The following is a 55,390-nucleotide window of genomic DNA, read 5'->3' as shown; positions in this document are numbered from 1 at the left end:
TACGGGAGGTGCCTGTGGCCGGAACCTCCCGCCACCGCGCCGGCCGCCCGTACGCCCGCGCGCGCCGCGAGATGTTCGCGATCTACGGCACCATCTGCCACATCTGCGGCCACGACGGCGCAGGCGAGGCCGACCACCTCGAACCCGTCAGCCTCAACCCCGGCCAGCCCGTCGACCCGCACGGCATGCGCCCGGCACACGGCGCGAACGCTCCCTGTTCGACCTGCGGCCGGCTGTGCAACACCGAGCGTGGCAACCGCACGCTCCAACGGGCCATCAAGACCTCGCAGGCGTGGTGAATATGCACCCCCTCTGACCTGCGGTTTTGCGCAAGCCTCTGACCTGCGGTTTTGTCCGGGTGATTTTTTCGGGCCAGCAGCCGGAAGGCCCCGCGCCCACCCTTCCGCGTCTCTCCCCGCGAGATCGGGCCGGAGGTGATCATGGTCGGAGCGGTGTACGGCGCCGCCTCGTCGGGCGACCGGCGCTCGGCGCTGGAGGCAATCCGCGACCACCTCGCCCGCGAGCTGGAGTCGACCGAGGGCCCGGCCGCCGCCGTCCTGTCGAAGGAGTTGCGGGCGACGATCGCCGAGCTCGACGCACTGCCTGGCGGACGGGAGGCTGATCCCGTTGACGACCTCTCGGCCCGCCGTGCGGCTCGGCGCTCAGCAGCCGCGGGTGGCGACGTTCCCGAAAGCGGTCAGCAGCGCGGCACCTGAGTTCATCGACCTCGCAGCAACGGCCGGCCTGCAGTTGGACCCGTGGCAGCAGTACGTGCTGACGCACGGCCTGGGCGAGCGGGCCGACGGCGCGTGGGCGTCGTTCAAGAACAGCGTCTGGGTGCCGCGGCAGAACGGCAAGGGCGGCATCATCGAGGCCCTGGAGCTCGGCTGGCTGTTCCTCACCCACGAGCGCCTGATCATGCACTCGGCGCACGAGTACAAGACCGCGCAGGAGGGGTTCCTGCGGATCCGGGAACTGGTGCAGAACACCCCGGAACTCGACCGCCGGGTACACCGGTACTGGCAGGCCAACGGCGAGCAGGGCATCGAGCTGACCCGCGCGGCCGGCGGCGGCCGGCTCCGCTTCCTGGCCCGCAGCAAGGGCAGCGGCCGCGGCTTCTCCGGGGACAAGAACGTCCTCGACGAGGCCCAGGAGCTGAACGGCGATCAGATGGCCGCGCTGCTGCCGACCATGAGCGCGAGGCCGGACCCGCAGATCTGGTTCTTCGGCACGCCGCCGTCCAGCGCGGACGCCTGGTGCTACGGCCTGCGCGAGGACGGCGAGTCCGGTGTGGACCCGCGGATGATGCACATGGACTGGGGCGTCGACCTGGACCCGACGGACGCCGAGGACCGGCGCCGCGCGGCCACCGTGATCGACCTCTGGTACGGGAGCAATCCGGCCCTGGGCCGACGCATCAGCGAGGACTTCGTGCGGGGTGAGTCCCTGCCGTCCGGGCTCGGTCCGGCGTTCATCGTCGAGCGGCTGGGTGCGTGGCTGCCGAGGATCACGGAGGGCAGTGGTGTCATCGACCTGGGCACGTGGGGCAGCCTCGCCGACGAGGGGTCGCGCCGCGCCGGCGACATCGCCATGGCGGTGGACGTCACCCCGTCGCGCGACTTCGCGAGCATCGCGGTGTACGGCCTGCGCGAGGACGGGCTCGGCCACCTGGAGGTCATCGACCGCCGACCTGGCACCGCCTGGCTGGTCGACCGAATCGCGCAGCTGGCGGCCCGCTGGAACCCGGTGGCCATCGCCCTGGACACCAAGGGCCCGGCCGGCTCGTTGCTGGTCGACCTGGGCAAGAATGGCATCGAGCCGCCGGAAGACGCCGACGAGCCCGCGCGCGGCGACCTCGCGATCCCGACGTCGCAGGAAGTCGCGGCCGGCTGCGGCCAGTTGGTCGACGCGATCACGCAGGGCACGCTCCGGCACATCGCGCAGGAAGAGCTGGAACAGGCGATCCGCGGCGCCAAGTCGCGGCGCCTGGGCGACGCGTGGGCGTGGGGCCGGCAAGTCTCGACGGTCGACATCTCGCCGCTGGTCGCGGCGACCCTGGCCCGCTGGGCGTACGAGTCGCGCGCCCACCTGGTGGCCGACGCGGACTACGACGTCCTCGACTCCGTGTTCTGAGAGGGGGCGTTCATGCGCGAGATCGCTACGACGGTGCTCGACGTGCTGGGCCTGCTGCTGTTGGCCCTTGGCGCGGGGGCCGCACTGTTCGGCCTGATCGGCTGGTCGGCGGCTGCCGTGTCGGGCGGGGTGATCCTGGCCGGGTCATGGGTGGCGGCCCGGCCAGGGCAGCGGCCGGGCGGTGAGCAGTGAGCCTGTTCTCCCGACGAGGCATCTCGGGGCCGCCCGCTGACCAGCTGCTCGCCGGGCGGACGGGCGCGCGGACGTCCGGCGTCGCGGTGACCAATGCGACGGCGCTGCGGCACAGCGCGGTGTGGGCGTGCCTGCGGCTGCGCTCGAACCTGATCTCCACCATGCCGGTCGACCTGTACCGGCGGGTCGGCGGCATCCAGGTCGAGGTCCCCAAGCCCCCGGTTTTGGTCAATCCGGGTGGCGATCAGGTTGACATGCAGGAGTGGCTGTACAGCAGCCAGTTCGACCTCGATCGCGGCGGGAACTGCTTCGGCTTGATCACCGCCCGGGACGGTCTCGGTTTCCCCGCCCGGATCGACCTTGTCCCGCTCGACCAGGTGACCGTCAAGGGCAGCGGCGGCCAGATCACGAAGTACAAGATCTGTGGCACGGACTACGAGCCGTCCGAGGTCTGGCACGAGCGCCAGTACACGGTGTCCGGCATGCCGCTGGGCCTGTCTCCGGTCGCGCATGCGGCCTGGTCGATCACCGAGTACTTGTCCATCCAGCAGTTTGCTCTGGACTGGTTCGGCGCTGGCGGGATGCCCGCGGCGATGCTCCGCAACACCGCGAAGACCCTGGACCCCAAGCAGGCTGCCGAGGTCAAGAACCGGTTCAAGGCGGCAACGGCCGGCCGGGACCTATTCGTCACCGGCATGGACTGGGAGTACAAGATGATCCAGGCCGAGCAGGCCGGATCGAACTGGCTGGAGGCCAAGGGCTACGGCATCACGGACATCGCGCGGTTCTTCGACGTGCCGTCCGACCTCATCGACGCCGCCGCGATGGGTGCGTCGATGACCTACGCGAACATCTCGCAGCGCAACCTCCAGTTCCTGATCATGAACCTCGGACCGGCGGTCGTCCGCCGGGAGAACGCGCTGAGCCGCCTCTCCTCCCGGCCCCGGTTCGTGAAGTTCAACACCGATGCCCTGCTCAGGATGGACGCGGCCGGCCGCATCTCCACCCTCGGCCAGGCCGTCAACGCGCGGCTGCTCGCCCCGTCCGAAGCACGTGAGCTGGAGGACCGGCCGCCGTTCACAGAATCCCAACTTGCTGAATTCGACCGCCTCTTCGGCAGCAAGAACCCGCCACCCGCGCCCGCCGCGTCAGGAGTGAAGCCATGACCGATCTGGCCGGCCTGCGGGCCGCCGCCGCCCAGTCCCGCGCGCAGGCAGGACTCGCCCAGCGCGCCACACCCCGGGACCGCCCCGAGTCGCCGACGGTGAAGTTCGGCACCCAGCTCCGGGCGACCCAGGTCGACCGGGACGGCCTGCCGTATTACCTGATCGAGGGGTACGCCTCGGTCTACGAGCGCGGCTACGAGATGTACGACTGGTACGGCCCGTACACCGAGGTCGTCTCCGCCGGGGCTGCGGAGAAGACCCTCGCAGCGAACCCGGACGTGGTGTACCGGTTCAACCATGCAGGTACGCCGATGGCCGGTACCAGGAACGGACGTCTCGAACTCTGGTCGGACGGCCAGGGCCTCGGGAACCGGGCCTACCTCAACCCGAAGCGAAGCGATGTGCAGGACCTGGTCCAGGCCATCACCGATGCGGACGTGCGCGAGCAGTCGTTCCAGTTCCGCATCGTCCGCGGGGTCTGGTCTCCGGACTACACCGAGTACCGGATCGAGGAGTTCGACCTCGACCGAGGCGACGTCGGCCCGGTCACCTACGGCGCGAACCCGCACACCTCGGTGTCGGCCCGCAGCGGTGACTTCCTCGCGGCGATCCCCAACCTGCCGCCGCTGATCGCCCGCGAGGCGTACACCCTGCTGTCCGCCCGCACCGACCTCGCGCTGCCCGCCGCCGACATCTCCCGCGGCGCCGTCCCAACCCCGACCGCCGCCCCTGCGGCCCCGGGCGGCCGCTCGCTGAGCCTGCTCCGCACCCAGCTCGCCGTCCTCAAGGCCGAGAGCTGACCCACAACCACTCGCCGTCCGGCAGATCGCCCGGAGGCAGCACGCCAGCACGCCGGAAGAGCATCCGGCCGCTGCCGCACATCACCCGATCTGACGGAAGGACCCAGACATGGGCAAGGGAATCGACGACCTGATCGCCGGCATCGAGGTCGAGCTGGAGGCCGCGCAGAAGCGCGGCGCGAAGGCGATCAAGGAGGTCGAGCTCATCATCTCCAAGGCCGGCGAGGAGGGACGCTCGAACCTCAGCCTGGAGGAGGACACCCGCGTCGCCGAGTGCTTCGCCGCCCGCGACCAGGCCAAGGCCGACGTCGCCGGCATCGAGGTCAAGCTCTCCAACGCGCGCAAGGTCAAGTTGGACGAGGAGGAGCGCGCCGCCCAGCAGCGCACCGTCGCCACGACCGACACCCGTCGCGCGGCCTACGACCAGGTCGCCCGGATCGGATCGGAGGAGCGGACCTACCGCCCCGACACCGACCCGCAGGGCAAGGGCTTCCTGATGGACGTCTCCCGGCAGTTCGTCCACCAGGACGTCGAGGCCGCGTTCCGGCTCTCCCAGCACATGCGCGAGGAGCGAGTCGAGCGCGCCCAGTACCTCCAGCGCGCGACCTCGACCGGCAACTTCAGCGGCCTGACGATCCCGCAGTACCTCACCGACCTGTACGCCCCGGCGACTGCCGCCCTGCGGCCGTTCGCCGACGCGTGCAACCGCCACCCGCTGCCGGACGCGGGCATGTCGGTCAACATCTCCCGAATCACCACGGCTTCCTCGGCGGGGATCCAGGCGAACGAGAACGACGCTGTCGCCGAGACGGACATGGACGACACGCTGCTGACCGTGCCGGTCCTCACCGCGGCCGGACAGCAGTCCGTGTCCCGGCAGGCGATCGACCGCGGCACCGGCATCGAGGACGTCACGATGCAGGACCTGTTCAACCGCGTCGCGACCGTCCTCGACTCGACCCTGCTCAACAAGGCAGGGTCCGGCCTGTCCGCTTCGGCCACCCCGGTGTCCTACACCGACGGCACGCCGTCCGGCGCCGAGTTCTACCCGAAGATCTTGGGGGCCGCCGCTGGCGTCGAGGCCGCCCTCCTCGCGATGGGCAAGCCGGACATCGCCGTGATGCACTCCCGCCGCTGGTACTGGCTGTCGAGCCAGATGTCGAGCGTCTGGCCGATGATCAACTGGAGCAACCTGCCCACCGAGGCCGGCATCGCCGGCGTCGCGAACGCGGGCAGCTCCTACAACTCGGGCATGCGCGGCGTCCTGCCCTGCGGCCTGCAGGTCGTCGTCGACAACAACATCGCGACCAACCTCGGCGCGGGCTCGAACGAGGACGAGGTGTACGTCGTCCCGTCCTCCGAGTGCCACCTGTGGGAGGACCCGAGCGCCCCGATGTTCATCCGCGCCGAACAGCCCAAGGCCGCCAACCTGGGCGTCCTGCTCGTCGCCTACTCCTACTTCGCGTACACCTTCGGCCGGTACGCCAACGGCATGCAGAAGGTGTCCGGGACGGGCCTGGTCACGCCCACGTTCTGACCCGCCTCAGGCCGGGCCCCACCCCAGGGGCCCGGCTGTCCCCGTCCCGCAGACAGGAGTCCGCCATGTCCGTCCGTCCCGTCCTGGGCGAGGTCGCCCTCCCTTCCGCCGCCCGCGGCTCGGGCACCGTCACCGCCGGCCCGGTCGCCGCGGCCGGTCAGGCCACGGTCGCCCTGCTCGCCGTGCACTGCACCGCCGCGTCCGGCACCACCCCGACCCTTGACGTCTCCCTGGAGGAGAGCGCCGACGGCTCGTCCTGGTCCGCCATCACCGGATCCGCCGTCACCCAGATCACGGCGGCCGGCAACCGGCTCGCTACCGCGCTGGTCACGAAGAACTACGTCCGGGTCACCGGCACCGTGGCCGGTACGACCCCGTCGTTCACCTACTCCGCGTCCCTGCTGTTCCTGCCGAACTGAGAGGAGAGACCCGTGCGGAACGAGAACATGATCGCCGGGTTGCTGCGCGAGCGTGAATCGTACGAGCGCCGCGGCCTCGCCAACCGCGTCGCCCTGGTCGACGAGCAGCTCGCGTACTACGGCCACACTCCACTGGCCGCCGCGGCCGAGGACGCCGGCGACCCGGTGCCCGAGGGCCGCACTGCGGACGCCGGGCAGCAGACCGCGGACGGCGCCGACGCTGACGAGGTCAGGCGCGGCCGCGGACGGCCCAAACTGCCCCGCGACGCGGCCGGCAACATCGTCCGGAGCTGACCCGCAGTGGCCGTCACCGACTACGTGACCCTCGCGGACATCAAAGAGGCCCTGAAGATCGAAAACAGCGACGCGACCCGCGACAACCTCCTCGGCAAGGCGATCCGGGCCGCCAGCCGCGGCATCGACCGCGCGTGCGGTCGGCGCTTCTACCGGGACGACAACGCCACGCCCCGCACATACAGCCTGCACTCCCGGGTCACCTACGACGAGTGGGGTGCCCTGCTCGTCGTCGACGACCTCAGCACCACCGAGGGCCTGATCGTCGAGACCGGCACCGGCGGTGCCTGGACGGCAACCACCAGGTACGACACCTTCCCCGAGAACGCGGGCGCCGACGGCTGGGCCATCACCGGCCTGCGCCAGCCCTACGGCTACTGGGGCTTCGGGCCGACCTCCCGCGTCAGAGTCACCGCCCGATGGGGCTGGCCGGCGGTACCTGACGACGTCGCTCAGGCTGCCCTCACCCAGGCCATGCGCCTATTCAGGCGCAAGGACAGCCCTGAGGGCGTCACCGGATCCGCCGAGTGGGGCGTCGTCCGGCTGTCTCGGCGCGACCCCGACGTGTGGAACCTCATCGAGCCCTACGTCCTGAGCGGATTCGGTTAGAGGAGGAACCCACCCCATGCAGGTCTCCACCGTCCGCAAGGCCCTCGCAGCCGCCGCCCGCACCGTCGTCCTTCCGTCAGGTGTCCCGTCGCTCACCTGCACCGGCTTCGTCCCGGACAGTGTGACCGAACCGCACTTCTTCGTCGGCGAGGTCGCGGTCACCTACGACACGGCGATGAACCGCAGGCAGGACGAACTGGAGATCACCTGCCGGGTCCTGGTTGGCCGTCAGGACGACGAGGCGAGCCAGCTCGTCCTCGACGCGCTGCTGTCCGGCGCGGGCCCGGCCTCTCTCAAGGCTGCGATCGAGGCGGCGCGCGGGGCGCCGGGCGAGCCCGCCCTCGGCGGCCTCGCGGACGACTTCCGCCTGGAGCGCGTCCAGGGCTACCGCTGGTACGAGCACGCCGGGATCCAGTACGTCGGCGCCGAGCTCATCATCCATGTCTGGGGAGATGGGAGAATCTGATGGCAGCCCAAGTACTCACGGACGTACGCCTGTTCGCGGTCGGCGCCGACTTCTCCGGCGCGTCGAACAAGGTCGAGCTGAAGTCCGCAGCCGAGGAGAAGGCGACCACCAACTACCGCTCCGGCGGCTTCGGCGAAGTCATCGGCGGCATCCGCTCCGGCGAGCTCTCCGGCGCCGGGCTGTGGGAGGCCGGCGACCCCTCGAAAGTCGACGATGCCTCGTGGTCGCAGCTCGGCGGCCGCGGCCCCTGGACCGTCGCCCCCAGCGAGGCCAACGTCGGCCAACTCGCCTACCTGCTCTACGGCCTGCGCTGCGACGTCAACCTCGGCGGCTCCGTCGGAGACGTCGCACCGTGGCAGGCCAAGGTCTCCGGGTCCTGGCCGGTCGCCCGCGGCCAGATCGCCCACCCGCCCGGCACGGCCCGTACCTCCTCCGGCACCGGCACCGCGCTGCAGCTCGGCGCCGTACCCGCCGGCAAGCGTCTGTACGCCGCGCTGCACGTCCTGTCCGCGGCCGGTACAACCCCGTCCCTGACGGTGACGGTGGAATCCGACGACGCCAACGGCATGGCCAGCCCCGCCGCCCAGCTCACCTTCAACGCCGCGACCGCCACGGGCGGGCAGATCCTGCGCACCGATGGCACCGCAATCACCGACACCTGGTGGCGCGTCAGCTGGGCCGTCACCGGCACCACCCCCTCGTTCCTGTTCGCCGCCGCCATCGGCATCGCATAAGGAGGCCGCACCGTGGCGTTCATGGTGCTCACCGCGTCGTTCCTGTCCATCAACGGCGTGGACCTGTCCGCGTACTGCAAGAAGGTCGAGCTGAAGACTGAGGTCGACGAGAAGGACATCACGACCTACGGCAGCCTCGGCTGGAAGACCGTCCTCGGCGGCATCAAGTCCGGATCCGTCTCCGCCGACTTCATCCAGGACTTCGCCGCCACCAAGCTCGACAGCATCCTGTGGCCCCTGCTCGGACAGGTCGTCCCGTTCGAGATCCGCGCCGACCAGGCCGCCGTCGGCGTCAACAACCCCAAGTACTCGGGCAACGTGCTGATCAAGGAAGTCAACCCGCTGCAGGGCGGCGTCGGTGACGAGGCCACCACCGGCGGCAGCTACCCCACCTCCGGCGCCGTCACCCGCGCCACTACCTGATGGCCGACGACCCGCCGATCGGCCTCGGCGCCACCATGGAAGGCTGGGACGCCGTCCTGCGCGCCATCCGGGCCGAAGAGGACGGCAAGGACCTGCGCAAGGAACTCGCCAAGAACCTCCGCGAGGAGCTGAAGCCCGCGGCGGCCGAGGCCAAGACCGGCATCATGTCGATGTCCGCCTCCATGACCGAGTCGCCCGGCCTGCGGTCCTCCATCGCGAAGAAGATCCGCCCAGAGGTGAAGCTGGGCGGCCGCTGGACTGGTGCCCGCGTCAAGGCACGCAAGATCCAGGGCATCCGGGGTTTCGCCAACGCGCCGAAGAGGACCCAGCGCGCCGGCGGCTGGCGCACGAAGAACTTCGGCCGCGACTCCTGGCGGACCCAGCACGGCAAGGTCGACTGGTTCGACCGCGCGATGCAGCCCGAGTCCCCCCGCTACAAGGCCGCCGTCGCTGCGGCCCTCGAAGCCATGGCCGCGCGGATCGCCGCCCGGTCCCGATAGGAGCCCCGTGTACCTCGTCTACAAGCCGGAGGGCTCCGCCGAGCCCACCCGCTGGAAGTACGACCCGAAGCGGCTGATGTCGCCCGAGATGGAGAAGCTGGAACGCCTCACCGACCGCACCTACGGGCAGTTCGTCTCCGACGTCCAGTCCGGCAGCGCTCTGTGCCGTCGGGCCCTGCTGTACGTCTTCCAGAAGCGGCAACACCCGACGTTGAAGTTCAACGAGGTGACGATCTCCTGGGGCGAACTCGACTTCGAGTACTCCCGTGCCGAGCTGCTGGAGATCCGGGCCGACGTCGCCGAGAACGCGTCCGCAGACAAGCGCGACTCCATCCTCGCCAAGATCGATGAGGAGATCACCGACGCGTTCGACGACGAAGACCTGGGAAAAGCAGAGCTGCCGAGCGGCGACTGAAGCAGCTCGGCAACGCCGCCCACCTCCTCGGCATCCGGCCCTGGGAGTGGTCCCTGCTGACCGTCGAGGAAGCCGATCGGATCCACGACTGGCTCGACGCCTACAAGCAGCAACTCGACGACGCCGAAGCACGCATGAGGGGGTGATTCGTCATGGCCTCCGACACCTCGCTGGTCTTCAACTTGGTGGCCAAAGAGAGGGTCAGCGAAGGGCTGGCCAAGGCCAAGGACAAGATTTCCAACGCGGCCACCGGCATCGCCGCGACGGTGGCCGGCGCCCTCGGCAAAGGCGTCGCCGACTCGCTCGACGCCAGCGCGATCACCTCCAAGATGGCGGCGTCGATGGGCGTCACCGGCCAGGACGCCGCCGACTTCGGCAAGCTGGCCGGGAAGCTGTACGCCCAGGGCATGGGCGAATCCATGCAGGACAGCGCCGATGCGATCAAGGGGCTGTGGCAGTCCGGCCTGGTCGACGGCGGCCTGGACGACCTGGAGGCGCTCGCCAGCAAGGTAATGACGGTCGGAAAGGTCTTCGACCAGGAGTCCGGCGACATCACCCGCGGCGTCTCCCAGATGATGAAGACCGGCCTCGCGCAGACCACGACCGAAGCCCTGGACATCATCACCGCCGGCTACCAGGCCGGGGCCGACAAGGCCGGCGACTACATGGACACGCTCAACGAATACGGCGTCCAGTTCAAGAAGTTCGGCATCGACGGGGCGCAGGCGACGGGCCTGATCGCGCAGGGCCTGCGCGCCGGTGCCCGCGACGGCGACCTCGTCGCCGACAGCATCAAGGAGTTCTCGCTCCGGGCCGTCGGCGGCGGAACCGCAGTCGATGACGCCTTCAAGGGCCTCGGCCTGAGCGCCAAGAAGATGGCCGCGGACATCGCCGGCGGCGGCCCGCAGGCGAACGCCGCCCTCGACGCGACCCTCGACCGCCTGCGGGCAGTCAAGGACCCGGTCGAGCAGGCAAGCATCGCCACCGCCCTGTTCGGCACCCAGGCCGAGGACCTCGGGCAGGCGCTCTTCGCCCTCGACCCGAGCGAGGCCGTAGCGGGCCTGGGCCAGATCCAGGGCGCCGCCGACCAAGCCGCGCAGACCATCGGCAACAACCCGGCGGCCGCGTTGGAAAAGTTCAAGCGCGAGACCATGCAGAAGCTCACCGACATCGGCGGCCAGCTCGTCAACTGGGGCATGGCGCACGCCGAGTACGTACAGCCCCTGGCAATCGCGCTCGGGGCTGTGGCCGCGACGATCCTGGTGGTGCAGGGCGCGACGATGGCGTGGACCGCGGCCCAGCAGGTCTGGAAGGGCGTCCAGCTCGCGAGCACCGCGGCCCAGTGGCTGTGGAACACCGCGATGTCAGCGAACCCGATCGGGCTGATCATCATCGGCGTCGTCGCGCTGATCGCCGCGATCGTCCTGCTCTGGCAGCACTCCGAGATGTTCCGCGACATCGTCACCGGCGCCTTCAGCGCGGTCTGGGACGGCATCAAGTGGGGCTGGGACTGGGTGTCGAGGAACTGGCCCCTGCTGCTCGGGATCCTCACCGGACCGATCGGCATGGCGGTCTGGGCGATCGTCCACTACTGGGACGACATCAAGGCAGGCGGCATCGCACTTTGGGACTGGCTGTCGTCGCTGCCGCAGCGGATCGCCAACGCCTTCTCCAGCCTCGGCAACATCATCCTCGCCCCCTTCAAGGAGGGCTTCAACTGGGTCGCGAGGGCCTGGAACAACTCCGTGGGCAAGCTCTCCTTCAGTGTCCCGGACTGGGTGCCCAGTATCGGCGGCAACAGCCTGTCCATGCCGAAGATCCCCATGCTCGCCAAGGGTGGCCACATCACCGGCGCGGGCACGGTGATCGTCGGCGAGGCCGGCCCCGAGGTGCTATCGCTCGGCTCCGGGGCAACCGTCACCCCGCTCAGCCGCGCCGGCACCGGCGGCGGCACCGTCATCATCCGGCTTGAAGCCTCCGGCGCCGACAGCGAACTCCTGCGGCTGCTACGGAAGATGGTCCGCGTCGAGGGCCGCGGCAGCGCGCAGGTCGCGTTCGGAACCGGCTGAGAGGAACACGCATGGCCTTCCCGCAGACCCCAGTCCCCGTCGTCGTCGAGCTGCAGATCGGCGGCACCTGGACGGACATCACGTCCGACGTGTACGTGCGCGACGGCATCAAGATTTCGCGGGGCCGGGCCGACGAGGGCTCGCGGCCCGACCCCGCGAAGTGCTCGCTGACCATCAACAACCGGTCCGGCAAGTACTCGCCGCGGAACCCCCTGTCGCCGTACTACGGCCTGATCGGCCGCAACACGCCGATCCGCGTCTCGATCCCCTGGGGAGCGACGTACCTGCAGCTCCCCGGCACTGACGGCGCGGCGGCCTCCACCCCACACACCGCGGCGCTCGGCATCACGGGCGACATCGACGTCAGGGTCGACTGCACCCTGCGGGACTGGTACCTCAACCAGGTCGTACTCGTGTCCAAGTCCAGCACAGCCCCCGGGCAACGCAGCTGGAGCCTGCTGATCAGCCGGACTGGCCAGCTCAGCTGGGCATGGTCGACGACCGGCACGTTCATGACCTCGCAGTTCACCATGGACAGCCCGATCCAGATCCCCGCCAATCGTCGTATCGCCGTCCGCGTCACGCACGACGTCGACAACGGTGCGGGCGGCTCGACCGTCACCTTCTGGACCGCCGCAGCCATCACCGGCCCCTGGACCGCCGTCGGATCCGTCACCGGCAGCAGCACCACGAGCATCTTCAACTCCACCTCGCCCGTATGGATCGGGGACACCCCGGCGCTCGACGAAGGCGGCCCCGCCACCGGGCGTATCCACGCCGTCCAGATCCACAACGGCATCGGCGGAGTCCTCGTCGCCAACCCCGACTTCACCGTCCAGACGCCCGGTGCGACATCCTTCACCGACGCGGCCGGCCGCACCTGGACGGTCTCCGCCGCCGCTGAACTGACCAACCGGCAGCCCCGGTTCATCGGCGAGGCCTCCGAGTGGCCCCAGCGCTGGGACCTCTCCAACTCCGACGTCTGGGTCCCGATCCGCGCCGCCGCGATCAAGCGCCGCGCCGGCCAAGGAAACTCACCCCTCGACTCTCCGCTGCGCCGCAGCCTCGTCGCGAGCCCGGTGACCGTCGCGTACTGGCCGTGCGAGGACGGCCGGGACGCCACGCAGGCCGCGAACGCACTGTCGGGCGGCACGCCGCTCGCGGCATCCGGGCTGTCGTTCGCGGCCGATGACACGCTGCCCGGGTCGCTGGCGCTACCCACAGCGTCGGCGTCGGCGTCGATCTCCGCCGCCGTCCCGGTCGCCTCGACCGGGACATGGCAAACCGACTGGCAGATGTGCATCGACACCGCTACCGGATCCGACCAGACTTTGATGCAGATCACCAGCACTGGCACCGCCGCCACCTGGCGTATCACCCTGGACGCCGGCGCCGTACGCGTCTACATCTACTCCGCGTCCGGAACCCTGCTGAGCAGCAGCGCGGTCTTCCCCGAGGGCCTGGTGGGCGGCGGCTGGCACTCGATGCAGCTGTCCGTCAACTCGGACAGCGGCAACATTATCTGGTCCGTCAGCTGGTTCCGCCTCGACGGCACCTACGCCAACAGCGCGGACGGCATCTTCGCAGGAACAGGTGGCAACGCCACGGCCATCAACACCACCTTCGGGCCCGGCCTGGCCGGTCTGCGCATCGGCCACCTGGTCATCCGCTCCGGCCGCGTCGTGCTCTCGCAGGCCCCGGCTCGCGGCTACTCGGGTGAGAGTGCCCAGGGCCGGGCCCTGCGGCTCGCCGCCGAGACCGGTACGCCGCTCGCGATGGGCGGTGCCGTCCCGGCCGACACCCTGATGGGTGTGCAGCGGCCCGCCACCCTCCTCGATCTCCTCGATGAGGCCGCCGAGTCCGACGGTGGAGCCTTGGGTGACGACATCGAGCTGATGGCACTGTGCCTGCGCGGCCGGGCCAGCATCTACAACCAGCCCCCGGCGCTGGCCCTCGACTACCGGACGGCCGGTCACGTCGCGCCGCCGCTGGAGCCGGTCGATGACGACCAGCACACCCGCAACTCGATCACGATTCAGCGGATCGGCGGGAGCTCGGCGCTCGTCGAGCTGGCGCAGGGCCCGCTGTCCGTCCAGGCCCCACCGGCTGGCATCGGCCGCTGCCCCGGCGGTGGGTCGCTCAGCCTCTACAGTGACGCCCAGGCCGCAGACGTCGCCGGCTGGCAGCTGCACCTCGGGACCCAGAACGTCCAGCGGTACCCGACGATCCGGGTCGACCTCGCTGCTGGACCCGACCTGATCGGCCAGGTGCTGGCGCTTCGCGAGGGCGACCGGATCACCATCACCAGCCCGCCGCCGTGGCTGCCGCCGGAGGCGATCGACCAGCTCGCCCTGGGGTGGGACGAGACGATCGGCGTCTACGACTGGGACATCGAGTACAACTGCATACCCAACCGCCCCTGGCAGGTCGCTCAGCTCGACGACACGGCGCTCAGCCGCCTCGACACTGACGGCAGCCAGCTCGCCGCCGGGGCGACCAGCACTGCCGCCACCCTGTCCGTTGTTACGACCGCGGGCCCCGTGTGGAGCCCGAATCTGGCTGACAGCCCGTGGGACATCGACGTGGCGGGGGAACGGATCACGGTGGCGGCCGTCGGTCAACTCCTCAACGACAACCCGTTCTTCAGCACCGACCTATCAGGCTGGACCGCGCAGGCATCCACCCTCGCCCGCAGCACCGTGGTGGTGCACACGGAAGCGGGCGGGGCGGCGAGCATCCAGATCACCCCCAACGGCACCTCGGTATCCGGCGGCGCGGCGGGCGCGCTCACCGCGCCCGGCACCGTGATCCCCGGGCAGACCTACACAGTGGGCATGTGGGCCTACAGCCCGACCGGCTGGTCAGACCTACGGCCCGCAGTCGACTGGTCCGACGCCGCCGGAACGTTCCTCTCGTCGGGCCTGGGATCCGCCACCGCCGTCCCGGCCGGCCAGTGGACCCACATCCAGCAGACCCTGACCGCACCGGCCGGCGCGAGCCGTGCCACCCCCCGGGCCCGCCACGGCGGCACCCCGTCTGCGAGCGCGGTCTGGTACGCGTGGGCGATCCGCCTGGTCCCCACCGCCTCCGTCGCAACGACCAGCCCGCAGCAGATGACCGTCATCCGGGCTGTCAACGGCATCTCGAAGGCTCTCCCGGCCGGCACACCGGTCGCGCTCGCGGACCCATCCCTGACCCTTGCGCTGTAGGAGGTGCCCGCCATGGCACTGCCCGTACCTGTTCTGCCCGCCCGCTACGCCGGATCGCGGATCACCGCAGCGCAGTGGAAGGCGGACGTCACCGACGCCGCTAACTTTTTTGCCGGCCCGCCGCAGTTCGTCGGCACCCAGTCCGTTGTGCAGTCCGTCGCGGGAAGTACCTGGGTGCCGCTCGGTCTGGACACGACCCAGGTCGACTCGTACGGCGGCCACAGCAACACCGTCAACAGCTCCCGCTACACCGCGCGGGTGGCTGGCTGGTACACCGTGTGCGGGGTGGCCGTGTTCACCGTCAACTCTGCTGGTGGCCGCGGCTCGCGGATCCAGGTCAACGGCAACCCTGTCCCGGGAACGGCCTCCTTCGGTGTGCCGGGAGGCAGTAACGCCGCTGCCGTCGCGACGCCAACTCGCGATGTCTACCTCGCTGTTGGCGATTACGTAGAGATCGCCGGGTGGCAGGGCTCCAGCGGCGCCCTCAGCACCCTCGTCGCCAGCGACGTGTCCAGTTCCCTGTACGCGAGGTTCTCCCATGCCTGAACAACCCGCACTCATACCAGCGCGCACCTGTGACGCCTGTACAGAACCGGCTGTCGTGCAGTGGTCGCGCCGTTCGCTGAACGACCCGGACCACACCGAGGCCGTCTACAGCTGCCCCCAGCACGCGATCGCCCTGGACGCCGCCGCGCACGTCCACCAGCCCACCTGCCCCGCCCCGGACCCGGCCCTGCTGCCGGCCTGCGGCTGCGACCCCGAGCCGCTCCCACCGGAGGAGCCCATGACGGGGGCACCCACGCTGCCTACTGGCTGGGTCGTCCCCACGGCCTGACCCACCCTCACCGTCACCCCGCCGCCGCCCGGCGCCGGGGCCCTCAGCATGCCCTGGAGGTACCTGTGATCGACCCCCGACCGACGGATCCCGACGCGGACTCCGTCCCGATGCTGCTGGTGGACACCGGCAACGGCCCCACCGATCCCGCCGAAGAGCAGCTGCTGCGCGAGCTGTTCGGCGAGCCCAACGCGCAGGGCGTGTACGGCGCCCCGGCCGGCGAAGGGAGCGCGCAGTGAGCGCCGACGTGATGGTCCAGGCGGCCGAACGGTGGCTCGGCACCCCCGAGCCGAACGCCATCCAGACCTGGTACCGCGACCGTAACGGCCCGGCCTACGCCGGAAACTTCCCGTGGTGCGACGCCTCGATCACCCGCTGGTCGGCGGACGCCGGCGAGTGGGACGCGGTCTGCCTCGGCACGGACCGCGCCTACACCCCCGAGCACGCCAACGCGTTCGTCCAGGCTGGCCGCTGGACGTATGGCACCGCCGGAATCCGGCGCGGCGACATCGTCTTCTTCGACTGGTCGATGAGCGGGCGCATCGCGAACATCGACCACGTCGGCATCGTGACTGACGTGCTGCCCGGCGGCCAGGTCGCGACGATCGAGGGCAACACCATGGACGTGTGTGCTCGGCGGGTGCGCGGTCCGGAGGTGATCGTCGGCTACGGCCGCCCCGCCTACGGGCAGGCCGGCCCCGGACAGCGGACCCCGGCTGACCCGCAGTGGCCCGGCCGCCTGCTCCGTCTCGCCTCGCCGATGCTGCACGGCGACGACGTCCGCCGGTGGCAGCAGCGGATGTGGGACCGCGGCTGGTCGATCACGGCCGACGGCTGGTACGGGCCCGCCTCGGCCGCCGTGGCCCGTCAGTTCCAGGCCGAGAAGGGGCTCACGGCGGACGGCATCGTCGGCTCGGCCACTTGGGCCTGCGCGTTCCGCACCGACAACATCACGTGACCGGGCTCGTCGAGCAACTGCTGCACCGCCTCGCCGTGTGGGCCGCCCGGCCCCCGGCTCCCTCAACCTCTCAGGAGACCCCCATGCCCAGAATCCTCGGCCGCGAGCCCGCTCTGTGGCTCGCCCTCGTCGCCGTCGCCGTCAAGCTCGGTGCGGCGTTCGGCTTGCGCGTGACGGACGATCAGCAGGCGCTGGTCAATGCCGCCGCGGCTGCGCTCGTCGGCCTGGTCGTCGCGCTGGTTGTCCACGACGGCCGCGGCGCGGCGGTGCTCGGCCTGGTGCAGGCCGCGCTCGCCCTCGCCGTCGGCTACGGACTGCACTGGTCGGCGGACCAGCAGGCCGTGGCGCTGTCCGCCGTGGCGGCAGTGGTGGCGATGTGGACGCGCACGCAGGTGACTGCACCGGTGCCGCCCGCCCGTCAGTTGCCGCCGATCCTGGCGGTGCGCGAGTGACCACCTCGCCCGATCCGGGTGTCGTCATCTCGCCTGGCCAGATGTACGCGGAGGTACGAAGGATCGCTGACCGGCAGATCAGGATGGACGAGAAGATCGACCGGTTCCTGGAGGACCAACGTGGTCATCGGGAGGAGACCAGCGATCACGAGAAACGGCTGCGCGCTCTGGAGGCCCGGGTGTGGATGGCGATGGGTGCTGCTGTCATCCTCGGTGCCGGATCAGGTGCTGGTATCGCGCAGGTCATGGGCCGCTGAACACCACCGCCCCGCCCGGCTTCGGCCAGGCGGGGCGGCTTCCGTCGTTCTTGGCGTGGCGATACTGGACACTCGCCATGATGACGTCATGGACATCGACCCTCGCGACGCGTACATCGCTGACCTCCAGGCCGCTATTCAGCGCACCATCCCAGTCATTGCCTTCGCTGCTGGTCGGGTGGTCGCCGATGACCCTGGCCACGCAGGGCGCCTGCTGGCTGCCGCTGACGACCTGCGGAACACCGTCGACCGCACCGCGCCGTCATCGACCTGACCTGGCGTCACGGGTCTGCGCTGAGCATGGACACCCCAAGCGCAGCGTGGGTGACGGCGGCCAGGCAAAGCTCAGCCGCCTCGCTCGCGCTGGCCGCAACGCACGCCTGCCGTACAGCGCTCAGCGCGCACCGCTCTGCGCTGTCAGCAGCCTCGTCGAGGATCTCGACGACCTCGAGATCACCGCCGGCAGCCAGCTCGTGCGCCCGGGCGATCGCCTCCTCCGGATCGCTCTGCCACAGCATGGCGACCTCATCAACAGCGACCACCAGGTCGCCGCGGGCGGCCTGCTCTGCCGTCAGCGGCGGCACGATGGGGGACAGCCAGGTCGGTGGATCAATGCGGTCCACGATCTCCTGAGCCCGCGCCGCAACGTATCGCACGTCGTACGCGCGTCGGGACTCCGCTGTCTCCCACTGCACTGCGGCCGGCCAGCGCGCGGCGTCCTCAGCGCGGGCCCGGTCCAGCCCGGTTGTGACAGCGGCCAGGTTTACCTGATGGAGCGGCAGGAGCGTGACCTCCACGTCCGCCTGGCCGGGCGGCGCGGCAGCGACCTGCCTGTACACCGTGCTCGCGGCCTTCGCCGCGGACCCCATCAGCAGGGCCAGCGCGGCGATCCGACATGCGTGACGGTGCCGGCGGGCGGGAACGCCCGGGTTGACCGGTGTCATGATCCCCCCTGTGTCCGGCGGGTCCGTTACCGCCGGACGGCCGCCACGGCGTCGGTGTACAGCTCGGCAGTGAGGTCGCCGTCGCCGATTCCGAGTTCGTGCAGCACACCACGAACTACGGCAAGGGCAGCCGGCAACTCTGTTTCATCCACTACGGCCGTCTCAACCTCCAGGTAGGTGCCGTCGATCTCGGGCACCCGCACCAGGGTGGCCAGCACCAGCCGACCGTCTGCGGTGAGGTTGTAGTTCCGACAGCGCTTCTCGAACGTGATCCTCGCGATGTACCCGAGCCCGCGGAAGATGGCGTGGGCGGCATCCGGATCGTCCAATCGCGTTTCGAACTCCGGCTTCGACCCGGACTTCTCGTCCACGCGGGCGCCCTTGTAGGTGAGCACCGTCCTGGTGGAGTCCGGGCCGTGGACGGTGCGGATCCGCAGCTCGCGGTCGGCGTCCATCAGACTGCCCGCTGGGTCGTCGTAGTAGGTGTCCTGGTACACCTCGACCCGTCCGGGCCCCACTGTCTTCTCCAACGCGGCCAACACGCTCTCGGGGTCGCGCACGATCGCCTTCAGTTCGGCCTCGATAGCCACCTGGTCCTCCATCAGATGATGCGGGTGCTGTCCTCGACCATGGCATCAAACAGCCTGCGGAACCCCGCCCACAAGGGCCCATTCGGAGTGCGGACCAGCTTGTACGTCGCGGACTCGTGCCCCTCCCACTCGGCGTCGAACGCCCCCACGTACAGCACCGACCCGAGCCTGATGACCCGCCAGACCGGTAGCGCCCGGTACCGGTAGACCTCCACCCCGCCGGCGGGCACCAGCTCGCGAAGGCGGGCCTCTGCCGCGCGGATGCCGGCCGCCAGGGACTCGGTTGACTCTCCGATCTCGGCGGCGCGCTGCGCGGCGGCCGGGCTGTCCGGGTCGAGCAGGAGCACGCGGAGCCGTGGCGGGGTGTCGCCGTCGCGGTCGAGATGCGGTCTCAGGAGGCTGTTGGACAGGCCGAGAAGTCCAAGTCCGCGGACGGCCAGGACGTCGATCTCGCTGGCGGATCGGGCCGTGCGCTGAATCTCAGCCGCGGCCGCGTCTTGGGACTCGTACACGCGCACGATCTCCGGCCAGGCGGCCAGCTCGAACGCGGTGGAGCTAACGCGCCGTCGAGCAGCGAGGCCCAGAATCTGGCGGGCCGCATCTGGCATGGAGAGGCCATCGGCGATCCGCTCGAAGACGTCGAGCCTGCTGACCACGCGCCGACCGTTCATGATCTCGTTCACGCGGGACTGGGTCATGCCCACAGCCATGGACAGGCGACCCTGGCTGGCACCCGTGTGATGTTGCACGAAGCGAAGCACCGCGCCCATCTGCCGGTCGTGAAGTGCTCGGCGGACGTCGGAGTGCTGCCACGCCAAATCGGGCAGCGTGATCGGCATCAGTGCGGGGGGACTACCCATGGCTGGCCTGACTTCTGCAGAGGGATCTCACCGTGAGATTACCTATGTGGTATCGCTCCTCGCCGGGTTTCGGTCGAACCTGATGAGGTGCCACTTCTTGTATCGCCGTGTTCCGGAGGCCTGCCCATGCCGATCATCCCGGTGTTCGATACTGCTGATCGCGCGGCAGAAGATCCCCTGCCCGATCAGGGCATCAGCCTTGCTCGCCTCCATGGAGAGGCCTGCATCACCTGCGGCTCCGATGAGCCCCCGCTCCACCCCAACGGCGTCCTCACCCTGCCCGGGAACTGCGATGGAGTGGTGCGCGACTTCAACACCGTCGTCTGCACCTCTCATGTGCGAGTCGACCATGAGGGCTGACGCGACTGGCCCCGCCCAGGCCTGGGTGCCGGACCCCACGAGCCGACTGCCGGCGATCGCGTCACGTGCGTGGATCGAGGCGTCCCGCAGGGGCCTGGTCGCCACGTTGCTCGTGACGCCGCCGGTGACGACGGACGTGCGGACCATCACGCGGATCGCCCGGGCCATCGGCCTCGCCAGCCCACACGACGCGATGCCGGACATCAGCGATCGCGTGACCTACACCACGCAAGCGGCCATGCTGCACGTGCCTGGCACGGGGGCCGCGTGGCGGGTACCGGCACCGGACGGGTGGGGTCTCCTGCTGAGGGAGGGCGGTGCCGTCGTCGTGCTCCTCAGCGCTGACCCGCGATCCCCAGCTGCCGCTGGCCACGCTGGCACGAATGCGCACATCCGGGCCAGTCTGGAGGCGGGACGCCTTTGGGTGGGTGGCACCACGTGCCGGCCCGGAACCCGATTGGACGTCGACCATGGCTAACATGCTGCGGTGGCGAGAGGGCCGCTTCGAGCCCCGCCAGATGCCGGCCAACCAGCGCGGTGTCGTCCTGTGGGCGGTTTGGGACACCGACGCCAACGACTGGGTGCGGGACGATGGCAAGCCGTTGGTGCGGTGGTCCCGCGATGGCGCTGCCGACTGGATCAGCTGGCAGCGGGACATCACCGAGCGCCCCTCGGCTTCGTGGTGGCGGAGGTGAACCCGGCCGCGCGCGGCTACTACTACGGCGACCTGCTCCGCACCCACGCCGACGGCACGCCGATCTGGGGCATCCGGCTGCCCAACGGACAGTGGCGAATGGCGATGGACATGGCGGACTTCTACGTCCGTCGCCGCGATGCCGACGACACTGTGGCATGGCTCAACGAGGTCAACGGCCTGACGCCGCCACCAGCCGCTCAGCCGTAAACCAGCTGCCAGGTCTCAACGCCGAGGGCCCGGGCGAGCAGGCGGTTCGCCGGAGCGCCCGGCTTGGTTCCTAGCCGATGAACAGCTGCCACATGTCGACGTGGAGGGCGCTGGCCACCGCGGTGATCTCGTCCAGCCCTGGGTTGGTCTGCGCACGCTCCCAATAGCCGATGGTCTGGCGGTCCAGGCCGGCTAGCTCGGCCAGACGTTCCTGAGTCAGATTGCGTTCGACGCGAAGTCGCCGGAGCCGCCGACCGAACCGTGTCCGCTGCTCGAGCTGCTGCTCGGTAGGGGCTCGACGGGTTCTTGGTGACACCCGTTGACATTCACTCGTACATGATCAAAAGTCTGCATCACACATTCGTCACTTATCGACAATCTGTTCGATAGGCGGGCCCATCGACCGGCCGCTACGGGGGCAGCAGCGAGGCCGCCCAGTCGTCAGGATGACGGACCGTAGTGGTTGGAGCCGCCCCCGGGGACCTTCCGGGGGCGGTTTTGTCTGCGCAGCGGCACTGCCCGGCCGTGATCGTCGGTGCTGGACTTCCCGCACCGATGCGCATCGGGGCACTCTCAGTGCCATTGAGCGGCATGAGGATTGCCTGTGTATGTCCGCATTTCAGATATCGGTGCAGGTCACGCCTCTGTAAAATTTGGGTTCGACTCCCCTAGGCTCCACTTCGAAACGACTCCGCCCGGCCGCAGTTCTGCGGTCGGGCGGAGTCGTTTCTGCTGTCGGGTGCGGGGGCGTCAGCACCGCCCCGGTTCAGTGCGGCTTGCGGGGGTCGTGCGGCTTGGGGCGGTCGTCCTCGGGCGGGGTGCCGACCGGTGGCTGGCCGGGTGTGGTTCCCGTTCCCTGCGCGTCCTCGGGGGTGTCGTGCGGGACGGAGCCGTTCATGGTGGCCCCGCCGACCGGGGCGCCGGTGGCGCTGCCCGGCCGGGGCGTGGTGGGCGGCGCGGTGGCGGGCTCCGGGGGCTCGGTCAGCCATTCGGGGTTGTTCTGCTTGCGGTACCACTGCCAGGCGGCGACGCCGGCACCGATCGCGACGGCGCCGGCCACCGCGAGGCCGGTCGCCCAGCCGTTGCAGCGCTTCTTCTTGGCGTTCTTGGCGGCCAGCTCGCTGATCTCGGCAGCGCTGACGTTGCCGTGCAGTGCGGTGATCGCGGCGGCGCTGCGGGCCTGCGCCTCCTGGGCGAGCGGGACGACGCTCTCCCGGGCGCCCTGGAAGGTTTCGGCGACCTTGGGGGCGACCGTCGTCCGGGCCTGGCAGGCGGCCTGGCCGGCCGACAGCTTGGCGGCGAGCGCGGCCTCCTGGGCCCGGTGGACGGCCCTTAGGGCGGCCTTCTGGGTGTCCGGGGGGAGGCTGAAGAAGGCCTGCTCCAGGTGCGGGGCGAGGTGCTTGACGTACTGCACCCGGGCTGCCTGCGCGGCCTGGCCGGCCCCGCTGCGGGCCTGTGCTCCGGCGGCCGCGGCCTTCGGGCCGAGCGCCTCCAGCTTGGGGCCGAGCACCTGCCTGGCCTCCTCGGCGTAGTGCAGATAGGCCTCCTTCGCGGAGGCGGCGTAGGGCGCGACGGCGTCCTTCGCCCGTCCGGCGGTCTCGCGCGCGGTGTCCGTACGGCTCACGGGCTTCTCCTTCTCGGCGGGTGTCCGGCGTTCTTGTCCGGTATGCACCTTTCCACCTGATAGGAGATCATGCATCCTGCTTCCTCGCCGAGCACCTTCGGCTGAGCCGTCTGCGGCGATCATGGGATGATTCCTCGGATAGTCAGCTAGAAAGACAGGAAGGTACTCCCGTGGCCGAGGAACTCACCGCCACCCTGAAGACCAACCGCGGCGACATCGTGGTCAAGCTCTTCCCGAACCACGCCCCGAAGACCGTGGCCAACTTCGTCGAGCTGGCGGAGGGCACCCGCGAGTGGAAGAACCCGGAGACCGGCGAGGTGGCCGCCAAGCCGCTGTACGACGGCACCGTCTTCCACCGCGTGATCGACGGCTTCATGATTCAGGGCGGCGACCCGCTGGGCAACGGCACCGGCGGCCCGGGCTACAAGTTCGCCGACGAGTTCCACCCGGAGCTGTCGTTCGACCGCCCGTACCTGCTGGCCATGGCCAACGCCGGCCCGGGCACCAACGGCTCGCAGTTCTTCATCACGGTGGCCCCGACCACCTGGCTGAACCGCAAGCACAGCATCTTCGGCGAGGTCGTCGACGCGGCCAGCCAGAAGGTCGTGGACGCGATCGGCACCACCGCCACCACCAAGCCCTACGACCGCCCGGTCCAGGACGTGGTGATCGAGTCGGTCGTCATCTCGCGCGGCTGATTCGGACCCCTGCCGCCCTGCGGGGCGGCCCCGCGCGTTCCGGCGCGCAGTAGCCTGGACGGTCCCGGTGGTGCCCCGTTTCGTACGGCGGCGGCGCCGGGACCGTTTTCGTTGATGGAGGGACTGCGCCGATGCTTCCGGAGGAGCCCGTGCGGCCGACGCCCGTGGACAGCCAGGAGTCCGGCCTGCCCCGGTGCCACCGGCACCCCGAGCGGGAGACCGGCGTGTCGTGCGCGCGCTGCGGACGTCCGATCTGTCCGGAGTGCATGGTGCCCGCCTCGGTGGGCTTCCAGTGCCCGGACTGCGTGCACGGCGCGGCCGAGCGGCAGCCCCGGCAGCGGACGACGTTCGGCGGGGTGCTGGCGCTCGGCGACGGCGCGCTGGTCACCAAGGTGCTGATCGGCCTGAACCTGCTGGTGTTCCTGCTGACCGAGTACGTGGCCACGCAGTGGCAGGTCAAGCTGGGCCTGTTCAGCTGGGTGCCGCGGCCGGGGCTGGAGTTCGGCATGGCCGCCGGGCCGCAGGAGTGGTACCGGCTGGTGACGGCGATGTTCGTGCACGGGGGGCTGCTGCACATCGCGACCAACATGTTCTCGCTCTGGGTGCTCGGACCTCAGCTGGAGCGGGTGCTCGGCCGGGTGCGGTTCCTCGGCCTGTACCTGGTGGCGGGTATCGCGGGCAACGCGCTGTCGTTCCTGCTGGCGTCGGCGCACGGGCAGCTGTTCACGGTCGGCGCGTCGGGGGCGATCTTCGGACTGCTGGGCGCCACCGCGGTGCTGTTCAAGGTGAACCGGGTGCCGATGCAGCCGGTGATCGCGCTGCTGGTGGTGAACCTGGTGCTCACCTTCTCGCTGAGCAGCATGATCGACTGGCGGGCGCACGTCGGCGGTCTGGTGGCGGGCACCGTCATCGGCGCGGGCATGATGTACGCCCCACGGGCGCACCGGAATCTGGTGCAGGGGTTGACGACGGCCGCGGTGCTGGCCGCGAGCCTGGCCCTGGTGCTGATCGGAATGGCCCGTCTGCCGGGCTGACCGGGCCGGTCGGCGGTGCCGCAGTCTTTCCACAGGTGGGATGTGGTGGACGATTGGATTTCCCGGGTCTACGCGCGTTATCCTGCTGCGTTTCGGGTTATCCACAGAATCGGCGAAGTTTTCCCCAGTGTGGACAACCCTGTGGATAAACGTTCGGACGCTCCGTGACCGGCCGACGTCCGGGCATGCCGAACACCGCTTCGGCCCGGAGTCCGAAGCGGTGCGGGCAGGCGTCAGGCCGAGAACCGCCCGGCGGGCGGCACCGGCCTCACTTCCACTGCGTGGAGACGGCGAAGCCCGCCGCGATGAAGCCGAAGCCGGCCAGGATGTTCCAGTTGCCCCAGCTGTGGATCGGCCAGGTACCGCTGGTCACGTAGTAGCTGACGATCCAGGCCAGGCCGATCAGGAACAGCACCAGCATCAGCGGTGCCACCCAGCTCCGGCCGGAACTGATCTTCACGGCGGTCGCGGAGGACGGCGGCGGCGTGTAATCGGCCTTCTTGCGGAGTCGAGACTTCGGCACGAGGGGCTCTCCTGTCGATGCGCTGTGACCGCGCAGGTGGTCAGTGGGGGCGGGGTGGCACGTGTGGACCGGTCCGTACGGTCGCGGAGCTCCGCACATGCCACCGGCGTCCGTTAGCGTAGTGGCTCGCCGGGTCTGAGGGAGATAAGGGTACGGTGACTGATTCCACGATTTCTTCGCCGAGCCCGGTCGCGCGCCCGCGTCGGGGCCGAATTGTCGGACGTGCCCTGACCTGCACCGTCTTCGCGATGGCCGGGTTGCTGTTCTACGTGAGCGCACAGACCGCGCACGGAACCGATCTGCGCACCGACAACTCGCTGCTGGGGCTCAGCGACGTCATACAGCAGCGCTCCACCCAGAACCAGCAGCTCCAGGAGCAGGTCGCCGCCGACCAGGACCGGGCCGACGGGCTGGCCCGCGGGCAGGGGCAGAGCCCGGACGACGAGGCCCGGCTGACCGCCCTGCAGCAGGCCGCCGGGCTGGACGCGCTGCACGGGCCGGGGCTGACCGTCACGCTGGACGACGCCCCGCCGAACGCCACCGCCCGGATCCCCGGCGTCCCCGAGCCCGGGGTGAACGACCTGGTGATCCACCAGCAGGACATCCAGGCCGTGGTGAACGCGCTGTGGCGCGGCGGCGCCGAGGGCATCCAGGTGATGGACCAGCGGCTGGTCTCCACCAGCGCGGTGCGCTGCGTCGGCAACACCCTGCTGCTGCAGGGCCGGGTCTACTCCCCGCCGTACGTGATCCGCGCGGTCGGCAAGACCGATTCGCTGCGCGCCGCGGTGGACGCCGACCCGACGATCCGCAACTACCTGGGCTACGTGACCGCCTACGGGCTGGGCTGGAAGGTCCAGGAGGCCAACGAGCTCAGCCTGCCAGGGTACGCCGGATCGATCGATCTGCGGGCCGCCTCCGCCCAGTAGGTCGCCACGTCGGCCCGTTGCGCCGATACCCGCCTGGGGCGGGCGGATGGCCGTCTACGCTTGTGCCGACCCGACCATCGAGGAGCACCATGTACGGCTGGATCTGGCGGCATCTTCCGGGCCCCGCGCCGGTTCGTGCGCTGATCGCGCTGCTGCTCGTCCTCGGGGTGGTCTACGTCCTGTTCCAGTTCGTGTTCCCGTGGGCCGAGCCGCTGCTCCCCTTCGGGAACGTGACGGTGGATCAGGGCGCCGGCGGCTGAACCGGCTCCCGGTTCGCCCGCCCTTCGACGCACGCACACCCCAGGAGTTAGCGATGACCTCCGCCGGCCACCCGCCCCGGATTCTCGTGGTCGACAACTACGACAGCTTCGTCTTCAACATCGTCCAGTACCTGTACCAGCTGGGTGCGGTCTGCGAGGTGGTCCGCAACGACCAGCTGACGGTGACTCAGGCCCGGCCCAGAAGCGGCGAGGAGGGCTACGACGGGGTGCTGCTCTCCCCCGGGCCCGGGACGCCGGAGGAGGCGGGGGTGTGCGTGGAGATGGTGCACCACTGCGCGCGGATCGGACTGCCGCTGTTCGGGGTGTGCCTGGGCCTGCAGTCGATCGCGGTGGCGTACGGCGCGGTGGTCGGCCGGGCGCCGGAGCTGCTGCACGGCAAGACCTCCTCGGTGGTGCACGAGGACGGCGGGGTGTTCGAGGGCCTGCCCTCGCCGCTGACCGCCACCCGTTACCACTCGCTGGCGGTCGAGCCGGACACCGTGCCCGCCGACCTGGTGGTCACCTCGCGCACCGAGAGCGGCGTGATCATGGGCCTGCGGCACCGTGAACTGCTGGTCGAGGGCGTCCAGTTCCACCCCGAGTCGGTGCTCACCGAGGGCGGCCACCGGATGCTCGCCAACTGGCTGGCCGAGTGCGGGTTCCCGGAGGCGGTGGGCCGTTCGTCCGGCCTCGCCCCGGTGATCGGCCGGAGCTGATCCGGTGACCACCGTGCGCCCGGAGCGGGGCGTTCCCGAGGAGATGGACGAGCCGGACGGCTGGGGTGTCTACGAGCCGGCCCCGGAACAGACCCTGCAGCTGCGGCTGCCGCCCGACGAACCGGACCGGGGCGCGATATCCGGGCCGGACGTCCAGGACGGACAGCGGCGTGCCCAGGGGCCGGTGGGCCTGCGGGCGGGCACCGGCCGTCGGCGGGCGTCCGGGCGGGCCGCAGGGCCGCGTCCGAAGCGGCCCAAGGAACGCAAGCGGGTGGTCCTGGCCCGGATGGTGGGGGAGCTGTTCATCACCCTCGGCGTGGTGATGCTGCTGTTCGTCTCCTACCAGCTGTGGTGGACCAACGTGGTGGCCGACAACGCCGCCGACGAAGCGGGCAAGAAGCTGGAACAGCAGTGGGGGCAGCCGGCCGCCCCGCCGGCCGACGGCGCGCCGCCGGCGCCGGCCAAGTTCGAGCCCGGTAAGGGCTTCGCGATCATCCACATCCCGAAGCTGGACCTGAACTACCCGATCGCCGAGGGCACCAACAAGCAGCAGGTGCTCGACAAGGGCCTGGTCGGCCACTACACGGGCACCGCGATGCCCTCCGACCAGTCCGGCAACTTCTCGGTCGCCGCGCACCGCACCACGCACGGCCAGCCGTTCCGGGAGATCGGCAAGCTGGCCCCGGGCGACAAGATCGTGGTGGAGACGGCCACCTCCTACTACACGTACGAGGTCGCGGGCGGCATCCCGGAGACCCCGCCGAGCAATGTGACGGTGATTCAGCCGGTGCCCAAGGGATCACCTTTCACCGGACCGGGTCGTTATCTCACGATGACGACATGCACGCCGGAGTTCAGTGCCCGGGGAAGGCTCATCGTCTTTGGCAAGATGGTCGACGAACGGCCGCGGAGCCAGGGCCAGCCGGAGGCGCTGACCGGGCAACACTGAGCAGCGAGGCACGGCACCATGGGCACAGCCAATCTGGGCGGGCGACGGCGCGGACGGGTGGCTGCGGCCCTTGGCCTGATGGGGGAGATGCTGATCACCCTGGGGCTGGTGATGGCGCTGTTCGTCGGGTACTCGCTGTGGTGGACGGACGTGGTGGCCGCCCGGGCCGCCAGCCGGCAGGGGGACAAGCTGCGGCAGAGCTGGAGCGCCCCGGCGGTCACCACGCCCGGGTCCGCCGCCCCGGCCCCCGCCCCGGAGTACGAGGCGGGTGACGGCGTGGGCTTCCTGCACGTGCCGGCGTTCGAGAAGGACGACCAGACCACGCTGATCCGGATGGGCACCAACACGGACGTGCTCAACGAGGGCGTGGCCGGGGTCTACGAGGAGCCGTACCGGTCGGCGATGCCGTGGGACGCCGAGGGCAACTTCACGATGGCGGCGCACCGGGACGGGCACGGCGCGAAGTTCCACGACCTGGACCGGCTCGCCGACGGCGATCCGGTGGTGGTGGAGACCCGGGACGACTGGTACGTGTACAAGGTCGCCGGGACGCTGCAGCAGACCTCCAAGTACAACGTGGGCGTGGTCGCGCCCGTCCCCGAAGGCTCGCCGTTCACCGGCCCGGGCCGGTACCTCACGCTCACCACCTGCACGCCGGTGTACACCTCGCGCTACCGGATGGCGGTGTGGGCGAAGCTGGTCCGGGTGGACCCGATGGACGCCCGCCGCACCCCACCGCCCGAGCTCCGCTGACGCGCCGTCAACGCGAAGGGGCCGCACCGTCCGAGGACGGTGCGGCCCCTTTCAGCGTGCGGTGCGGGTCAGGGCGTGCCCGGCTTGTCCGCCAGCTTGAGGTACAGCATCACGACGTCGTCCGGGGTGATCTGCGTCCCGGCGGACGGGGTGAAGTTGATGACGATGGCCTGCGGGTCCTGCGGGCCCACCGGCTGGTACTTCGTGATCCCGGCCGCGGCCAGCGCCTTGATCGCGTCGGAGAGCTTGAGGTTCTGCAGCGGTGGCACGGTCAGCTTGTCGGCCAGCTTGCCGACCGTGATGGTGACCTTGGTGCCCTTGGCGACCTGGCCGCTCTTCGGGTCCTGGCTGATGACCTGGCCGACCTTGGCCTGCTCGGTGGGGCCGACGACCTTGGTGACCACGTTCGCCGACAGGCTGAGGTCGGCGAGCGCCTGGGTCGCGTTGTCCTGGGACTGCCCGACCAGGTTCGGCACGGTGACCTTCTGCTGGCCGGAGGAGACCACCAGGGTGATGGTGGTTCCGGTCGCGGCCTTGCCGGACACCGACTGCGAGACGACCTTGTCCTGCTCGACCTTGTCGTCGGTGCTGTAGTTGACGGTGACCGTGAAACCCTTGCCGGTCAGCGCGGCGTTGGCGGCGTCCTTGGTCTGGCCGACGACGTCGGGGACGTCGACCTGCGCCGGGCCGGAGGACAGGTGCACCGTGATCTTGCCGTTGGTGGCGATCTCGGTGCCCGAGGCCTGCTCCTGGGTGCAGACCTGGTCCTTCTGGATCTTGGTGTCGGGGCAGGCGATCGCGTCGCCCGCGACCACGGTGAGCGAACTGTTCTGCGCCTTCGCCGCGGCCTCCGCGTCGGACAGCGTCTTGCCGACCAGGTTCGGGACGGTGGTCTTGGCGTTCGTTCCGCCGGTCTTCACCAGCGACTGCACCACGAAGAACGCGCCGACCAGGACCAGCACCGCCGCGACGGCGAGGATGATCCAGGAGGTGTTGCTCTTCTTCGGCTGCTCCTCGCGCCGCCGGCTGCCGCGGCCCTCGTAGCCGTCGTCGTTGCCGTCCTGGTAGCCGCCGTACTGCGCGGGCTGCTGGTGGCCGACCGGCGGCAGCATGGTGGTGGGGCCGCCCTGCTGGGGCAGCATGTTGGTCTGGCCGTACGGGTCGTACTGCCCGCCCTGGTCGTATCCGTAGCCGCCTGCGCCGGTGCCGTAGGCGGCCTGCTGGGCGGCGGCGACCGGGAGGCCGTCGAGGAAGCGCTCGATGTCGTCGCGCATCTCGTCGGCGGACTGGTAGCGGTAGTCGCGCTCCTTGGCGAGCGCCTTCAGCACGATCGCGTCGATCTCCGGGCGCACCTCGGGGTCGTACGCGGACGGCGGGGCGGGCTCCTCGCGGACGTGCTGGTAGGCCACCGCGACGGGGGAGTCGCCGACGAACGGCGGGCGAACCGTGAGCAGTTCGTAGAGCAGGCAGCCGGTCGAGTACAGGTCGGAGCGGGCGTCGACGGTCTCGCCCTTGGCCTGCTCGGGGGAGAGGTACTGGGCGGTGCCGATGACCGCGGAGGTCTGGGTCATCGTCATGCCGGCGTCACCCATCGCGCGGGCGATGCCGAAGTCCATCACCTTGACGTTGCCCTGCCGGGTCAGCATGACGTTGGCGGGCTTGATGTCGCGGTGCACGATGCCGGCGCGGTGCGAGTACGCGAGCGCCTGCAGGATGCCGATGGTCATCTCCAGCGCGCGCTCGGGCAGCAGTCGCCGCCCGGTGTGCAGCAGCTCGCGCAGGGTGGAGCCCTCGACGTACTCCATGACGATGTACGGGATGGAGATCCCGTCGATGTAGTCCTCGCCGGTGTCGTAGACGGCCACGATGGCGGGGTGGTTGAGCGAGGCGGCGGACTGTGCCTCGCGGCGGAAGCGGGCCTGGAACGAGGGGTCGCGGGCCATGTCGGTGCGGAGGGTCTTCACTGCGACCTGGCGGCCGAGCCGGGTGTCGTGGGCGAGGTACACCTCGGCCATGCCACCGCGTCCGAGGACGCCGCCGAGCTCGTACCTGCCGCCTAGGCGACGAGGCTCTTCCATATCTCCGACCCTCTCCCCCACCGGTCGGTGAGGATATGACGTAGTGTCCCCGCACGCTCTGTCTTGACGCGGCCGCCGCCGCGGTGGTTTCACGGTGCCGGCGTCCGCAGTCGATCGCCGCGGACTGGCTGCGGGTACACCCGCTGCTGGCGGATACGCTACCGGGCGAACCTGACCGGCCCCGTACAGGCGGCCACCTGAGACCAGACCGGTATCGACCAGGACCGTCCCATTGTGACAATTCCGGCCACCGATCGAGGATCGATGGCCGGAATGTGACGGATGCGACCGACCTACTTGCCGAGCGCCGCCTGCATCATCGACTTGGCGATCGGCGCGGCCAGCGAGCCGCCGGAGATCTGCTGCGCCTCGCTGGAGCCGTCCTCGACCACCACCGCGACGGCGACCTGCTTGCCGTCCTGGCCCTTGGCGTAGGAGACGAACCAGGCGAACGGCAGACCCGAGTTGTCCTGGCCGTGCTGGGCGGTGCCGGTCTTGCCGCCGACCGTCACGCCCGGGATCTTCGCGTTCTTGCCGGTGCCGTTCTGCACCACCGACTCCATCAGCTGCTGGAGCTTCTGCGCGGTGGCCGGCGAGACCGCCTGCGACATCTGGCGCTCGGTGTGGGTGGAGATCACGTTCCCGGCCGAGCCCTCCTGGGCGACCAGGTAGGGCTCCATCAGCGAGCCGTTGTTGGCGATCGCCGCCGCCACCATGGCCATCTGCAGCGGGGTGGCCCGGGTGTCGTGCTGGCCGATCGCGTCCATCGCGGTGCCGTCGGGCTTGGAGCCGGACGGGAAGTGACTGGCGTCGGCCCGGACCGGCATGGTCACCTCTTTGTTGAAGCCGAACTTCTCGGCCTGCGCCCGCAGCTTGTCGCCGCCCAGCTCGGCGCCCATCTTGCCGAACACGGTGTTGCAGGAGATGTCCATCGCGTCCTGCACGGAGACGTTCGCGCAGACCTCGCTCGGGCTGGCGTTGATCAGCGCGGTGTTGGTGCCGGGCAGGATGTACTTGTCCGGGGTGTCGGTGAGGTCCGTCGGCTTCTGGTACTTGCCGGTCTCGAACGCGGTCGCCGCGGTGATCAGCTTGAAGGTCGAACCGGGCGGGTAGGTCTCGCGCAGCGCCCGGTTCAGCAGCGGCTTGTTCGGGTCGTTGTTGAGCGCCGTCCAGGCGTCGGCGTCCTGCTGGGTGCCGCCCGCGAAGGTGCCCGGGTCGTACGACGGGGTGGAGACCAGCCCGAGGATCGCCCCGGTCTTCGGGTCGATGGCGACCGCGGCGCCCTTCTTGTTGCCGAGCCCCTCGAAGCCCGCCTTCTGCACCTTGGGGTCGATGGTGGTGACCACGTCGCCGCCCTGCTTGGGCTTGCCGGTCAGCATGTCCAGGGTGTTGCGGAAGAACAGCCGGGAGTCGGTGCCGGAGAGGATGCCGTCCTCCAGCTTCTCCAGCTGGCTGGCGTCGTACGTCTGCGAGGAGTAGCCGGTGACCGGCGCGTACATCGGCCCGTCGTTCCAGGAGCGCTTGTACTTGTAGCGCAGGCCGTTGACGAAGTCGGACTTGGTGACGGCCTGACCGCCGACGATGATGTTGCCGCGCGGGTAGGCGTACTTGTCGTACTTGGTGCGGTCGTTGTGCGGGTTGTTGGCCCACGCCGACGCCTGCACGCCCTGCACCCAGTTCACCCGGAGCATCAGGGCGAGGATCAGGACCAGGCAGAAGATCGACACCCGGCGGATCGGCTTGTTCACGAGGTCGCTCCCCTGCTCTCGTCCGGTGCGCCCGGGCCGGCGGCCCCGAGCCGCTCCGGTCCGGCCGGTTCCGGGATGGCGGCGGCCGGTTCGACGGCCGGCCGGCGGGCGGTGTCGCTGATCTTCAGCAGGATGGCGATCAGGGCCCAGTTCGCTACCACGGAGGATCCGCCCTGGGCGAGGAACGGCATGGTCATACCGGTCAGCGGGATCAGGCCGGTGACGCCGCCGGCGACCACGAACACCTGCAGCGCGAACGCCGAGCTCAGGCCGACCGCCAGCAGCTTGCCGAACGGGTCGCGGGCCGCCAGCGCGGTGCGCAGGCCGCGCTGCACCACCAGGCCGTAGATCATGAACAGCGCCATCAGGCCGGCCAGGCCCAGCTCCTCGCCGAACGAGCCGAGGATGAAGTCGCTCTTCGCCGCGAACTGGATCAGCCAGCTGCGGCCCTGCCCCAGCCCGGTGCCGAGGGTGCCGCCCGAGCCGAGCGACATCAGGGTCTGCCCGATCTGCTCCGAGGACTGGGCGGGCGGCTTCGGCGCGAACGCCGCCATCGGGTCGAGCCAGGCGTTGATGCGGGTCTTCACGTGCGACTCGGTGGAGGCCACCACGGCCGCGCCGCCCAGCGACATGGTCAGACCGAAGACGATCCAGCTGGTGCGCTCGGTGGCGACGTACAGCATCACCACGAACAGGCCGAAGAACAGGAAGGAGGTGCCCAGGTCGGTCTCGAACACCAGGATCAGGATCGACAGCAGCCAGACCACCACGATCGGGCCCAGGTCGCGCCCACGGGGCAGGTACAGGCCCATGAACTTGCGGCTGGCCAGCGCCAGGGCGTCCTTCTTGACCATCAGGAAACCGGCGAAGAACACCGTCAGGATGATCTTGGCGAACTCGCCGGGCTGGATCGAGAACGAGCCGAAGCGGATCCAGATCTTCGCGCCGAAGTCCTCCGGCCGGGACGGGAAGAAGGCCGGCGCGGCCAGCAGCACCAGCGCCACCACCATCGAGATGTAGGTGTAGCGCTGCAGGATCCGGTGGTCCTTCAGCAGGATCACCACGCCGATGAACATCGCCACGCCGAGCGCGGACCACATCAGCTGGTTCCCGGCCGCCGGGAAGTTGTTGCGCAGCAGCTTGCCGGCCTTGTCGAGCCGCCAGATCATCACCACGCCGAGCCCGTTCAGCAGCGTCGCCAGCGGCAGCAGCAGCGGGTCGGCGTACGGCGCGAACCGCCGCACCGCCAGGTGCGCGCCCAGCGCCAGTACGCCCATGCCGAGCCCGAACTTCAGCATGCCGACGGGCAGGCTGCCGTCCATCGCCAGGCCGACGTTGGCGTACGCCAGCATCGGGATCGCCAGGGCGAAGCCCAGCATCAGGAGTTCGGTGTTGCGCCGGTTCGGGGTGTCGCCGACCGAGGACCGGCCGACGGCACGGCGCCGCCCGGTGCCGGGCGTGCTGCCGCTGCTCACGTCGAATGTGCTCATGCCTGTGAAAACCCCCGGGTTCGCCCGCGGCCTACTGCCCGGCGCAGGACACCGCGAGCTGCTGCTCCTGCTCGGTCAACGGCGGGGCGGACGGCGTGGCGTCCCCGGTGGACGGGGCGGCCTTGGACTCGGCGACCTTCTTGCAGACCTCGGCCTGCGTGCGCAACGTCTCGACCTGCTTCCGGGCGTCGTCGAGGCTGCCGGCCTGGATGTTCTTGGAGACCTGGTCGCGCTGGAACGCGGGCAGGTACTTCAGCTCCACGTCGTACTGCTGGTAGACCGAGCTGAGCTTCAGTCCGGCCAGGTTCTGGTCGAGGCCGCGGTAGACGGCGAGCCGGCCGTTCTCGGCGCCGACGTAGTACTGGCTCTGGTTCCACCGCCAGGCGAAGAAACCGCCGCCGCCGAGCACCGCGAGCACCAGCACGCCGATCAGGGTGAACTTCAGGCCGCGCTTCTTCTTGCGCCGGCTCGGCGGGGCGTCGCCCTCGTACGGGTCGTGGCCGCCGTACTCGCCGCCGTCGCCGGACGGGAAGCCCGCCGGGTCGGCGTAGCCGCCGGGCTGGTCGTAGCCGCCCTGGTAGCCCTCGGCGGGGCCGAAATCGCCGGCCGGGGCGCCGTAACCGGGCTGCTGGTCGTAGCCGCCGTGGTAGCCCTCGGCGGGCCCGAAGGCGCCCTGCGGGGGCTGCGGAGTGCGGCCGAGGCCGGCCGCGCGGCCGGCGGGGGTGTCCAGCAGGTGCGGGTCGTGCATCGGGTGCGGCTGGGTGTCGGCGACCGCGCCGACCACCTCGGGGGCCTGGGTGACCTGGCCGCTGAGGGTGTCGGTGGCGCCGACGTCGATCACGTCGGCGACGATGCAGGTGATGTTGTCCGGGCCGCCGCCGCGCAGCGCCAGCTGGATCAGCTCCTGGACGGTCTGCTGCGGCGCGTAGTAGCTGCCGAGCGTCTCCTCCAGGGTCTGGTGGCTGACCGGGCCGGACAGGCCGTCGGAGCAGATCAGGTAGCGGTCACCGGCCCGGACCTCGCGGATCGACAGGTCGGGCTCGACCTGGCCGCGGCCGTCCAGGGCGCGCATCAGCAGCGAGCGCTGCGGGTGGGTCTCGGCCTCCTCGGCGGTGATCCGGCCCTCGTCGACCAGTCGCTGCACCCAGGTGTGGTCCTGGGTGATCTGGTCGAGCCGACCGTCCCGCAGCAGGTAGGCGCGGGAGTCGCCGATGTGCACCTGGCCCATCCGGTGGCCGTCCCACAGCAGCGCGGTCAGGGTGCAGCCCATGCCCTCCAGCTGCGGGTCCTGCTCGACCATCTGCCGCAGCCGGTCGTTGGCGGTCTGCACCGCGTCGCCCAGCAGGGTCAGCAGGTCGGCGCCGGGGTGTTCCTCGTCGAGACGGACGATCGACCCCAGCACCTCGGAGGAGGCGACCTCACCGGCCGCCGCCCCGCCCATGCCGTCGGCCACCGCGAGCAGCCGCGGCCCGGCATAGCCGGAGTCCTCGTTCCCCTCGCGGATCAGGCCCTTGTGCGAGCCGGCGGCGAAGCGCAGCACGAGACTCATGCTGTCCGGGCCCTCCTTCGGGTGGAGCTGGTCCTCATGCGCTGACTACTTCCGCAGCTCGATGACGGTCCTGCCGATTCGGATCGGCATCCCGATCTGGAGCGGCGTCGGCGTGGTCAGCCGCTGTCGGTCCAGATAGGTGCCGTTTGTGGAGCCTAGATCCTCGACGGTCCACTGCCCAGCCTGATCCGGGTAGATCCTGGCGTGACGGGAGGACGCGTAGTCGTCGTCCAGGACGATCGTGGAGTCGTGCGCCCGGCCGAGCGTGACGGTCTGGCCGTGCAGCGCGACGGTGGTGCCGGCCAGCGAGCCCTGGGTGACCACCAGGTGCGTGGGCTGGCCGCGGCGCTGCCGGGCCTGCTGCTGCTGGGCGGCGGCCGGCTGCCCCTGCGGCGGGCGGCCCGCACCGGGCGCGGCGGGGGCACTGGGCGTCGCGGCCCGGTGCCCGGAGCGCGCGGCGCCCTTGGTGGTGAACAGGTCGCTGCGGATCACCTGCACGGCGACGATGACGAACAGCCAGAGCACGGCGAGGAAGCCCAGCCGCATGACCGTCAGGGTCAGATCAGACATACCGGCCCGCTTCTACCCTTCGACCTGTCGGTAGACGATGGTGGTCGACCCCAGGACGATCCGGGAGCCGTCGCGGAGCGTAGCGCGCTGGGTGTGCTGTCCGTCCACCACGATGCCGTTGGTGGAGCCGAGGTCCATCACCATCGCGGGCGTTCCGGGGCGGATCTCCGCGTGCTTCCGGGACACTCCGGGGTCGTCGATCCTGATGTCGGCCTCGGTGGAGCGGCCCAGTACGACCGCGTTCTGGGTGATCTGGTGCCGGGCGCCGTTCACCTCGATCCAGCGCCGGGTGCCGGCGCCGCCGTGGCCCGCGCCGGGGAACGGCCGCACGTTGTTGCCGGGGGCCGGCGGGGCGGGCGGCATCGCGGGCGGGGCGGAGGGCGGCGGCGGAGCGCCGTACGGGGCGCCGGTGCCCTGCTGCCAGGGCGCGCCGGGAGCCGGCGGCGTCGGTGGGCGGCCGTAGCCGGGCGGGGCGGCGGGCGGCGCGGGCGGCCGCTGCGGCTCCTCGGCCGTCAGCGTGCGGCTGCGCACCCGGTACAGGCCGGTGTCCAGATCGTCGGCCTTCTCCAGGGCGACCTGGAGCGGGCCCATGAAGGTGTACCGCTGCGCCTCGGCGTACTCGCGGACCATGCCCGCCAGCTCGGTGCCGAGCTGGCCGGCGTAGGGGCTGAGCCGCTCGTGGTCGTGCGGGCTGAGTTCGACGATGAAGTCGTTCGGGACCACCGTGCGGTCCCGGTTCCAGATGCTGGCGTTGTTGTCGCACTCGCGCTGCAGGGCGCCGGCGATCTCCACCGGCTGGACCTCGGACTTGAACACCTTCGCGAAGGTGCCGTTCACGAGACCTTCGAGTCGCTGCTCGAACTTTTTCAGGACTCCCACGGGGCACCCCCTCTCAGGGCTCGGTCGGGCCGGCTCGTCGGCTGGAAAGCGGTACTTCCGTACTGATCGTATCCACGCCCGGCCCTTCCGTACGGTTCCCCGGCCAGGTCGCGCCCGGAGGGTACCCACTGGGGGCTCCGCTCACCCGTTCGGACCGGGTCGGGTTGCAGTCCGGTGGGAGCGGTGCGGGGGGCCCTCCGGAATGGATTCGCAGGTGGGGCTCGGAGCGTGCTAATGTTTTCCATGTCGGAAGGGGCGCCCGCAAGGGAGCCGAACGGAAGACCCGGAGAGATGCGCTAAGCTTCTCGAAGAGTCGAAAGAGCGACAAGCTCCCGAAGACAACACCCATGCGCGGGTGGCGGAATAGGCAGACGCGCTGGATTCAGGTTCCAGTGCCCGAAAGGGCGTGGGGGTTCAACTCCCCCCTCGCGCACAGCGAAGCCCCGCAGATCTCAGGATCTGCGGGGCTTTTTGTTGTTCCCGTGCCCCCCGGGGGAATTCCCGGTGCTTTTCAGGCGGGCAGTACGGCGTGCAGGCTGAAGCCGCCGTCGGGGGTCGGGCCGGCGGTGAAGGTGCCGCCGAGCAGGGCGGCGCGCTCGCGCAGGCCGATCAGGCCGTGGCCGCCGCCGGGCAGCGGGGCGGCGGTGGGGCGGCCGGCCGGCGGGCCGTTGCGGACCTCGACGTGGAGTTTCTCGCCGCGGGCGGCGACCCGGACGGTGACCGGGGCGCCGGGGGCGTGCTTGGTGATGTTGGTGAGGCCCTCCTGGACGGTCCGGTAGGCGGCCCGTTCGACCGCTTCGGGCCAGTCGCGCCGGCCGGGGTCGAGGCGGCGGGTGACGGGCAGGCCGCTGCCGTCGATCAGCCGGGGCAGGTCGGCGAGGGTCGGCTGCGGGGCGAGCGGGGTGCCGTTGCCGACGCCGGCGGTACGCAGCACGCCGACCATCTGACGCAGTTCGTCCAGGGTGCGGACGGAGAGCTCGCGGATGGTCCGGGCGCCGTCCCGGGAGGCCGGGTCGGTGCTGGCGACCTGGATGGCCCCGGCCTGGATGGAGATCAGGCTGACCTGGTGGGAGACCACGTCGTGCATTTCGCGGGCCAGCCGGGCGCGTTCCGCGGTCAGCACCCGCTCGGCGATCAGCCGGCTCTCGCGCCGGCGGCCCTTGGTGAGTTCGGTGACGCGTTCGGCGAGCTCGCGGCGGGTGCGGGTGAGCATGCCGAGCGCGGCCGGTCCGGCGCCGAGCATCGCGGACTGGATGGCGTACAGCGCGTTGTCCCGGCTGAGTGCGAGCAGGTCGGGAGAGAACGGCCAGTGGAAGAACTCGACCAGGGCGAAGGAAACGGCGCAGGTGACCGGGATCCGCGGCTTCGGGTAGGCCGCGGCGACCGCGTACACGGCGGTGAGCGGAGCCAGCCAGATTTCGTTGAAGAACGCCGCGGGCAGGGTGAGCAGGGCCACCGGCAGCGGGTGGCGGCGGCGGCCGAGCAGGGCGACCACGGACAGCGCGGACAGCGCGAGCTGCCAGGGCGCGGAGCCCTTGGCGACCAGTGCGGAGTCCACCGCGGCGGCCGCCACCGGGATCAGCAGCGTGGTGCGGGGGGACCGCAGCCAGGCCCGGCGGCGCGGGGCCTCGGCCTCGGCCTCGGCGGGAGCGTCGGTGTCCGCGTCGGCGTCGGGTACGGCCGTCGCGTCGGCGGAGGTCACTCCCCGTCCCGGGGTTCGCGGACCAGGCCGGCGCGGTGCGCGATGACGGCGGCCTGGACCCGGTTGGCGGCGCCGAGCTTGGCCAGGATGGCGCTGATGTGGTCCTTGACGGTGCCGGTGCCGAGGAACAGCCGGTCGGCTATCTCGGCGTTGGAGAGGCCTTCGCCGAGCAGCGCCAGCACGTCGAGTTCGCGGCCGGTGAGCCGGTGGGTGAGGGCGGTGGCGGTGAGGTCGGGGCCGCCGCCGTCGACGTAGCCGCTGATCACGGTGCGGGCGACGGACGGGGAGAGCACGCTGCCGCCGGACGCGAGCACCCGGACGGCGTGCACCAGCTGTTCGGGGGCGGTGTCCTTGAGCAGGAACCCGGCGGCGCCGGCCCGCAGCGCGGTGCCGATGTACTCGTCGGTGTCGAAGGTGGTGAGCATGGCGACGACGGGCGGGTCGGGCAGCGCGCGCAGGCGGCGCAGCACGCTGATGCCGTCCAGGTCGGGCATCCGGACGTCGAGCAGCACCACCTGCGGGGCGAGCGCCCGGGTCTGCTGCTCGGCCTGGCCGCCGGAGCAGCCGCCGACCACTTCGAGGTCGGGTGCGGAGCCGACGATCAGGCCGAGCCCGGAGCGGACCAGCACCTCGTCGTCCACGATCAGGACCCGGGTCGGCGGCATGTCTCTCCCTGGTGACGGGCTTGCACCCCCGCCGATCGGCGGGGGTGGGAATCCGCTACCGGATTCACGCAATTCTCATCTTCGCTGGGCAACCATGGAAATCGGGGTGAAGTGCGCAGACCGCGCGCGGATGCGCCCCGTAGTTCGATCGTCTGGAATGGTTGCTGTGTCCACTGTGAAGACGCCTGCCTCGGCCGTGTCCCCCGCCCGCGGCGAGGGGCCGGGGGCGCAGACGCGCTGGCGCCGGCGGGCTGCCGCCTCGACCGTCTGGTACCTGCGGCTGGTGGCGCTGCTGAACCTGGTGGCGGTGCTGTCGGTGCCGTTCCGGAACCAGGTGGAGCGGCACAACGAGGGGCAGTTCTTCACGCCGTACCTGGTGACCGCCGGGTTGACCGCGGCGGTGCTGTCGCTGTTCCTGGCGGTGGCGATGCGCCGCCGCAAGCGGGCGGCGTGGATCTTCAACACAGGCGCGGCGGGGCTGACGTTCGCCGTCTTCGTGGCGGCGATGGTGTGGGGGAAGCACTTCACGTCCCACCCGCTGAACTGGTTCTCGATGGTGCTGACCGGCCTGTTCCTGGTGGCGCTACTGGTCTCGCGCCGGGAGTTCCCTTCCAAGGGCGACCGGTCCAACCCGAAGACCGCGGTGGCCGCGGGCGTCGGCGGCGTGCTGCTCGGCGGCCTGATCGGGTCGGTGCTGGTGCAGCTGACCAACCACATCAGCGGGGCGGGCTTCGGCACCCGGTTCAGCTACTCCGTGCACCGGATGATCACCGTGACGCCGTCGGCGAAGGTGGCCGACGTGGTCTCCGTGCCGACCTGGGTGAACTTTGCGATCAACGTGATGGGCGCGGTGCTGTTCCTGGCCGTGGTGTACGTGACGTTCCGTTCGCCGCGCGGCGAGGAACTGCAGAGCGACGAGGACGAGCAGAGGCTGCGCGAGCTGCTGGACAGGCAGGGCGAGCGGGACTCGCTGGGGTACTTCGCGCTGCGCCGGGACAAGGCGGTGATCTTCTCGCCGAGCGGGAAGGCCGCGATCGCCTACCGGGTGGTCGGCGGCGTGACGCTGGCCTCCGGCGACCCGATCGGCGACCCGGAGGCCTGGCCGGGGGCGATCGACGCCTGGCTGGCGGAGGCCCGCGAGCACGCCTGGGTGCCGGCCGTGATGGGCGCCTCCGAGGAGGCCGGGGTGATCTACGCCCGGCACGGTCTGGACGCGCTGGAGCTGGGCGACGAGGCGATCGTCGAGCTGGACGAGTTCTCGTTGGACGGCCGGGCGATGCGGGTGGTTCGGCAGGCCTACAACCGGGTCAAGCGGGCCGGGTACACGGTGCGGATCCGCCGCCACGAGGACATTCCCGAGGCGGAGATGGCCGAGCTGGTGGCGAAGGCCGACCACTGGCGGGACGGCGCGACCGAGCGCGGCTTCTCGATGGCGCTGGGCCGGCTCGGAGACCCGGGGGACGGGCGCTGCGTGATGCTGGAGTGCTTCGACGGGGAGGGCGAGCTGCGGGCGCTGCTGAGCTTCGTGCCGTGGGGCGCGCACGGCCTTTCGCTGGACCTTATGCGGCGCGACCGGGACAGCGAGAACGGCCTGATGGAGTTCATGGTGATCGAACTCCTGCAGCGCGCGAAGGAAGTCCAGCTGGAACGGGTGTCGCTGAACTTCGCCATGTTCCGGTCGGTTTTCGAGCGCGGTTCCAAGCTGGGTGCCGGCCCGGTGCTGCGGCTGTGGCGTTCGGTGCTGGGATTCTTCTCCCGCTGGTGGCAGATCGAGTCTCTCTACCGGGCGAATGCGAAATACCGGCCGATCTGGGAGCCGCGTTATCTGCTCTTCGAGAAGAGCGGCGAGATTCCCCGGATCGGCCTCGCCTCGGCCCGTGCGGAGGGTTTCATCACGGTGCCGAGCATGCCGGCGCTGTTCCGCCGCAGGCACGTCGGCCAGAGCTGAGTTCACGGGCTTCCCGGCCCGCTGGGGCCGGGGACGGTGGTCCCTCCGCCGGGGGGCGGAGTGGGCCGGGGAAATCAGACCCCGGTATGACACGAGCAGGCTTCGAAGCTGATGCCGTTGGTTGGTCCGGTGCGTAGTGTCGAACACGAGGCGTAGAAGGAAGAGACGCGAAACAGGACGGACGTCGGGACAATCCGCACGTCGTCGGGACGGGAGAACCGGTTCGTGAAGCTGAACACCCACGCGGGGGGCGTGCGGTCGGGGCCCGGGGCGGTATTCCGCCGGGCCGCGATCGCCGAGTGGGGGGCGCTGTACGGCGCCGTGAAGGAACGGGTGCTGCGGCGGAAATTCGCCGCCGTGCCGCTGGCGACCATCGCGACCGCGCTGGTGCTGCTGTTCTCGATCGTCCAGCACCTGCCGGGCGGGGACCGGTTCGTCGCGCAGATCGGGGTGGTGAAGGCGGCGCTGCCGCTGGACGTGTCGCTGCTGCGCACCCCGCTGTCGCTGTACGTGCCGGCGCTGGACCTGCCGGTGTGGGGGGCACTGGCGCAGGTGTTCCTGGTGTTCGGCGTGGCGGAGGTCGTGCTGGGGCGGCGGCTGACCCTGGTGGTGGCGTACGCCTGCACCCTGGCGGGGACGCTGTTCGCCCGGATCGCGGTGGCGCTCGGCCCGCACCACCTGCTGGGCTTCCCGCGCTGGGTGGCGCACGTGCGCGACACCGGCCCTTCGGCGGCGGTGGTGGCGCTGGCCGTGGTGGTGGCGTTCCGCTGCCGGGCCTGGTGGACGGGCGGAGCCGTGGTGCTGGCGATGACGGTGGAGGCCGTGCTGCTGCCGAACCTGGCGGGCCTGGAGCACCTGGTGGCGATCAGCACCGCCGTGCTGATAGCGGTGTGGGTCGAGGTGTTCGGCGACTACTGGCCGCGAGTGCTGTCCGGGGTCGGCGCGGCCGCCTCGGTGGCCCAGGGCGGGGCCAGGGCAGTCACGCCCTGAGCCCGGCCCAGTGGCCGCTCAGCCACGCGGCAGTGGCATCTCGAAGTAGACGACCTTGCCGACCGCCTTGCGGGCGGTGCCCCACTTCTCGGACAGCTTGCTGACCAGGTTCAGGCCGCGGCCGTGCTCCGAGAGCGAGTCGGCGGGCTCCAGCGACGGCAGGTTGTGGTTGTCGTCGCTGACCTCGACCAGCAGCTTGTCGACCCGGATCAGCTGGAGCTGCACCTCGGAGCGGGCCACCCGGACCGCGTTGGTGACCAGCTCGGACACCAGCAGCTCGACGGTCTCGGTCAGCGCCGTCAGCTGCCAGGCGGCGAGCTGGTCGCGCACCAGGCTGCGGGCCCGGCCGACCTCCGCCTCGGTGACGCCCAGCTGCCAGGTGGCGACCTCGGTCGGCGGGACGCCGTCGAAGCGGGCCACCAGCAGCGCGATGTCGTCCTGGCGGTCGTCGGAGTGCAGGGTGTTCAGCACGGTGTCGCAGGCCTCGTCGGGGGTCTGCTTGGGGTCGATCAGGTTGCCGCACAGCGCGGCCAGGCCCTCTCCTATGTCGCCGCCGCGGACCTCGACCAGGCCGTCGGTGCAGAGCACCAGCATCGAGCCGTCCGAGACGTCGATCCGGGTGGCGACGAACGGCACCCCGCCGACGCCGATCGGCGCGCCGGAGGGCAGCTCGAGCAGTTCGCCGCGCCCGTCGGGATGGACCAGCACCGGGGGGACGTGGCCGGCGGAGGCGAGGTCGCAGGTGCGGTTGATCGGGTCGTAGACGGCGTACAGGCAGGTCGCGAGATGGTCGTCGCCGAGTTTCTGGGCCAGGTTGTCGAGGTGGCGCAGCAGCTGGCCCGGTGGCAGGTCGAGGGCGGCGAGGGTCTGCATGGCGGTGCGGAAGCGGCCCATCGCGGCGGCCGAGTGCAGGCCGTGGCCCATCACGTCGCCAACCACCAGGGCGACCCGGCTGCCGGGCAGCTGGATGGCGTCGAACCAGTCGCCGCCGACCTCGGCCTTGCGGTCGCCCGGCATGTAGCGGTGGGCGATCTGCACGCCGGGGATCTTCGGCGGGCGGGTGGGGATCATCGAGCGCTGGAGGGTGGTGGCGACCTTGGACTCGGCGCGGTGCAGGCGGGCGTTGTCCAGGGACAGCGCGGCGCGGGCGGCGATCTCCTTGAGGGTGTCGGCGTCGGCGCGGGTGAACGGTGCCCGGTCGGACAGCCGCAGCAGCTTGAGGATGCCGAGCACCGCGCCGCGGGCGGACAGCGGCAGCACCAGCATGGAGCGGCCGACCACGGTCGGCTCCAGTTCGGGGCCGCCGAGCGAGGCCGCGTAGTCGACCGCGACGTCCGCGGAGATCAGCGGCACCAGCACCGGCTGGTTCTCCTGCAGGGCCAGGCCGGGCGGGGTGGAGCGCGGCATGGTCCGCAGTGAGCCCTCGTCCAGGACGTGGTTCCAGCGCGGTGAGGTGGCGTTGAAGGTGCGGGCGACGCGGCGCAGCACGGTGCGGTCGTCGGGCGGGTCGGCGGGCAGTTCGCCGTCCGAGAGCAGGCCGTCGAGCAGGTCGACGCAGGCGAAGTCGGCGACCCGGGGGACCAGTACCTGGCACAGTTCGCGGGCGGTGGTGTCCAGGTCGAGGGTGGTGCCGACCTGGCTGCCGACCGAGGCCAACAGCGCGAGGTCGCCGTCGTCGGGCAGGCCGCGGACCACCTCGACGCCGTCGGAGGCCCTGGCGGGGCCGGGCAGGGTGGGAGCCGGTGCGGGCGGGGCGGGGTCGATGGCGGGGCCTCCCGGGGTCGGGCCGTGGGCGGCGGCTTCGCGTGGGGCGGGGACGGTGCTGCCGGTCACCCGCGCGTCCTCCTGGGCGGCGGGCCCGGCAGCCTGTATCCGTACCCCGAGCGGGGCCCGGACACCCGTGCGCTGCGGCTCCGCCGGGCGGCGGGCGGCGCGCTCGCGCTGCTGGGCGGCCCGCTGCTGCGGGGTGGGGTAGCGGCGGCCGAGGCCGGTGGCGACCCGGGCGGTGCCGGACGGCCCGCCCGGCGAGGACTGGTGGGGCACCACCGGCAGCAGCGTCACCCCGTCCACCCGCAGCGCGGGCGGGCCGGCCGCGGCCAGGGCGGCCAGCAGCCGGCCGCGGCGCTGCGCGGAGCAGGACGGCAGCAGCGCGGCCAGCGAATCGGGGGCCGCCTCGGCGGGCGGTGCGAACGCGGCCGCGACCTGCTGGGGGCGGGCCGCGGCGGGCGCGGCGGCGTACGGGACGAGGCGCTCGCCGAGGGCGAGGGCGATCCGGGGGCCGGTGGCGCGCAGCGGACGGGCGTCGGCGGCCAGCACCAGCAGTGAGCGGCCGGCCGGTTCGGCCAGCGGGTAGGCCCACCACAGGATGTCGCGCCGCCGCTCCTCGCGGTCGTGCACCGTCATCGCGCCGGCCCACGGGCCGTCGGTGGCGAGGTCGTCGAGGGTGTCGAAGGCGTCGCAGCGGTGCTCGGGGGAGCCCGGGTCGTGGCGGGGGCATACGGCGGGCAGCAGACCGTTCGCGGTGCGGCCGGCGGCGACGGCGGCGCGGTGGCCGAAGAGCTCCTCCGCAGTGCGGTTCCACACGGCGATCCGGCCGTCCGGGTCGACCAGCACGGCGGCCGCGCGAAGCAGCGCCACCACCCCGGCGGGGCGGCCGCCCGGGAGGTCCGCCCGGTCGGGTGCGGAAATGGGCTGGTCCACCATGGATATCGGTCTGCCCCTTTGAGTTCTTGCTGCTCCTCCTGGCCGGTGCGCGCGTCCTTGCACGCGCCATCCAATGAAGCACGGAGATGCCAATGGGAGGTAGTTAATCGGGCAGATTCGTCCGTATCAGTTGCGTGTCGTTGACGGCGCGCCCCCGGCGTGCTCCACCGTCACCCGGTCGGGCGGTGTGGCGACCCCGGTAGGGTGGCCCGGGTGAGCGTACCGAGCGTCGAGGTGTGGGCGGATCCGGAGCGGCAGGAGCTGGAGGAGCGGGTCGCGGCGGCCGAGCTGGCCTGGCTGACCCTGGACGTCGACGTGGCCACCCTACGGGTGGAGATCGACAACTTCGCGCTCGCCCACCATCAGCTGCTCGGCCCGCTGTACGCGGAGCTGGACGAGCTGGACGCGCTGATCGCCGAGTCGGTGGCGGCGCTCAGCGGCGACCCGGAGGACCTGCGGCGGGCCCGCGAGGCCCGGGAGCGGGTCGAGCCCGCCGAGGAACGCGGCCCGCGCGAGGGCGAGCCGGAGGCCCGCCGGGTGCGGCCCGACAAGGACGCCCAGCGGATCTACCGCGAACTGGCCCGCCGCGCCCACCCCGACCTGTCCACCGACCCGGCCGAGCAGCAGCGCCGCTCGGCGTTCATCGCCCGGGTCAACGAGGCGTACGCGCTGGCCGACACCGAAGGGCTGGAGCGGCTCGCCGAGGAGTGGTCCACCGACCCGGAGTCCGCGCCCGCCGTCGACTCCCCCGACCGGCTGGCCTGGCTGCGCCAGCGCCTGGAGTGGCTGACCGGCCGGATCACCGCACTGGCCACCGAGCAGGTCCGGCTGGAGCGCACCCCGATGGGCGAACTCCTGCTGCTGCGCCCCGACGAGCCGGAGCGCCTGCTGGAGGACCTCGCCGAACAGCTGCTCGCCACCGCCGCCGACCGGCAGGCCAAGCTGGCCGCACTGCTCCCCGACAATGGCTCGAACGATCCGTACCGACCCCAGGAGACCCCCCCGATGTTCGCTCAGCTGCCCACCACCGACGTCGCCTCGGTGCCCGCCGACGCCCTGCTGCTCGACGTCCGCGAGCAGGACGAGTGGGACGCCGGCCACGTGGACGGCGCGCTGCACATCCCGATCGGCCAGGTGGTGGCCCGCCTCGACGAGCTGCCCGAGGGCCGGCTGTACGTGCTGTGCCGGGTCGGCGGCCGGTCCGCGCAGGTCGTGCAGTACCTGGTCCAGGGCGGCCGGGACGCGGTGAACGTGGACGGCGGCATGTTCGCCTGGGACGCCGCGGGCCGCCCGATGGTGAGCAGCGACGGCCAGGACGCCTTCGTTCTGTAACAGCAGTCCCTCCCGCCCCTGTTCGAACGCGTGCGCGGTGCGGCAGGATGGCCGCCGTGCGCGTCTGGTCCAAGCCCGCCCGGGCGGTGCTGGCGTTCGCCGGGGCGGGGCTGGGGGCCGGCACCCTGGCGTTCCTCGGCGTGCTGTTCCTGCAGGTGGCGCCGGAGAACTCGGTGTCCCGCGAGTACCGGGCGCAGCTGGACGCCGTCGCGTACCCGGAGTTCGAGCAGAACTGGCAGCTGTTCGCCCCCGACCCGCTGCAGCGCGAGGTCACCGTGGCGGCCCGGGTGCAGACCATCGCCGACGACGGCCGGATCACCACCCAGGACTGGCACCCGCTGACCGCCGGGGACTTCGCGGCGGTCCGGCACGACCCGGCGCCCAGCCACTTCGACCAGAACCTGCTGCGCCGCGCCTGGGACTTCTACACCGTCACCCACCCCGACGGCGACGGCCCGGCCGCCGCCGACTCGCGCGGCCGGCTCGCCGAGCAGTACCTGAAACGGATAGCCCTGCAGCGGATCGGCCCCGGCGGGGAACGGGTGCTGCAGGTGCAGCTGCGGGCGGACACCGCCACCATCGCCCCGCCGCCCTGGAGCCACGAGCAGGTCGACACCTCCGTGCACTCCCGCGAACTGCCCTGGTGGCCGGTGCGGGCCGAGGACTGGCGGGGCCTGGAGTGAGCCTCCTCGGCGCGATCCGGGCCGCCCTGCCGCGCCTGCTGACCACCCTCGCCCCGCACCAGGCGGCGGCGGTACGGATCGGCGTGGCCGGCACTTGGGGCGCCTACCTGCTGCGCGAGTGGCCGAACCGGCGGCTGCTGTACGGGGACCGCTCGCCGTGGTCGGCGGAGCTGAACGAGCGGCTGCTCGCCGACACCCACGCCTTCACGGTGCTCTCCTGGAGCGGCGGCCGCTGGTGGTTCGAGGCGGTGTACCTGCTGGCGCTGGTCTCGGCGGCGGCCCTCGCGCTCGGCTGGCGCACCCGGGCGAGCGCGGCGGCCTTCGCGCTGACCGTGCTGTCGCTGCAGAACCGCAACGCGCTGGTCGGCGACGGCGGCGACAACCTGGTCCACCTGCTGGCGATCTACCTGGTGTTCACCCGCTGCGGCACCGTCTGGTCGCTGGACGCCCGCCGCCGCGCCCGCCGGCCGGCCCCCGACCGGGCGGCCTGGGGCGAGCCGCGGGCGCTGGCCGACGCGCTGGCGGCGATGCTGCACAACTGCGCGATGCTGGTGATCGCCGCGCAGGTGGTGCTGGTGTACGCCACGGCCGGCTGGTACAAGGTGCAGGGCGCCCGCTGGCAGGACGGCACCGCCGTCCACTACCCGCTGCACCTGGGCTGGTTCACACCCTGGCCGGGCCTGTCGGCGCTGCTCGGCGGCAGCCTGCTGCTGACCTTCCTGCTGACGTACGGCACGGTGGTGGCGCAGGTGGGCTTCCCGTTCGCGCTGGCGAGCCGGCGGTTGAAGAACGTGCTGCTGGTGCTGATGGGCGCCGAACACCTGGCGATCGCGGTGCTGCTGGGGCTGCCGTTCTTCTCGCTGGCGATGCTGGCCGCCGACGCCGTGTTCTGGCCCACCGGGGCGCTGCTGACCGTGGAACGCGTGCTGACGGGCCGGTGGCGGAAAAGTCGCTAAGCTCCCGTTATGTCCTGGTTCAAGGCGCTGCGCGACACCGCGCGGACCGGGCTGACCGTGGACTTCTCGCTCACCAACCCGCGCCGGTCGCTGCGCGCCGCGGTCGCCGCCGCGCTGGTGATCTTCCCGACCATGGCGATCTACGGGCCCTCGCACGCCGCCTCCGCCGCGATGGGCGCGTTCATCGCCGGCGTCGCGACCTTCCAGCGCTCGTTCCGGCCGCGCGCCTCGCTGGCCCTGGTGGCGGGCGCCGGGCTGGGCGTGTCGACCTTCCTCGGCTACCTCGCGGTCGGCATCCCCGGCGCGTTCCCGGTGCTGCTGGCGCTGTGGGCGTTCGGCGCGGGCATGGCCTGGGCGGTCAGCCCGACCGCCGGCGTGGTCGCCGCCAACACGCTGTCCGTGATGCTGGTGGTGGTGCAGCTGCCCGTGTCGGCGTCCGCCGCGCTCGGCCACGCCGTGCTCTGTTCGGTCGGCGGCGGCGTGCAGGCGCTGGTGGTCACGCTGTGGCCGATCGACAGCTGGCGGGCGCAGCGCGACGCGCTCGCCGACATCTACGCCGGGCTCGGCGACTACGCCCGGAGCCTGCGGCAGGACCCGGTCGCGCACGTCGACCCGGAGCCGTTCATGGTCGCCCGGCAGGCGGCCCGGCTGTCCACCCGGCAGGCCCGCCGCCGTCCGGCCGAACTGCGCGGCCTGCGCACCATCGCGGAACGGATCCGGCCCACCCTGGCCGCGCTCGCCGACCCGCGGGTGGGCGCCGCCGAGGAGGGCCCCGAGCGGGACCGGGCCCGCGAGGTGCTGGCCGCCGCCGCCGGGGTGCTGGACGCGCTGGCCCGGGCGATCCGTACCGGCGACCCGGTGCGGCTGCCGATGGACACCCCCGGCCTGGCGCTGGCCCGCCCCGGCACCGGCGAGGACCTGCTGCGCGGCGGCGCCCGCCGCTCGGCGCGCCGGCTGTCCGGCCTGCTCGGCCGGGCCGCCGACCGCCTCGACCGGCAGGACCGCGCCACCGTCCCCAGCCCCGGCCGGGCCGGCCTGCGCCGCCCTTCGCTGGTCGAGGTGGTGCCCGGCGCGCTGGCCACCATCGGCCGGCAGCTGCACAAGCGTTCGGTGCTCCTCCACCACGCGCTCCGGATGTCCGCGGTGGTCACCTCCTCCTACCTGGCGGCCCGGCTGCTGGGCATCGAGCACGGCTACTGGGCGCCGATGGCCTCCGCCATGGTGATGCGCCCCGACTTCGCGCAGACCTTCAGCCGCGGCGTCGCCCGGATCGCCGGCACCGTCGCCGGAGTGCTGGTGTCCACCATCGTGGTGCAGGTGTTCCACCCCAACGACTGGGTGCTGGCCACGCTCGCCGTGATCTCGATGGGGCTCTCCTACATGATGCTGAGCACCGGGTACGCGCTGCTGACGGCCGCGATCTCCTCGTACGTGGTGTTCCTGCTCGGCCTGCAGCCCGGCCACCCGGTGCAGCTGGCCGTCGACCGGGTGGCGATGACGCTGCTGGGCGGCGCCGTCGCGCTCGGCGCGTACGCGCTGTTCCCGACCTGGCAGACCGCCCGGCTGCCGGAACGCCTGGCCGAGTGGCTGGCCGCCGCCGGGCGGTACGCGGCCGCCGTGTTCACCGCGTACGGAGACCCGGCGGGCGGGCACGCCGAGAAGGACGTGCGGCCCGCGCTGCTGGACGTCCGGGAGGCCCGCAGCGAGATGCTGTCCGCGCTGGACCGGGCCGAGGTGGAACCGGTGCGGCACTTCGCGCGGGCGCCGGAACTGAGCCGCAAACAGTTCGACCGGGCCCGCACGGCGGTCGGCATGCTGGACCGCTCCATCGTCCTGCTGGAGGCCCACCTGCCCACCGAGGACGCCCCGCCGCTGCCCGGCGCCGGCGCCTTCGGCGAGGAGCTGCGGGACGCCACCGCGATCGCCTCCGCCGCCGTCCTGCTCGGCGAGGACGTCGACTTCGCCGCGCTGCGCGAGGCCCACCGGACCTGGGACTACCTGCTGGCCCAGCTGCCCCGCGACGACCGGATCGACGTCACCCGGGCCGGGTCCCGGCTGGTCATGCAGGCGCTCACCGAGCTGGAGCGGTCGGTGCGGACGCGCCCGAAGCCCGCCCGCGGGGAGCCCGTACCCTCGAGGGCGTGAGCGACACCTCGGTGCCCCAGCTGGGCGAGCAGTACGACGAAGGACACCTCCCCGACGACCGGGAGATCGGCGTCGGACCGCACCCCGAACCGTGGCCCGACGACCCCCGGCTCGACCCCGAACTGCTCGCCGCCGGCGACCGCCGCAACGTCACCGACCAGTACCGGTACTGGCGGCACGAGGCGATCGTCGCCGACCTGGACACCCGGCGGCACGGCTTCCACGTCGCCGTCGAGAACTGGCAGCACGACTTCAACATCGGCTCCGTGGTGCGCACCGCCAACGCCTTCCTGGCGGGCGAGGTGCACATCGTCGGCCGGCGGCGCTGGAACCGGCGCGGGGCCATGGTCACCGACCGCTACCAGCACGTCCGGCACCACGACTCGGTGGCCTCGCTGGCCGCGTACGCCGCCGAACGGGGACTGCCGATCATCGGCATCGACAACCTGCCCGGCGCGGTGCCGCTGGAGACCTACCCGCTGCCCGAGCGCTGCGTGCTGCTGTTCGGCCAGGAGGGCCCCGGGCTGACCGCCGAGGCGTGGGAGCACTCGACGGCGGTCTGCTCGATCGCCCAGTTCGGCTCCACCCGGTCCATCAACGCCGGGGCGGCCGCGGCGATCGCCATGCACGCCTGGGTGCGGGCGCACGCCGGGCCGGCCTGAGTCAGCGGAACGGCGGCGGGGGCAGGGGCGACGGGGTGTTCGGGGCGTTCTGGGCGGGCGGTATGTCCTTGCCCGGGTAGCCGTCCGCCTCCGCGCCGCGCCAGCCCTGCGCGAGCTGGAACGCCTCGGTGGCCTTCCGGTCCGCCTCGCCCCAGTCCGGGCTCGGGCCCTCCCGGTAGAACCGGCCGCCGCCGCGCTCCACCAGCATCCGCCCCAGCCGGGCTATGGAGTCGTTCACCTTCCCGGGCCCGAACGCGTCCGTCCCCGGGAACGCGTCCCCGTCCGGTGCGGGCCTCGGCTGGCTCAGCCCCTTGTACCGGTACGGCAGGTAGTCGCCGGAGTCGCTCCAGTACGCGTACGGGGTGGAGCGCTTCGTGGTGGCCGGGCGGGTCTGCTCCAGCGCCGTGTACGTGGTGTGCGCCGGGTCGAGCCAGCCGCCGAACAGCACGGCGTGCGAGCCGTCCTGCGGGTCGTCCGGGTTGTTGCGGATCAGGATGTCGCCGGGCTGGAGGGCGTCCTTGGATATCCGGTCGGCGAAGTCGGGCAGCGTCCAGGTGGTCTGACTGCTGTCCAGGCCCCAGGCCATGGAGTATGAAGCCGGAGCAGTCCTGGCGGTAACCGTCCGACCAGTACGAGGACATGCTGTACGGCACCTTCTGGTCCACCGGCGGTCCGTGAGCGGATCGCCGAACAGGCCCCGCGACCTCGCCCTGCGGCGAGCCGGCGGTCTGCGGGCTGCTGTCGCCGGGCGGAGCGGCGGCGGCCGTCGACGCCACCGCCGCTCCGCCCAGCACACTGCCGACGGCGGCGAGCAGCACCGCCGCCCGCCGCGCCCCGGTGCCGCGGCCCGGCCGGGCGGCGGGCCGGCGGGCCCGGCGGCGGGCGGCGCAGTCGCCGCAGGCACAGGACTCGTCCGGCTCGACCTCGCTGAACTCGATCAGCACGGGAGGGACCTGCCTTTCCTCGGTGAGTGGGACTCACCTTTCACGGAGGCAGCGGCAGGGACCACCTGATGGGCGGTCGGGCGGGGCGGAACGGGTGAACTTCGGGGCGGTGGCGCGGCGTGGCTCCGGCGGTTGATGGCCGATCAGGCCGGGGCGGTCACTCCCATTGCCAGCGGATGCCCACCTGGCCGGGTTGCTGGTCGGCGGTGAGGACGTGGGCACTGGCGGAGGCGCCGATCCAGAGGGGTTCGCGGTGGCGGTCGGTCTCGGCGCCGGGGGTGCGGTCGAAGCGTTCGCACTGGACGGGGACGGCGGCGGGGTCGAAGTGGACCTGCAGGACGTACTCGCGCACGGGGTTGGCGAAGTACCGCCCGTAGTCGGTGGTGGGGCCGGAGTCGGGGATCCGCACCTCGTACTCGAGGATCGTGGAGTCGCCGAGGGCGAGCGGCCGGTCGAGGAGGAGTTCGGCGACCAGCAGGCCGCTGAGCGGGCGGCGGCGGACCCGGCCGAGGCGGGCGTGCCGGACGTTGGTGATCTCGGGGGTGTCGGTGCCCTCGTCGGCCTTGTGGACCACGACGTGCCGGGTGATGCCGTCCACGGTGGCGCGGACCACCTGACGCAGCCGCAGCAGGTAGCCGCGGCGGGAGGCGTCGACGTAGTAGGCGTCGTGGATGGACTGCCGCTCCAGCTGGCCGGTCGGCGGGGCGTCGAGTTCGGCGAACACCTCGGCGAGCTCGGGATGGCGGGGCCAGACCTGTTCGACCCGCAGGCCGTCGGGGGCCGGGCCCTGGGCGACCCAGCGGCCGCGCGGGCGGGGCGGACCGAGCAACGCGGTGAGCGCGGTGTGGCGCAGGCCGAGGAGCTCCTCCAGCAGGTGGACGGCGCGCAGCGAGGTGGCCCGTTCGGGCTGGCTGCGGCCGCGACGCCAGTAACTGAGCGTGGTGACGCTGACCCTGACGCCCTGTTTGGCCAGTGCGGCACGGATCCGGTCGAGGCTGAGGCCGCTGTGTTCGATGGCGGCGTTGAGGACTTCGGCGAAACCGCCCTGGGCGGCGACGGGTGCGGGCACGGGGGTGGTGGGGGCTGCGGCGGGTACGGCGGCAGTGGCCGGTGCGGCGGTCTGTACGGGATCGGATACGGGTGCGGTGCTGCTGCTGCGGACGGCGGCCGACGGGCCGGCCGGCGCGGCCGGTCCGGCCGGTGGCCGGTCACCGCCGTGTTCGCGCTGGCCGACCAGGCGGAGCCGGCCGGCGTGCTGTGGTTGCTGTGAGCCCATGCGACACCTTCCCCACCCGGCGGGTTCGGTGGGTTGCCCCGGCTCCGCGTTGCGTCGGAGGTGCGCCGCCGAGTGTGGGGGAACCCTAGCCAGGGTTGAGAGGCTACGTCATCAATCAGGACATATGACAGTGGTCACGACAAGTATTTCGCAGGCGGAGCGAACACGAAACACTCCTGACACACAGGTGCCGGGAGGGCCCGTGACAGGCCCCCCCGGCAACTCTGTTGAGGCGAGGTCAGGAAATGTTCAGTGCGGTGTCGTCGATGACGAAGCTGGTCTGCAGCGAGGCGTCCTCGACGCCGGTGAACTTCAGGGTGACGGTCTGTCCGGCGTAGGAGGACAGGTCGACGGTCTTCTGGACGTACCCGGTGTTCTTGTCGAGGTTGGAGTACGTGGCCACCGAGGCCCCGTTGGCCGACAGGGTGAGCTTGTCGTAGGCGCTGCTGCCGGTCTCGGCGGTGTCGACGTGCAGCCAGAAGCTGAAGCTCGCCCGGCAGCCGGCCGGGATCGCCACCGTCTGGGCGAGGGTGTCGGTGTGGGCCGCGCCGTAGCCGTTCAGCCAGGCCTTCCAGGAACCGCTGTGCGCGGCCTGCGAGGCGGAGTTGTCGACCACGCCGGTGGAGGTGGTCCACGGGGTGGCGGTGCCGGTCTCGAAGCCGGGGTTGCCGAGCAGCTGGGCGGCGGTGCAGCCGCCGGTGGGCGGCGGGGTGGTGCCGCCGGTGCCGAGCAGGGCGTTCGTCAGGCCGTCGGCGATCGGGGTGCCCCAGCCGGTGACCTGGTCGTAGCCGGCCTTGGCGGCGAAGTCCTGGTTGGAGCCGCTGGTGACGTCGTGCAGGGCGGTGCCGTAGGCGCTGCTGTTGGCGACCGCGTACAGCTTCGGGTTGACCTCGCCCAGGGCGGGCTTGGCGGCGGCCTTGGCCTTCTGGTTGTACAGCGCGGCGTAGCCGGACCACAGCGGGGCGGCCGCCGAGGTGCCGCCGTAGACCTGCCAGCCGGGGCTGCTGGTGCCCTGGGTGTAGATCGCGAAGCCGCTGGCCGGGTCGGCGTTGGAGGAGATGTCGGGCACGGTGCGCATGGTGCCGGTGACGTTGGTGCCGGTCTGCCAGGTCGGCTTGGCGAACTGGGTGGAGACGCCGCCGCCGGCGGTGCTCCAGGCGCTCTCCGAGCTGTAGGTGGTGCCGGAGACCTTCAGGTTGGTGCCGCCGACGCCGGTGTTGTACGGGCTGGAGGCGGGGAAGTCCACGGCCTTCACGGTGGAGCCCGAGGTGGAGCGGGTGCAGTCCCGGGAGCCGTCGTCGCCGGAGGCCGAGAAGATCGAGATGCCCTGGGCGGCGGCCTGCTTGAAGGAGTTGTTCACCGCCGTCATCGAGGAGGCGGTGGTGTCCGGCTCGCAGGAGCCCCAGGAGATCGAGATGACCGAGACCCGGTTGTCCGAGACGATCTTGGCGGCCATGTCGATCTCGCCCTGGTCGGTGTTGGGCGCCTCGTAGACCAGCTGGGTGGCCTTGGGGGCGACACCGCGGAGGATCTCCGAGTCCAGCTCGACCTCGCCCTGGCCGCCGCCGGGCGCCGCGTCGTAGTTCGCGCCGTCCACCGAGACGGTGCTGACCGCCGGGCCCGACAGGCCGTACTGGCTGTCGTAGGTGGTCAGGTTGGAGGACTTGTAGCCGTCGAACTCCCAGAGTGCCACGGTGCTGCCGGTGCCGTCCGCGCCCATCTGGTTCAGGCGGTACGCGCCGTCGTAGCCGGCCGGGCCGAAGCCGTTGGGGGTGGCGTGCGGGGTGGCCGCGTCGGGCTTGGCGATCCGGGAGGTGCGCACGGTGTGGTCGTTGAGGCCGCTGACGCCCTCGACCACGCCGGCCAGCGAGGCCGGCACCGAGGCGGCGGCGTCGTTGGCGAAGAAGCTCCGGTTGCCCTGTTGCGGGTCGCTGTAGGTCGACTCGTGGGTGCCGAACGCGGCGGCGACCGCCGAGGCCGAACCGGTGGCGTTGACCACCTGGCGGTTCGCGCTCACCGAGTCGACCTTCAGGCCCTGCGCGGTCAGGAACGCGCGCACCTGGTCCACGTCGGCCTGGGTCGGGCCGAAGCGCTCGTTGAACTGCGCGGGCGTCAGATAGTGCCCGAACTCCGCGGTGCCGGGAGTGGCCACCGCCGAGAGGAACCGGTCGAGTTCGGCGGTGTTGCGCAGCTTCAGCGCCACCGCCACGGATATCTTCCGGTCGGCCGGGACGTCTCCCTGCTTGTGGGAGCGCGCCACCGCCGGCGTGACGGTCTGCGGCAGCGCCACCCGGGCACTGGCGTTGGGCGTCGGCGCCGCCTGGGCGGTACCGACGCCCAGGCAGACGGCGGTGAGGGGCAGGACAGCCAGGGCTGCGGCAAGGGCCAGCGAGCGGGGTCGCACGGGTTCCTCCGGAAGTCTGGGGGCGTTCCGGTTTTCGAAAACGCTCGCCAGAATCTC

At 71.4% G+C, this 55,390-nt stretch carries 59 protein-coding genes and 1 tRNA gene; 41 read left to right on the top strand and 19 right to left on the bottom strand.

Annotated elements, in window-relative coordinates:
- Window positions 1-14: 14 nt before the first annotated feature.
- The 24 genes from ACFYST_RS06120 to ACFYST_RS06005 all read left to right on the top strand — a co-directional run bounded on the left by ACFYST_RS06120 (window position 15) and on the right by ACFYST_RS06005 (window position 17,742).
- The gene (locus ACFYST_RS06120) at window positions 15-299 is read left to right on the top strand and encodes a hypothetical protein (protein WP_387860360.1); all 285 of its coding nucleotides are present in this window, start codon (window positions 15-17) and stop codon (window positions 297-299) included.
- Window positions 300-440: 141 nt separating this feature from the next.
- Complete coding sequence (locus ACFYST_RS06115; RefSeq protein WP_387860357.1) at window positions 441-716, top strand: hypothetical protein; 276 nt, start codon at window positions 441-443, stop codon at window positions 714-716.
- Window positions 676-2,133: a terminase gene (locus tag ACFYST_RS06110; protein ID WP_387860354.1), complete on the top strand. Its 1,458-nt coding sequence runs from the start codon at window positions 676-678 to the stop codon at window positions 2,131-2,133. Before ACFYST_RS06115 ends, ACFYST_RS06110 begins: the two co-directional genes overlap by 41 nt.
- Before the next feature lie 12 nt (window positions 2,134-2,145).
- Complete coding sequence (locus ACFYST_RS06105) at window positions 2,146-2,325, top strand: hypothetical protein (protein WP_387860351.1); 180 nt, start codon at window positions 2,146-2,148, stop codon at window positions 2,323-2,325.
- Window positions 2,322-3,491, top strand: coding sequence for a phage portal protein (locus ACFYST_RS06100; protein WP_387860348.1), 1,170 nt, complete (start codon window positions 2,322-2,324; stop codon window positions 3,489-3,491). Before ACFYST_RS06105 ends, ACFYST_RS06100 begins: the two co-directional genes overlap by 4 nt.
- Window positions 3,488-4,291 (top strand): HK97 family phage prohead protease, encoded by an 804-nt coding sequence (locus tag ACFYST_RS06095; protein ID WP_387860344.1) that lies wholly within the window; start codon window positions 3,488-3,490, stop codon window positions 4,289-4,291. The genes ACFYST_RS06100 and ACFYST_RS06095 overlap by 4 nt, the downstream gene beginning before the upstream one ends.
- Window positions 4,292-4,400: 109 nt before the next feature.
- Window positions 4,401-5,828 carry a hypothetical protein gene (locus ACFYST_RS06090; RefSeq protein ID WP_387860341.1) on the top strand — a complete coding sequence of 476 codons (1,428 nt, stop codon included), beginning with the start codon at window positions 4,401-4,403 and terminating at the stop codon, window positions 5,826-5,828.
- A gap of 65 nt (window positions 5,829-5,893) precedes the next feature.
- Entirely contained in the window at window positions 5,894-6,247 is a 354-nt protein-coding gene (locus ACFYST_RS06085; RefSeq protein WP_387860338.1) for a hypothetical protein, read from the top strand.
- 12 nt (window positions 6,248-6,259) lie between these two features.
- On the top strand, window positions 6,260-6,541 hold the full coding sequence (locus ACFYST_RS06080; protein ID WP_387860336.1) for a hypothetical protein: 282 nt from the start codon (window positions 6,260-6,262) through the stop codon (window positions 6,539-6,541).
- Between the two features lie 6 nt (window positions 6,542-6,547).
- The gene (locus ACFYST_RS06075; protein ID WP_387860333.1) at window positions 6,548-7,150 is read left to right on the top strand and encodes a phage gp6-like head-tail connector protein; all 603 of its coding nucleotides are present in this window, start codon (window positions 6,548-6,550) and stop codon (window positions 7,148-7,150) included.
- Between the two features lie 16 nt (window positions 7,151-7,166).
- Entirely contained in the window at window positions 7,167-7,616 is a 450-nt protein-coding gene (locus ACFYST_RS06070) for a hypothetical protein (protein WP_387860331.1), read from the top strand.
- Complete coding sequence (locus ACFYST_RS06065) at window positions 7,616-8,350, top strand: hypothetical protein (protein WP_387860329.1); 735 nt, start codon at window positions 7,616-7,618, stop codon at window positions 8,348-8,350. The genes ACFYST_RS06070 and ACFYST_RS06065 overlap by 1 nt, the downstream gene beginning before the upstream one ends.
- Before the next feature lie 21 nt (window positions 8,351-8,371).
- On the top strand, window positions 8,372-8,773 hold the full coding sequence (locus tag ACFYST_RS06060; protein WP_387861095.1) for a hypothetical protein: 402 nt from the start codon (window positions 8,372-8,374) through the stop codon (window positions 8,771-8,773).
- On the top strand, window positions 8,773-9,273 hold the full coding sequence (locus ACFYST_RS06055) for a hypothetical protein (protein ID WP_387860326.1): 501 nt from the start codon (window positions 8,773-8,775) through the stop codon (window positions 9,271-9,273). Before ACFYST_RS06060 ends, ACFYST_RS06055 begins: the two co-directional genes overlap by 1 nt.
- Before the next feature lie 7 nt (window positions 9,274-9,280).
- A complete protein-coding gene (locus tag ACFYST_RS06050; RefSeq protein ID WP_387860323.1) occupies window positions 9,281-9,688 on the top strand; it encodes a hypothetical protein in 408 nt (135 codons plus the stop codon).
- A gap of 152 nt (window positions 9,689-9,840) precedes the next feature.
- Entirely contained in the window at window positions 9,841-11,757 is a 1,917-nt protein-coding gene (locus tag ACFYST_RS06045) for a phage tail tape measure protein (RefSeq protein ID WP_387860321.1), read from the top strand.
- An 11-nt stretch (window positions 11,758-11,768) separates the two neighbouring features.
- Entirely contained in the window at window positions 11,769-14,966 is a 3,198-nt protein-coding gene (locus ACFYST_RS06040) for a carbohydrate binding domain-containing protein (RefSeq protein ID WP_387860318.1), read from the top strand.
- Window positions 14,967-14,978: 12 nt separating this feature from the next.
- On the top strand, window positions 14,979-15,512 hold the full coding sequence (locus tag ACFYST_RS06035; protein ID WP_387860316.1) for a hypothetical protein: 534 nt from the start codon (window positions 14,979-14,981) through the stop codon (window positions 15,510-15,512).
- 55 nt (window positions 15,513-15,567) lie between these two features.
- A complete protein-coding gene (locus tag ACFYST_RS06030) occupies window positions 15,568-15,801 on the top strand; it encodes a hypothetical protein (protein WP_387860314.1) in 234 nt (77 codons plus the stop codon).
- Window positions 15,802-15,866: 65 nt separating this feature from the next.
- Complete coding sequence (locus ACFYST_RS06025) at window positions 15,867-16,040, top strand: hypothetical protein (protein WP_387860311.1); 174 nt, start codon at window positions 15,867-15,869, stop codon at window positions 16,038-16,040.
- Complete coding sequence (locus tag ACFYST_RS06020; protein ID WP_387860309.1) at window positions 16,037-16,759, top strand: peptidoglycan-binding protein; 723 nt, start codon at window positions 16,037-16,039, stop codon at window positions 16,757-16,759. The genes ACFYST_RS06025 and ACFYST_RS06020 overlap by 4 nt, the downstream gene beginning before the upstream one ends.
- Window positions 16,760-16,842: 83 nt before the next feature.
- Window positions 16,843-17,211 carry a hypothetical protein gene (locus ACFYST_RS06015; protein WP_387860305.1) on the top strand — a complete coding sequence of 123 codons (369 nt, stop codon included), beginning with the start codon at window positions 16,843-16,845 and terminating at the stop codon, window positions 17,209-17,211.
- Complete coding sequence (locus ACFYST_RS06010) at window positions 17,208-17,468, top strand: hypothetical protein (protein WP_387640045.1); 261 nt, start codon at window positions 17,208-17,210, stop codon at window positions 17,466-17,468. Before ACFYST_RS06015 ends, ACFYST_RS06010 begins: the two co-directional genes overlap by 4 nt.
- An 88-nt stretch (window positions 17,469-17,556) precedes the next feature.
- Complete coding sequence (locus tag ACFYST_RS06005) at window positions 17,557-17,742, top strand: hypothetical protein (RefSeq protein ID WP_387860302.1); 186 nt, start codon at window positions 17,557-17,559, stop codon at window positions 17,740-17,742.
- 7 nt (window positions 17,743-17,749) lie between these two features.
- Here the strand turns inward: ACFYST_RS06005 and ACFYST_RS06000 are convergent, their stop codons facing one another.
- The 4 genes from ACFYST_RS06000 to ACFYST_RS05985 all read right to left on the bottom strand — a co-directional run bounded on the left by ACFYST_RS06000 (window position 17,750) and on the right by ACFYST_RS05985 (window position 20,426).
- Complete coding sequence (locus tag ACFYST_RS06000) at window positions 17,750-18,412, bottom strand: hypothetical protein (RefSeq protein WP_387860299.1); 663 nt, start codon at window positions 18,410-18,412, stop codon at window positions 17,750-17,752.
- A 26-nt stretch (window positions 18,413-18,438) separates the two neighbouring features.
- Entirely contained in the window at window positions 18,439-19,014 is a 576-nt protein-coding gene (gene cyaB / locus ACFYST_RS05995; RefSeq protein ID WP_387860297.1) for a class IV adenylate cyclase, read from the bottom strand.
- Entirely contained in the window at window positions 19,014-19,841 is an 828-nt protein-coding gene (locus ACFYST_RS05990; protein ID WP_387640055.1) for a helix-turn-helix domain-containing protein, read from the bottom strand. The genes cyaB and ACFYST_RS05990 overlap by 1 nt, the downstream gene beginning before the upstream one ends.
- Before the next feature lie 63 nt (window positions 19,842-19,904).
- A complete protein-coding gene (locus ACFYST_RS05985) occupies window positions 19,905-20,426 on the bottom strand; it encodes a hypothetical protein (RefSeq protein ID WP_387640057.1) in 522 nt (173 codons plus the stop codon).
- 275 nt (window positions 20,427-20,701) lie between these two features.
- Here ACFYST_RS05985 and ACFYST_RS05980 point away from each other — a divergent pair, with 275 nt between their 5' ends.
- Window positions 20,702-20,917, top strand: a complete 216-nt coding sequence (locus ACFYST_RS05980; RefSeq protein ID WP_387640058.1) for a hypothetical protein — start codon at window positions 20,702-20,704, stop codon at window positions 20,915-20,917.
- Entirely contained in the window at window positions 20,914-21,126 is a 213-nt protein-coding gene (locus tag ACFYST_RS05975) for a hypothetical protein (RefSeq protein WP_387640061.1), read from the top strand. The genes ACFYST_RS05980 and ACFYST_RS05975 overlap by 4 nt, the downstream gene beginning before the upstream one ends.
- 70 nt (window positions 21,127-21,196) lie before the next feature.
- Here the strand turns inward: ACFYST_RS05975 and ACFYST_RS05970 are convergent, their stop codons facing one another.
- Window positions 21,197-21,442, bottom strand: coding sequence for a helix-turn-helix transcriptional regulator (locus tag ACFYST_RS05970; protein WP_387640063.1), 246 nt, complete (start codon window positions 21,440-21,442; stop codon window positions 21,197-21,199).
- Between the two features lie 450 nt (window positions 21,443-21,892).
- The gene (locus ACFYST_RS05965; protein ID WP_387860294.1) at window positions 21,893-22,750 is read right to left on the bottom strand and encodes a DUF5324 family protein; all 858 of its coding nucleotides are present in this window, start codon (window positions 22,748-22,750) and stop codon (window positions 21,893-21,895) included.
- 170 nt (window positions 22,751-22,920) lie between these two features.
- On the opposite strand from ACFYST_RS05965, the gene ACFYST_RS05960 reads away from it, so the two are divergent.
- Both ACFYST_RS05960 and ACFYST_RS05955 read left to right on the top strand, forming a co-directional pair.
- Window positions 22,921-23,448, top strand: coding sequence for a peptidylprolyl isomerase (locus ACFYST_RS05960; RefSeq protein WP_387860291.1), 528 nt, complete (start codon window positions 22,921-22,923; stop codon window positions 23,446-23,448).
- Window positions 23,449-23,579: 131 nt separating this feature from the next.
- Window positions 23,580-24,482, top strand: a complete 903-nt coding sequence (locus ACFYST_RS05955; protein WP_387860289.1) for a rhomboid family intramembrane serine protease — start codon at window positions 23,580-23,582, stop codon at window positions 24,480-24,482.
- A gap of 268 nt (window positions 24,483-24,750) precedes the next feature.
- Here the strand turns inward: ACFYST_RS05955 and crgA are convergent, their stop codons facing one another.
- On the bottom strand, window positions 24,751-25,005 hold the full coding sequence (gene crgA / locus ACFYST_RS05950; RefSeq protein WP_387640071.1) for a cell division protein CrgA: 255 nt from the start codon (window positions 25,003-25,005) through the stop codon (window positions 24,751-24,753).
- A gap of 248 nt (window positions 25,006-25,253) precedes the next feature.
- Between crgA and ACFYST_RS05945 the strand changes: the two genes are divergently transcribed.
- The 5 genes from ACFYST_RS05945 to ACFYST_RS05925 all read left to right on the top strand — a co-directional run bounded on the left by ACFYST_RS05945 (window position 25,254) and on the right by ACFYST_RS05925 (window position 28,609).
- Complete coding sequence (locus tag ACFYST_RS05945) at window positions 25,254-25,931, top strand: DUF881 domain-containing protein (RefSeq protein ID WP_387640074.1); 678 nt, start codon at window positions 25,254-25,256, stop codon at window positions 25,929-25,931.
- Between the two features lie 89 nt (window positions 25,932-26,020).
- Window positions 26,021-26,191 (top strand): hypothetical protein, encoded by a 171-nt coding sequence (locus tag ACFYST_RS05940; protein ID WP_387640076.1) that lies wholly within the window; start codon window positions 26,021-26,023, stop codon window positions 26,189-26,191.
- Window positions 26,192-26,244: 53 nt separating this feature from the next.
- Window positions 26,245-26,907: an aminodeoxychorismate/anthranilate synthase component II gene (locus tag ACFYST_RS05935; RefSeq protein ID WP_387640078.1), complete on the top strand. Its 663-nt coding sequence runs from the start codon at window positions 26,245-26,247 to the stop codon at window positions 26,905-26,907.
- Window positions 26,908-26,911: 4 nt separating this feature from the next.
- Window positions 26,912-27,856: a class E sortase gene (locus tag ACFYST_RS05930; RefSeq protein WP_387860286.1), complete on the top strand. Its 945-nt coding sequence runs from the start codon at window positions 26,912-26,914 to the stop codon at window positions 27,854-27,856.
- A gap of 18 nt (window positions 27,857-27,874) precedes the next feature.
- Entirely contained in the window at window positions 27,875-28,609 is a 735-nt protein-coding gene (locus tag ACFYST_RS05925; protein ID WP_387640084.1) for a class E sortase, read from the top strand.
- A gap of 68 nt (window positions 28,610-28,677) precedes the next feature.
- Here ACFYST_RS05925 and pknB read toward each other — a convergent pair whose 3' ends face one another.
- The 6 genes from pknB to ACFYST_RS05895 form a co-directional block, all read right to left on the bottom strand.
- On the bottom strand, window positions 28,678-30,687 hold the full coding sequence (gene pknB / locus ACFYST_RS05920) for a Stk1 family PASTA domain-containing Ser/Thr kinase (protein WP_387860283.1): 2,010 nt from the start codon (window positions 30,685-30,687) through the stop codon (window positions 28,678-28,680).
- A gap of 293 nt (window positions 30,688-30,980) precedes the next feature.
- Window positions 30,981-32,435 (bottom strand): peptidoglycan D,D-transpeptidase FtsI family protein, encoded by a 1,455-nt coding sequence (locus ACFYST_RS05915; RefSeq protein ID WP_387860281.1) that lies wholly within the window; start codon window positions 32,433-32,435, stop codon window positions 30,981-30,983.
- On the bottom strand, window positions 32,432-33,925 hold the full coding sequence (locus ACFYST_RS05910) for an FtsW/RodA/SpoVE family cell cycle protein (protein WP_387860278.1): 1,494 nt from the start codon (window positions 33,923-33,925) through the stop codon (window positions 32,432-32,434). The genes ACFYST_RS05915 and ACFYST_RS05910 overlap by 4 nt, the downstream gene beginning before the upstream one ends.
- A 31-nt stretch (window positions 33,926-33,956) precedes the next feature.
- Complete coding sequence (locus ACFYST_RS05905) at window positions 33,957-35,474, bottom strand: protein phosphatase 2C domain-containing protein (protein ID WP_387860275.1); 1,518 nt, start codon at window positions 35,472-35,474, stop codon at window positions 33,957-33,959.
- Window positions 35,475-35,519: 45 nt separating this feature from the next.
- Complete coding sequence (locus ACFYST_RS05900) at window positions 35,520-36,044, bottom strand: FHA domain-containing protein (protein ID WP_387640098.1); 525 nt, start codon at window positions 36,042-36,044, stop codon at window positions 35,520-35,522.
- A 12-nt stretch (window positions 36,045-36,056) separates the two neighbouring features.
- Window positions 36,057-36,923, bottom strand: coding sequence for an FhaA domain-containing protein (locus tag ACFYST_RS05895; RefSeq protein WP_387640101.1), 867 nt, complete (start codon window positions 36,921-36,923; stop codon window positions 36,057-36,059).
- A 349-nt stretch (window positions 36,924-37,272) separates the two neighbouring features.
- On the opposite strand from ACFYST_RS05895, the gene ACFYST_RS05890 reads away from it, so the two are divergent.
- Window positions 37,273-37,356: transfer RNA gene (locus ACFYST_RS05890), tRNA-Leu, on the top strand.
- A 78-nt stretch (window positions 37,357-37,434) separates the two neighbouring features.
- Here the strand turns inward: ACFYST_RS05890 and ACFYST_RS05885 are convergent.
- Together ACFYST_RS05885 and ACFYST_RS05880 are read right to left on the bottom strand one after the other, a co-directional pair.
- A complete protein-coding gene (locus ACFYST_RS05885) occupies window positions 37,435-38,625 on the bottom strand; it encodes a sensor histidine kinase (RefSeq protein WP_387860272.1) in 1,191 nt (396 codons plus the stop codon).
- The gene (locus tag ACFYST_RS05880; RefSeq protein ID WP_387640106.1) at window positions 38,622-39,290 is read right to left on the bottom strand and encodes a response regulator; all 669 of its coding nucleotides are present in this window, start codon (window positions 39,288-39,290) and stop codon (window positions 38,622-38,624) included. The genes ACFYST_RS05885 and ACFYST_RS05880 overlap by 4 nt, the downstream gene beginning before the upstream one ends.
- A 157-nt stretch (window positions 39,291-39,447) precedes the next feature.
- Here ACFYST_RS05880 and ACFYST_RS05875 point away from each other — a divergent pair, with 157 nt between their 5' ends.
- Both ACFYST_RS05875 and ACFYST_RS05870 read left to right on the top strand, forming a co-directional pair.
- Entirely contained in the window at window positions 39,448-41,238 is a 1,791-nt protein-coding gene (locus ACFYST_RS05875; protein ID WP_387860270.1) for a phosphatidylglycerol lysyltransferase domain-containing protein, read from the top strand.
- A gap of 225 nt (window positions 41,239-41,463) precedes the next feature.
- Window positions 41,464-42,228, top strand: a complete 765-nt coding sequence (locus ACFYST_RS05870) for a hypothetical protein (protein WP_387640111.1) — start codon at window positions 41,464-41,466, stop codon at window positions 42,226-42,228.
- Between the two features lie 18 nt (window positions 42,229-42,246).
- On the opposite strand, the gene ACFYST_RS05865 is transcribed toward ACFYST_RS05870, so the two are convergent.
- Window positions 42,247-44,931 carry a SpoIIE family protein phosphatase gene (locus tag ACFYST_RS05865; RefSeq protein ID WP_387860267.1) on the bottom strand — a complete coding sequence of 895 codons (2,685 nt, stop codon included), beginning with the start codon at window positions 44,929-44,931 and terminating at the stop codon, window positions 42,247-42,249.
- A gap of 213 nt (window positions 44,932-45,144) precedes the next feature.
- On the opposite strand from ACFYST_RS05865, the gene ACFYST_RS05860 reads away from it, so the two are divergent.
- Genes ACFYST_RS05860 through ACFYST_RS05840 form a run of 5 tightly spaced genes read left to right on the top strand, consistent with a single transcriptional unit; the run spans window position 45,145 to window position 50,709 of the window.
- On the top strand, window positions 45,145-46,263 hold the full coding sequence (locus ACFYST_RS05860; protein WP_387860265.1) for a rhodanese-like domain-containing protein: 1,119 nt from the start codon (window positions 45,145-45,147) through the stop codon (window positions 46,261-46,263).
- A gap of 56 nt (window positions 46,264-46,319) precedes the next feature.
- Window positions 46,320-46,946 (top strand): DUF5819 family protein, encoded by a 627-nt coding sequence (locus tag ACFYST_RS05855; protein WP_387640117.1) that lies wholly within the window; start codon window positions 46,320-46,322, stop codon window positions 46,944-46,946.
- Window positions 46,943-47,902 carry an HTTM domain-containing protein gene (locus ACFYST_RS05850; protein WP_387860262.1) on the top strand — a complete coding sequence of 320 codons (960 nt, stop codon included), beginning with the start codon at window positions 46,943-46,945 and terminating at the stop codon, window positions 47,900-47,902. The genes ACFYST_RS05855 and ACFYST_RS05850 overlap by 4 nt, the downstream gene beginning before the upstream one ends.
- A 9-nt stretch (window positions 47,903-47,911) precedes the next feature.
- On the top strand, window positions 47,912-50,047 hold the full coding sequence (locus ACFYST_RS05845; RefSeq protein ID WP_387860260.1) for an FUSC family protein: 2,136 nt from the start codon (window positions 47,912-47,914) through the stop codon (window positions 50,045-50,047).
- Window positions 50,044-50,709, top strand: coding sequence for a TrmH family RNA methyltransferase (locus ACFYST_RS05840; protein ID WP_387860257.1), 666 nt, complete (start codon window positions 50,044-50,046; stop codon window positions 50,707-50,709). The genes ACFYST_RS05845 and ACFYST_RS05840 overlap by 4 nt, the downstream gene beginning before the upstream one ends.
- Before the next feature lies 1 nt (window position 50,710).
- Here the strand turns inward: ACFYST_RS05840 and ACFYST_RS05835 are convergent, their stop codons facing one another.
- The 3 genes from ACFYST_RS05835 to ACFYST_RS05825 form a co-directional block, all read right to left on the bottom strand.
- Window positions 50,711-51,295: a peptidoglycan-binding protein gene (locus tag ACFYST_RS05835; protein WP_387860256.1), complete on the bottom strand. Its 585-nt coding sequence runs from the start codon at window positions 51,293-51,295 to the stop codon at window positions 50,711-50,713.
- Window positions 51,296-51,810: 515 nt separating this feature from the next.
- Window positions 51,811-52,929 carry an XRE family transcriptional regulator gene (locus tag ACFYST_RS05830; RefSeq protein WP_387860253.1) on the bottom strand — a complete coding sequence of 373 codons (1,119 nt, stop codon included), beginning with the start codon at window positions 52,927-52,929 and terminating at the stop codon, window positions 51,811-51,813.
- A gap of 238 nt (window positions 52,930-53,167) precedes the next feature.
- On the bottom strand, window positions 53,168-55,333 hold the full coding sequence (locus ACFYST_RS05825; RefSeq protein ID WP_387860250.1) for a protease pro-enzyme activation domain-containing protein: 2,166 nt from the start codon (window positions 55,331-55,333) through the stop codon (window positions 53,168-53,170).
- Window positions 55,334-55,390: the final 57 nt, after the last annotated feature.

This window comes from Kitasatospora sp. NPDC004614, from assembly GCF_042873675.1.
In the GTDB taxonomy this organism is placed as follows: Bacteria; Actinomycetota; Actinomycetes; order Streptomycetales; family Streptomycetaceae; genus Kitasatospora.
The sequence above is the reverse complement of the archived record's forward strand: the minus strand, read 5'-3'. Positions and strand labels throughout refer to the sequence as shown.

Bases quoted from the DNA above. Each gene is read 5' to 3' on its own strand.
- ACFYST_RS06115 (WP_387860357.1), top strand. From the start codon at position 441: ATGGTCGGAGCGGTGTACGGCGCCGCCTCGTCGGGCGACCGGCGCTCG.
- ACFYST_RS06105 (WP_387860351.1), top strand. From the start codon at position 2,146: ATGCGCGAGATCGCTACGACGGTGCTCGACGTGCTGGGCCTGCTGCTG.
- ACFYST_RS06095 (WP_387860344.1), top strand. From the start codon at position 3,488: ATGACCGATCTGGCCGGCCTGCGGGCCGCCGCCGCCCAGTCCCGCGCG.
- ACFYST_RS06090 (WP_387860341.1), top strand. From the start codon at position 4,401: ATGGGCAAGGGAATCGACGACCTGATCGCCGGCATCGAGGTCGAGCTG.
- ACFYST_RS06085 (WP_387860338.1), top strand. From the start codon at position 5,894: ATGTCCGTCCGTCCCGTCCTGGGCGAGGTCGCCCTCCCTTCCGCCGCC.
- ACFYST_RS06070 (WP_387860331.1), top strand. From the start codon at position 7,167: ATGCAGGTCTCCACCGTCCGCAAGGCCCTCGCAGCCGCCGCCCGCACC.
- ACFYST_RS06065 (WP_387860329.1), top strand. From the start codon at position 7,616: ATGGCAGCCCAAGTACTCACGGACGTACGCCTGTTCGCGGTCGGCGCC.
- ACFYST_RS06060 (WP_387861095.1), top strand. From the start codon at position 8,372: ATGGTGCTCACCGCGTCGTTCCTGTCCATCAACGGCGTGGACCTGTCC.
- ACFYST_RS06055 (WP_387860326.1), top strand. From the start codon at position 8,773: ATGGCCGACGACCCGCCGATCGGCCTCGGCGCCACCATGGAAGGCTGG.
- ACFYST_RS06045 (WP_387860321.1), top strand. From the start codon at position 9,841: ATGGCCTCCGACACCTCGCTGGTCTTCAACTTGGTGGCCAAAGAGAGG.
- ACFYST_RS06040 (WP_387860318.1), top strand. From the start codon at position 11,769: ATGGCCTTCCCGCAGACCCCAGTCCCCGTCGTCGTCGAGCTGCAGATC.
- ACFYST_RS06035 (WP_387860316.1), top strand. From the start codon at position 14,979: ATGGCACTGCCCGTACCTGTTCTGCCCGCCCGCTACGCCGGATCGCGG.
- ACFYST_RS06015 (WP_387860305.1), top strand. From the start codon at position 16,843: ATGCCCAGAATCCTCGGCCGCGAGCCCGCTCTGTGGCTCGCCCTCGTC.
- ACFYST_RS06005 (WP_387860302.1), top strand. From the start codon at position 17,557: ATGGACATCGACCCTCGCGACGCGTACATCGCTGACCTCCAGGCCGCT.
- ACFYST_RS06000 (WP_387860299.1), bottom strand. From the start codon at position 18,412: ATGACACCGGTCAACCCGGGCGTTCCCGCCCGCCGGCACCGTCACGCA.
- cyaB (WP_387860297.1), bottom strand. From the start codon at position 19,014: ATGGAGGACCAGGTGGCTATCGAGGCCGAACTGAAGGCGATCGTGCGC.
- ACFYST_RS05990 (WP_387640055.1), bottom strand. From the start codon at position 19,841: ATGCCGATCACGCTGCCCGATTTGGCGTGGCAGCACTCCGACGTCCGC.
- ACFYST_RS05985 (WP_387640057.1), bottom strand. From the start codon at position 20,426: ATGTCCGGCATCGCGTCGTGTGGGCTGGCGAGGCCGATGGCCCGGGCG.
- ACFYST_RS05980 (WP_387640058.1), top strand. From the start codon at position 20,702: ATGCTGCGGTGGCGAGAGGGCCGCTTCGAGCCCCGCCAGATGCCGGCC.
- ACFYST_RS05955 (WP_387860289.1), top strand. From the start codon at position 23,580: ATGCTTCCGGAGGAGCCCGTGCGGCCGACGCCCGTGGACAGCCAGGAG.
- ACFYST_RS05945 (WP_387640074.1), top strand. From the start codon at position 25,254: ATGGCCGGGTTGCTGTTCTACGTGAGCGCACAGACCGCGCACGGAACC.
- ACFYST_RS05940 (WP_387640076.1), top strand. From the start codon at position 26,021: ATGTACGGCTGGATCTGGCGGCATCTTCCGGGCCCCGCGCCGGTTCGT.
- ACFYST_RS05935 (WP_387640078.1), top strand. From the start codon at position 26,245: ATGACCTCCGCCGGCCACCCGCCCCGGATTCTCGTGGTCGACAACTAC.
- ACFYST_RS05925 (WP_387640084.1), top strand. From the start codon at position 27,875: ATGGGCACAGCCAATCTGGGCGGGCGACGGCGCGGACGGGTGGCTGCG.
- pknB (WP_387860283.1), bottom strand. From the start codon at position 30,687: ATGGAAGAGCCTCGTCGCCTAGGCGGCAGGTACGAGCTCGGCGGCGTC.
- ACFYST_RS05910 (WP_387860278.1), bottom strand. From the start codon at position 33,925: ATGAGCACATTCGACGTGAGCAGCGGCAGCACGCCCGGCACCGGGCGG.
- ACFYST_RS05905 (WP_387860275.1), bottom strand. From the start codon at position 35,474: ATGAGTCTCGTGCTGCGCTTCGCCGCCGGCTCGCACAAGGGCCTGATC.
- ACFYST_RS05900 (WP_387640098.1), bottom strand. From the start codon at position 36,044: ATGTCTGATCTGACCCTGACGGTCATGCGGCTGGGCTTCCTCGCCGTG.
- ACFYST_RS05880 (WP_387640106.1), bottom strand. From the start codon at position 39,290: ATGCCGCCGACCCGGGTCCTGATCGTGGACGACGAGGTGCTGGTCCGC.
- ACFYST_RS05875 (WP_387860270.1), top strand. From the start codon at position 39,448: ATGGTTGCTGTGTCCACTGTGAAGACGCCTGCCTCGGCCGTGTCCCCC.
- ACFYST_RS05865 (WP_387860267.1), bottom strand. From the start codon at position 44,931: ATGGTGGACCAGCCCATTTCCGCACCCGACCGGGCGGACCTCCCGGGC.
- ACFYST_RS05845 (WP_387860260.1), top strand. From the start codon at position 47,912: ATGTCCTGGTTCAAGGCGCTGCGCGACACCGCGCGGACCGGGCTGACC.
- ACFYST_RS05835 (WP_387860256.1), bottom strand. From the start codon at position 51,295: ATGGCCTGGGGCCTGGACAGCAGTCAGACCACCTGGACGCTGCCCGAC.
- ACFYST_RS05830 (WP_387860253.1), bottom strand. From the start codon at position 52,929: ATGGGCTCACAGCAACCACAGCACGCCGGCCGGCTCCGCCTGGTCGGC.